Annotated in this window: 39 protein-coding genes; 29 read left to right on the top strand and 10 right to left on the bottom strand. The window is 71.6% G+C overall.

Going from position 1 to position 42430, the window contains the following annotated elements:
• The first annotated feature begins 61 nt into the window (after positions 1-61).
• The 6 genes from ACWDS7_RS14320 to dprA all read left to right on the top strand — a co-directional run bounded on the left by ACWDS7_RS14320 (position 62) and on the right by dprA (position 4468).
• A complete protein-coding gene (locus ACWDS7_RS14320) occupies positions 62-706 on the top strand; it encodes a ribonuclease HII (RefSeq protein WP_451929636.1) in 645 nt (214 codons plus the stop codon).
• Between the two features lie 37 nt (positions 707-743).
• Positions 744-1067 (top strand): DUF2469 domain-containing protein, encoded by a 324-nt coding sequence (locus tag ACWDS7_RS14315; protein ID WP_012888569.1) that lies wholly within the window; start codon positions 744-746, stop codon positions 1065-1067.
• A gap of 109 nt (positions 1068-1176) precedes the next feature.
• Positions 1177-1530, top strand: a complete 354-nt coding sequence (locus ACWDS7_RS14310; RefSeq protein WP_306856613.1) for a YraN family protein — start codon at positions 1177-1179, stop codon at positions 1528-1530.
• On the top strand, positions 1531-1701 hold the full coding sequence (locus ACWDS7_RS14305; RefSeq protein ID WP_451929634.1) for a hypothetical protein: 171 nt from the start codon (positions 1531-1533) through the stop codon (positions 1699-1701). It abuts the gene before it with no gap.
• A complete protein-coding gene (locus ACWDS7_RS14300; protein WP_451929633.1) occupies positions 1698-3281 on the top strand; it encodes a YifB family Mg chelatase-like AAA ATPase in 1584 nt (527 codons plus the stop codon). Before ACWDS7_RS14305 ends, ACWDS7_RS14300 begins: the two co-directional genes overlap by 4 nt.
• A complete protein-coding gene (dprA, locus tag ACWDS7_RS14295; protein WP_306856616.1) occupies positions 3278-4468 on the top strand; it encodes a DNA-processing protein DprA in 1191 nt (396 codons plus the stop codon). Before ACWDS7_RS14300 ends, dprA begins: the two co-directional genes overlap by 4 nt.
• A gap of 304 nt (positions 4469-4772) precedes the next feature.
• Here the strand turns inward: dprA and ACWDS7_RS14290 are convergent, their stop codons facing one another.
• Positions 4773-5495, bottom strand: a complete 723-nt coding sequence (locus ACWDS7_RS14290; RefSeq protein ID WP_451929632.1) for a murein hydrolase activator EnvC family protein — start codon at positions 5493-5495, stop codon at positions 4773-4775.
• A 526-nt stretch (positions 5496-6021) separates the two neighbouring features.
• Here ACWDS7_RS14290 and ACWDS7_RS14285 point away from each other — a divergent pair.
• Entirely contained in the window at positions 6022-7383 is a 1362-nt protein-coding gene (locus tag ACWDS7_RS14285) for an APC family permease (RefSeq protein ID WP_451929631.1), read from the top strand.
• Here ACWDS7_RS14285 and ACWDS7_RS14280 read toward each other — a convergent pair.
• Positions 7322-8560, bottom strand: coding sequence for an MFS transporter (locus ACWDS7_RS14280; protein ID WP_451929630.1), 1239 nt, complete (start codon positions 8558-8560; stop codon positions 7322-7324). The genes ACWDS7_RS14285 and ACWDS7_RS14280 overlap by 62 nt on opposite strands.
• Positions 8561-8663: 103 nt before the next feature.
• Here ACWDS7_RS14280 and ACWDS7_RS14275 point away from each other — a divergent pair, with 103 nt between their 5' ends.
• The 6 genes from ACWDS7_RS14275 to ACWDS7_RS14250 all read left to right on the top strand — a co-directional run bounded on the left by ACWDS7_RS14275 (position 8664) and on the right by ACWDS7_RS14250 (position 13801).
• The gene (locus ACWDS7_RS14275; protein WP_451929629.1) at positions 8664-9266 is read left to right on the top strand and encodes an ArsR/SmtB family transcription factor; all 603 of its coding nucleotides are present in this window, start codon (positions 8664-8666) and stop codon (positions 9264-9266) included.
• A gap of 279 nt (positions 9267-9545) precedes the next feature.
• Positions 9546-10448: a 30S ribosomal protein S2 gene (gene rpsB / locus ACWDS7_RS14270; RefSeq protein WP_451929628.1), complete on the top strand. Its 903-nt coding sequence runs from the start codon at positions 9546-9548 to the stop codon at positions 10446-10448.
• A 144-nt stretch (positions 10449-10592) separates the two neighbouring features.
• A complete protein-coding gene (tsf, locus tag ACWDS7_RS14265) occupies positions 10593-11426 on the top strand; it encodes a translation elongation factor Ts (RefSeq protein ID WP_306856622.1) in 834 nt (277 codons plus the stop codon).
• Between the two features lie 124 nt (positions 11427-11550).
• Positions 11551-12249, top strand: coding sequence for a UMP kinase (gene pyrH, locus ACWDS7_RS14260; protein ID WP_306856623.1), 699 nt, complete (start codon positions 11551-11553; stop codon positions 12247-12249).
• A gap of 100 nt (positions 12250-12349) precedes the next feature.
• Positions 12350-12907: a ribosome recycling factor gene (gene frr / locus ACWDS7_RS14255; RefSeq protein ID WP_306856624.1), complete on the top strand. Its 558-nt coding sequence runs from the start codon at positions 12350-12352 to the stop codon at positions 12905-12907.
• A gap of 69 nt (positions 12908-12976) precedes the next feature.
• A complete protein-coding gene (locus ACWDS7_RS14250; protein ID WP_306856625.1) occupies positions 12977-13801 on the top strand; it encodes a phosphatidate cytidylyltransferase in 825 nt (274 codons plus the stop codon).
• A 20-nt stretch (positions 13802-13821) separates the two neighbouring features.
• Here ACWDS7_RS14250 and ACWDS7_RS14245 read toward each other — a convergent pair whose 3' ends face one another.
• Positions 13822-14904 carry a suppressor of fused domain protein gene (locus tag ACWDS7_RS14245; protein ID WP_451929627.1) on the bottom strand — a complete coding sequence of 361 codons (1083 nt, stop codon included), beginning with the start codon at positions 14902-14904 and terminating at the stop codon, positions 13822-13824.
• A 64-nt stretch (positions 14905-14968) separates the two neighbouring features.
• Between ACWDS7_RS14245 and rlmN the strand changes: the two genes are divergently transcribed.
• Entirely contained in the window at positions 14969-16093 is a 1125-nt protein-coding gene (gene rlmN, locus ACWDS7_RS14240) for a 23S rRNA (adenine(2503)-C(2))-methyltransferase RlmN (RefSeq protein ID WP_306856627.1), read from the top strand.
• A gap of 123 nt (positions 16094-16216) precedes the next feature.
• On the opposite strand, the gene ACWDS7_RS14235 is transcribed toward rlmN, so the two are convergent.
• Together ACWDS7_RS14235 and ACWDS7_RS14230 are read right to left on the bottom strand one after the other, a co-directional pair.
• Positions 16217-16888 (bottom strand): hypothetical protein, encoded by a 672-nt coding sequence (locus ACWDS7_RS14235; RefSeq protein WP_451929626.1) that lies wholly within the window; start codon positions 16886-16888, stop codon positions 16217-16219.
• A 141-nt stretch (positions 16889-17029) separates the two neighbouring features.
• A complete protein-coding gene (locus ACWDS7_RS14230; RefSeq protein WP_451929625.1) occupies positions 17030-17740 on the bottom strand; it encodes an ATP-binding cassette domain-containing protein in 711 nt (236 codons plus the stop codon).
• Positions 17741-17829: 89 nt separating this feature from the next.
• Here ACWDS7_RS14230 and ACWDS7_RS14225 point away from each other — a divergent pair, with 89 nt between their 5' ends.
• A complete protein-coding gene (locus ACWDS7_RS14225; protein WP_451929624.1) occupies positions 17830-18684 on the top strand; it encodes a DivIVA domain-containing protein in 855 nt (284 codons plus the stop codon).
• Between the two features lie 53 nt (positions 18685-18737).
• Here ACWDS7_RS14225 and ACWDS7_RS14220 read toward each other — a convergent pair whose 3' ends face one another.
• Complete coding sequence (locus ACWDS7_RS14220) at positions 18738-20192, bottom strand: PucR family transcriptional regulator (RefSeq protein WP_306856631.1); 1455 nt, start codon at positions 20190-20192, stop codon at positions 18738-18740.
• A 111-nt stretch (positions 20193-20303) separates the two neighbouring features.
• Here ACWDS7_RS14220 and speB point away from each other — a divergent pair, with 111 nt between their 5' ends.
• Both speB and ACWDS7_RS14210 read left to right on the top strand, forming a co-directional pair.
• Positions 20304-21266 (top strand): agmatinase, encoded by a 963-nt coding sequence (speB, locus tag ACWDS7_RS14215; RefSeq protein ID WP_306856632.1) that lies wholly within the window; start codon positions 20304-20306, stop codon positions 21264-21266.
• A complete protein-coding gene (locus ACWDS7_RS14210) occupies positions 21263-22798 on the top strand; it encodes a purine-cytosine permease family protein (RefSeq protein WP_451929623.1) in 1536 nt (511 codons plus the stop codon). Before speB ends, ACWDS7_RS14210 begins: the two co-directional genes overlap by 4 nt.
• A 98-nt stretch (positions 22799-22896) precedes the next feature.
• Here the strand turns inward: ACWDS7_RS14210 and ACWDS7_RS14205 are convergent, their stop codons facing one another.
• On the bottom strand, positions 22897-23391 hold the full coding sequence (locus tag ACWDS7_RS14205) for an Lrp/AsnC family transcriptional regulator (protein WP_451929622.1): 495 nt from the start codon (positions 23389-23391) through the stop codon (positions 22897-22899).
• 194 nt (positions 23392-23585) lie between these two features.
• Between ACWDS7_RS14205 and ACWDS7_RS14200 the strand changes: the two genes are divergently transcribed.
• The 11 genes from ACWDS7_RS14200 (at position 23586) to ACWDS7_RS14150 (ending at position 35997) form a co-directional block, all read left to right on the top strand.
• The gene (locus ACWDS7_RS14200; RefSeq protein ID WP_451929621.1) at positions 23586-25043 is read left to right on the top strand and encodes a gamma-aminobutyraldehyde dehydrogenase; all 1458 of its coding nucleotides are present in this window, start codon (positions 23586-23588) and stop codon (positions 25041-25043) included.
• A gap of 25 nt (positions 25044-25068) precedes the next feature.
• On the top strand, positions 25069-26214 hold the full coding sequence (locus ACWDS7_RS14195; RefSeq protein WP_306856636.1) for an ABC transporter ATP-binding protein: 1146 nt from the start codon (positions 25069-25071) through the stop codon (positions 26212-26214).
• Between the two features lie 44 nt (positions 26215-26258).
• Positions 26259-27464, top strand: coding sequence for an ABC transporter substrate-binding protein (locus ACWDS7_RS14190; protein WP_451929620.1), 1206 nt, complete (start codon positions 26259-26261; stop codon positions 27462-27464).
• A 6-nt stretch (positions 27465-27470) separates the two neighbouring features.
• On the top strand, positions 27471-28322 hold the full coding sequence (locus ACWDS7_RS14185) for an ABC transporter permease (protein WP_306856638.1): 852 nt from the start codon (positions 27471-27473) through the stop codon (positions 28320-28322).
• Entirely contained in the window at positions 28319-29173 is an 855-nt protein-coding gene (locus ACWDS7_RS14180; RefSeq protein ID WP_451929619.1) for an ABC transporter permease, read from the top strand. The genes ACWDS7_RS14185 and ACWDS7_RS14180 overlap by 4 nt, the downstream gene beginning before the upstream one ends.
• Before the next feature lie 175 nt (positions 29174-29348).
• Positions 29349-30743 carry an NAD(P)/FAD-dependent oxidoreductase gene (locus tag ACWDS7_RS14175; protein WP_451929635.1) on the top strand — a complete coding sequence of 465 codons (1395 nt, stop codon included), beginning with the start codon at positions 29349-29351 and terminating at the stop codon, positions 30741-30743.
• A gap of 95 nt (positions 30744-30838) precedes the next feature.
• Positions 30839-31726: an alpha/beta hydrolase gene (locus tag ACWDS7_RS14170; RefSeq protein ID WP_451929618.1), complete on the top strand. Its 888-nt coding sequence runs from the start codon at positions 30839-30841 to the stop codon at positions 31724-31726.
• A 4-nt stretch (positions 31727-31730) separates the two neighbouring features.
• Positions 31731-32816 carry an N-acetylglucosamine kinase gene (locus tag ACWDS7_RS14165; RefSeq protein ID WP_451929617.1) on the top strand — a complete coding sequence of 362 codons (1086 nt, stop codon included), beginning with the start codon at positions 31731-31733 and terminating at the stop codon, positions 32814-32816.
• Positions 32817-33177: 361 nt separating this feature from the next.
• Entirely contained in the window at positions 33178-34347 is a 1170-nt protein-coding gene (locus ACWDS7_RS14160) for a DUF418 domain-containing protein (protein WP_451929616.1), read from the top strand.
• A gap of 8 nt (positions 34348-34355) precedes the next feature.
• Positions 34356-34667, top strand: a complete 312-nt coding sequence (locus tag ACWDS7_RS14155) for a hypothetical protein (RefSeq protein ID WP_451929615.1) — start codon at positions 34356-34358, stop codon at positions 34665-34667.
• A gap of 91 nt (positions 34668-34758) precedes the next feature.
• Complete coding sequence (locus ACWDS7_RS14150) at positions 34759-35997, top strand: cation:proton antiporter (RefSeq protein WP_451929614.1); 1239 nt, start codon at positions 34759-34761, stop codon at positions 35995-35997.
• Positions 35998-36153: 156 nt separating this feature from the next.
• On the opposite strand, the gene ACWDS7_RS14145 is transcribed toward ACWDS7_RS14150, so the two are convergent.
• A complete protein-coding gene (locus ACWDS7_RS14145; protein WP_451929613.1) occupies positions 36154-37134 on the bottom strand; it encodes a carbohydrate kinase family protein in 981 nt (326 codons plus the stop codon).
• A gap of 397 nt (positions 37135-37531) precedes the next feature.
• Between ACWDS7_RS14145 and ACWDS7_RS14140 the strand changes: the two genes are divergently transcribed.
• Positions 37532-38569: a LacI family DNA-binding transcriptional regulator gene (locus tag ACWDS7_RS14140; RefSeq protein ID WP_306856647.1), complete on the top strand. Its 1038-nt coding sequence runs from the start codon at positions 37532-37534 to the stop codon at positions 38567-38569.
• Positions 38570-38925: 356 nt separating this feature from the next.
• Here the strand turns inward: ACWDS7_RS14140 and ACWDS7_RS14135 are convergent, their stop codons facing one another.
• Both ACWDS7_RS14135 and ACWDS7_RS14130 read right to left on the bottom strand, forming a co-directional pair.
• On the bottom strand, positions 38926-41730 hold the full coding sequence (locus ACWDS7_RS14135) for a PEP/pyruvate-binding domain-containing protein (RefSeq protein WP_451929612.1): 2805 nt from the start codon (positions 41728-41730) through the stop codon (positions 38926-38928).
• Complete coding sequence (locus ACWDS7_RS14130) at positions 41702-42184, bottom strand: MarR family winged helix-turn-helix transcriptional regulator (protein WP_451929611.1); 483 nt, start codon at positions 42182-42184, stop codon at positions 41702-41704. The genes ACWDS7_RS14135 and ACWDS7_RS14130 overlap by 29 nt, the downstream gene beginning before the upstream one ends.
• Between the last annotated feature and the right edge of the window lie 246 nt (positions 42185-42430).

Here is a 42430-nt window from a genome sequence, read left to right as displayed (position 1 = left end):
ACCGCAGGTCGGCGATCGTCCGGAGACGCCGCTGGATCTGCGTCGGGGAGGCCAGCAGCCGGTGGATGCTGAGCAGATCACCGGACAGGCTCGGACCCGCCGTGGGCTGGGTCCCGTGGCCGGCGTCGACGAGGCCGGCCGGGGCGCCTGCGCCGGCCCGCTGGTGGTCGCCGCGGTGGTCCTCAGCCGCCGGATCGGCGGCCTGAACGACTCCAAGCTGCTCACCGTCTCCCGGCGCGAGTCGCTGTACGAGCTGATCATGGCGGCCGCGGAGGCGGTCAGCGTGGTGGTCATCCCACCGGCCGACATCGACGCGCGCGGCCTGCACAGATCCAACATCGAGGGAATGCGCCGGGCCGTCGCCCGGTTGTCCTGTGACCTCGGCTACGTGCTCACCGACGGGTTCCCCGTCTCGGGCCTGCCCGTGCCGTCGCTCGGAGTGTGGAAGGGAGACCAGGTCGCGGCCTGCGTGGCGGCCGCCTCGATCGTGGCGAAGGTGACACGCGACAGGATGATGACCGCGCTCGACGAGCGCCATCCCGAGTACGGTTTCGCCGTGCACAAGGGGTATGGCACCGTGAGCCATCGCAGGGCGCTCGAAACTCACGGCCCGTGTCCGGCCCACCGATTCTCGTTCGCGACGGTGGCGCGGTCCGGGCCCGGTGGGCTGATGGGTGAGAATGAAATGGGGGCCGGTCTCGCCTGATCGGGCGGGCCGGAAGGCGTGCAACAGGAGGATCGGTATGAGCGCAGAGGATCTCGAGAAATATGAAACCGAGATGGAGCTGCAGCTTTACCGTGAATACCGCGACGTCGTCGGACTGTTCACCTACGTCGTGGAGACCGAGCGGCGCTTCTATCTGACCAACTCGGTCGACCTCGACGTCCGGACGGCCGAGAACGGCGACGTGTTCTTCGACGTGAAGATGCAGGACGCCTGGGTCTGGGACATGTACCGACCGGCGAGGTTCGTGAAGAACGTCCGCGTGGTCACCTTCAAGGACGTCAACGTCGAGGAGCTGGCCAAGCCGGATCTTGAGATGCCCAAGGAGGGTTTCTCCAACTGAGGAGTTCTCCACAGGCGCGGCCCGCGTCCGGCTGAGTATCCACAGAATCGGATCCGGTCCGCCGGGACCGGGGCGAGCTGAGCGAAGGTCTGGGACCGGAGGTGGTTCCATGGCCGCGAAGGACGAGCTCGGCAGGCACGGCGAACAGGTCGCCGTCGACTATCTGCTGGCGCACGGCATGCAGATCCTGGATCGCAACTGGCGGTGCCCGGACGGGGAGATCGACGTGGTCGCCCGGGAGGGGCGGGCGCTCGTCGTGGTGGAGGTGAAAACCCGCTCCGGCCGCAGCCACGGCACCGCCTTCGAGGCGGTCACCGAGGCGAAGCTCTCCCGTCTGCGCAGGCTCGCGGTCAGGTGGCTGGCCACTCGGCCTGAGCGATACGGTTCCATCCGCGTCGACGTCATCGCCCTTGAGCGGTTCGCCGGAGATCTCGTCCTCCGCCACGAGCGGGGGGTGTGCTAGATGTCCGAGCCCTGCCGCTCGCTGCTCCGGCTGACGGCCGCCTCGCCCGAGGCGGGCTCCCACCGGCTCGCCGGCCCCCTGGGCACGCCCAGGGGTGGCAGCGGCCCCACTCCGGGCCGCTGCCCGGACCGGCTGCGCCCCGTGCGTGCCGCCCAGGAGGCGACACCGTGACCGTCGCCCGCACCCGCTGCATCGCGCTGGTCGGGGTGGCAGGCCATCTCGTCGACGTCGAGGCCGACGTCGGCGCAGGCATGGCGGGCCTGCACCTCATCGGCATGCTGGACACCGCGCTGAGCGAGGCGCGTGACCGGGTCCGCTCGGCCGTGGTCAACAGCCGCTACGGATGGCCCGATGCGCGGATCACCGTCAGCCTGTTCCCCGCCAGCCTGCCCAAGCGCGGAAGCGTCTTCGACCTGGCGATCGCCGTGGCCCTGCTCGCGGCGGCCGGGGCCGTGCCCCGTGCCAAGGTCGCCCGGCTGTTCTTCCTCGGCGAGCTCGGTCTCGACGGCTCGGTGAGACCGGTGCGCGGGGTGCTGCCCGCCGTGCTCGCCGCGGCCGGGGCCGGAACCGGCACCGTCGTGGTCCCCGCGCACAACGCCGCCGAGGCCGCGCTCGTGCCGGACGTGACCGTGATCCCCGTCGCCACACTGGGTGAGCTGGTGAGCTGGCTGCGCAGTGACGACCCGGTCAACGTGCCCCTGGCCGAGCACACCCCGTCCGCCGGGCTCCCCGGCCCCGCCGGCGGATCGGACGGCGCGCGGTCGCTCGTCCCGGACGGCCCCTCCGAGAGTGCCCCCGACCTCGGCGACGTGGCCGGCCAGCCCGCCGCCCGCCGCGCGCTGGAGGTCTGCGCCGCCGGCGGCCACAACTTCTGGATGCTGGGCCAGCCGGGCACCGGCAAGACGATGCTCGCCGAGCGGCTGCCCACCCTGCTCCCGCCGCTGGAGCGGGATGCGGCGCTGGAGGTGACCGCGATCCACTCGGTCGCCGGGGTGCTGCCGGCCGACCGTCCGCTGCTGACCCGCCCGCCGTTCGTGGCGCCCCACCACACCGCGACCGTCGCGGCCGTCATCGGCGGGGGCAGCGGGGTGATCCGCCCGGGCGCGGTGTCGCTCGCTCACCGGGGAGTCCTGTTCCTGGACGAGGCCCCCGAATATCCGGCGACCGTCCTCGACTCGCTCAGGCAGCCGCTCGAATCGGGCCGGGTGACGGTCTCCAGGGCGCTGGGCTCGGTCACCTTCCCCGCCAGGTTCATGCTGGTGCTGGCCGCCAACCAGTGCCCGTGCGCGCAGCCGTCCAGTCCCGAGGACCCGTGCCGGTGCACCCCCGCGGTCCGCCGCCGCTACCTGTCCAGGCTCTCCGGCCCGCTGCTCGACCGGATCGACGTCAAGGCCACCCTCCACCGGTCGACCCGGCGCGAGCTCCTCGCCGACCGCCGGTTCATCGAGCCGAGCCGGGTGGTGGCCGAGCGGGTGCTCCTGGCCCGCGGACGTGCCGCCAAGCGGTTCGCGGGCAGGCCGTGGCGGTGCAACGCGGAGATGCCGACCCGCGCGCTCCACGCCGAATACCGCCCGCGACCCGAGGCGATGTCCCCCCTGCTCCGCTGTCTGGACAGCGGCGAGCTGAGCGCCCGGGGGCTGGACCGGGTGCTCAGGGTGGCCTGGACCCTGGCCGACCTCGGCGGCAGGGACAGACCGGAGGTCGAGGAGACCAACACCGCGCTCGGACTGTGGCTGGGGGAGGAGCGGTGAGCGAGCGGCTCGCCCGGGTCACCTTGATGCGGCTGGCCGAGCCCGGTGACGAGGTGATGGGCAGGCTCGTCGCCTCCCGAGGCCCGCAGGCCGCCGTCGGCCAGGTCCGCCGGGGGCGCCCCGATCCGGAGTTCGCCCGGTGGTTCACGCGGTCCCGCCATCCGGGCCCGGCCGGCTCGCGGCAGGAGCGGCTCGCGGCCAGGCTTGAGCGGATGTTCGCCTCCTGGGCAGCCCGGTTGGAGACGGCCGATCCCGCCCGTGACCTGGCCGAAGGGGAGCGCCACGGGGCCCGCCTGGTGATCCCCGGCGACCCTGAATGGCCGACCCAGCTGGGCGACCTGGGCGAGTCCGGTCCCCATGCCCTCTGGCTCCACGGCGAGGCCGACCTGCGCTTCTCCTGCCTGCGGTCGGTCGCGGTCGTCGGCTCCCGGGCCGCCACACCGTACGGCACGCATGTCGCGGCCGATTTCGGAGCCGGGCTGAGCGAACGCGGCTGGAGCGTGGTCTCGGGCGGCGCCTACGGCATCGACGGGGCTGTCCACCGCGGAGCCCTCGCCGGTGAGACGCCGACCGTCGCCGTGCTCGCCTGCGGCACCGACATCGCCTACCCCAGCGCGCATCACTCGCTGTTCGCGGCAGTGCGCTCGCAGGGGGTGCTGGTGAGCGAGTGCCCGATGGGCGCCACCCCGATCCGGCCGCGTTTCCTGGTCCGCAACCGGCTCATCGCCGCGCTGTCGCGGGGCACCGTGGTGATCGAGGCGGCCGTGCGCAGCGGGGCACTCAACACCGCGGGGCACGCCATCTCGCTGAACCGCCACCTGGCCGCCGTGCCGGGGCCGGTGACCTCGCAGACCTCGGCCGGATGTCACCGGTTGATCCGGCAGGGGACGGCCGTCTGTGTGACCACCCCCGAGGAGATGATCGAGCTTGTCGGGGCGATGGGCGGTGACCTTGCCCCCGAAGCGCGTGGCCCGGTGCTCCCGCGCGACCGGCTGGATCCCGACACCCGCAGGGTCCTTGAGGCCGTGCCCGCCCGGACCGGCGCGGGCCCGGCGACGATAGCGGTGGCCGCGGGCGTCGACCTGGAGACCGTGCTGTCCTGCCTCGGCGGCCTGGCCGCCGCCGGACACATCGAGCGCGTCCCCCGAGGATGGCGCCTGCGCCCCGAAAGACCACCGGGCCGATGAGAGCGCTCCGTCCCAGAAGCGGCGCCTCCCCACCAGAAGGGATCTCCGCTCCGTCACTGATGTGAGCGGAGTCCCGGTCGGCCCCCGGTGTGATCGGTCTCCGCTTCCGTTACTGGTGCGGTCGGGGTCCCGGTCGGCCACTGGTGTGATCAGGCTCCGTCCTCGTTATTGGTGTGATCGGGCCCCGCTCGGTCACTGGTGTGGGCGGAGTCCTGCTCCGTCACTGGTGTGATCGGTCTCCGCCCCCGTCACTGGTGTGGTCGAGTTCCGCCTCCGTTGTTGGTGTGATCGGGCTCCGCTTCCGTTACTGGTGTGGTCGGGGTTCTGGTCCGTCGCCGGTGTGACCCTGGGGTGCGGGCCAGACGGGGAGCAGCCGGACCTGGCCGTGGCCCAGCAGGAGCAGCGGGTCGAGATACAGGTCGTCGCGGAGCAGGCCCCAGTGCAGGCAGGTGGCCGGGCAGTGACCGGGAACGTCCTGGACGGCACCGATCACCTCGCCCCGACCCACTGTCTGGCCGCGCCGTACCGACGGACGGACAGGCAGGTAGGTCGTCCGCAGGCCGTCGGCATGGAGGACCGTCACCACACCCCGCTCCGCGAGCGGCCCCGCGTAACCCACCGTCCCGGCCCCGGCTGCGTGAACCTCCGCTCCGGGCGCGGTGGCGAGATCGACCCCTCGGTGCCCGGCCAGCCAGGGCTGGGCCGGGGGCGCGAAGCCGCGGAGCACGCGGGGCCGCCCGGCGAGCGGCCAGTCCCAACGGGCCCAGGGCTCGGGCGCCCCGCCACCGCCGATCGAGCTGACCCGGCTGACCCGGCTGACAGGGCCGATCGGGCCGTCCTGTGCCATGGCGCTGCGGGGGCCGCCGGCGCTGCTCTGGGTGCTCGGGTCGATGGTGCCGCCCTGGGCGGTGGTGCCGTCTCTGCCGATCGGGCTGTGCGCACCCGCCGCCCCCGGTGCGGCGGACAGCAGCGCGGTCAGCAGGGCGGGCAGTGAGGCTCGGATCCCGAGGGCACGGAGAGGGTTCACGTTCCCGAGGATGAGAGATCCCCGTCGGCCCCGAGCGCGCCGAGCGGCATTCTGTGGACGGGTGCTCCCCGGCTGTGGACATCGACCGTTCCCGTCCGGCCGCCATCGCATGGCACGCCGGTGGGTCCGTGTGAGGTCGGTGGGGTCGCGTGCCGTCGTACGGGATCTCGTGGGGCCGTGTGGCGCGTAGTTGGGGCTGCGCCGATATCGGTGGGTCGTCGTGTCGTCTCATGGGATCTCATGAGGCCGTGTGGCACCCCGGTGAGTCCGCGCCCATGTGGGTGGGATCTCGCGGGGCCGTGTGGCACGCCGGTGTGTCCGTGTGAGGTCGGTGGGGTCTCGGAGACGCTGTGTGGCCGGGGTGGGCGCGAGCGCCGCCGTACGGTGGCCGGGCCGGGCGTGCGGCGGTGCTGCCGAGGTGGGGGAGCATCCGCCATCCCGGCGGCGGGGCGGTCCCCGTAGCCTTGGGCGGTCCCCCGTAGCCTCGGGAAAGCAGTCCCCGTAGCCTCGGAAAAGGGGGACTGACGTGGAAGAACACGAGGTGGAAGAGCGGGTCGCCCTGCGCCGCACGCTCTCGGCCCGGGATCTGATCGTCTACGGGCTGCTGTTCATCGGGCCGTTGGCCCCGGTCGGCGTGTTCGGGGTGCTCGACGCCAAGAGCAACGGCGCGGTGGCTCTCGTCTACGTCATCGCGACGATCGCCATGGCCTTCACCGCCGTCTCATATGCGCAGATGTCGCGGGTGGTGCCGGAGGCGGGGTCGGTGTTCGCCTACGCGTCGGCGGGGCTGGGACGCGGCGCCGGGTTCCTGGCCGGCTGGCTGGTGATGCTCGACTATCTGCTCATCCCCAGCGTGGCCTACCTGTTCTCCGGGATCGCGCTGCACGCGCTCTTCCCGGCCGTCCCGGCCTGGGCCTTCACGGCGCTGGCCTTCGTGGTGACCACGGCGCTGAACGTCTCCGGAGTGCGGCTGGCCGCCCGGGTGGGTCTGGTGGTGCTCCTCGCCGAGATCGTGGTGCTGGCCGTGTTCGTGGTCATGGCGGTGGCCGTGCTGATCGGCGAGGGGCCGGCCAGACCGTGGCTGTCGCCGTTCACCGGGCTCGGGGGGACGACGACGGCCGCGGTGATCGGCGCCGTCTCGGTGGCGGTCCTGTCGTTCCTCGGCTTCGACGCCATCGCCTCCTTCGCCGAGGAGGCCAGCGGCGACTCCCGCCAGGTGGGCAGGGCGGTGCTGCTCTGCCTGGGGGTGGCCGGGCTGCTGTTCGTGCTCCAGAGCTATCTGGCCGGGGTGCTGGACCCGGTGCCCCCGGCGGAGCTGGCCGCGCACCCGGCCGCGCAGGGCACGGCGTTCTACGACGTGACCGGCGCGTCGGTCTCGCCCTGGCTGGCCACCCTGATGAAGATCGCCAAAGCGGTGGGCCCGGCGTTCGCCGCGATGGCCGCGGTGGCGGCGGCCGGACGGCTGCTGTACGGCATGGCCAGGGGCGGGGGGCTGCCTCGCGGGCTGTCGGCGGTGGACCCCAGGTCGGGGACGCCCAGGGTGGCGCTGCTCAGTGCCGGGGCGATCACGCTGGCGGTCTCCGTCTGGGCGGCGAGCCGGGACGACGGCCTCGATGTCCTGGTCTCGATCGTGGACATCGGCGCGCTGGCGGCGTTCGCGATGCTGCACGCCTCCGTGATCGGATATTTCCGGGTCCGGCGTGGGAGCCGGGACTGGTGGCGGCACCTGCTGGTGCCGGTGGCCGGCGGGCTGGTCGCGATCTGGATCATCGCCCTGGCCGCCCCCCTCGCCAAGCTCGTCGGACTGGTCTGGCTGGCCACCGGCTTCATCGTGCTGGCTGTGCGGAGGAGTCGCGGAGCGGGGAGAACCAGATCCACGGGATCGTGAGCAGCACCCCGGCCGCGCAGATCCACAGCACCGGACGGAGCCCGAGCAGCTCGCCGAGCAGGCCGCCGGTGAGGCTGCCCAGAGCGACGACGCCCTGGATCATGAAGGTCATCGTGGCGTTGACCCGGCCGCGCAGTTCGGCGGGGGCCTCGCGGAGGACGACGGCGCCGAAGCAGATGGAGAAGGCCACGATGGCCATACCGGTGACCAGCGTGCTGGCGGACATGAGAAGGAACTTCGCCCACGTCGGACCGGAGGCGAGCGCCGCGGCCACGAAGTCGACCGGGAAGAGCAGCACCGAGAGGACCAGCAGCCGGTTCTCGCCGTACCGCCGGGCCAGGCGCGGGGTGAGCGCGGCGCCGAGCAGGCCGCCCACGCCGGCGAAGGCGGTGAGCGCGCCGACCAGCCCGGCGGGCAGGCCGAGCACGTTGAGCGAGTAGATCACGAACAGCGCGATGAAGGCGGGGCCGAAGAAGTTGATCGTCATTCCGCAGCCGGCGAGCGCGCGGAGCGTCGGGTGCCCGGCCACGCTGCGCAGACCTTCGCGGATCTCGGTCCACATGCCGCGCGGGGGAGCGGGAGTGTGGGCCTCGGGGGCCTTGATCGCCCGGATCAGGAACGCGGAGGCCAGGAACGACACCGCGTTGACCACGATCGCGAACGGCGCCGTGATCAGCTGGACGAGGAGCCCGGCGAGCCCGGGGCCGCCGACGCTCGCCAGGGAGTAGGCCGACTGGAAGCCGGCGAGCGCCTCGGTCCGCTGGCTGTCGTGCACCACCGCGACCATGTGCGGGAAGTTCACCGCGCGGAAGATCACCATGCAGGTCCCGACGGTGAACGCCACCGCGATCAGCCACGGCACGGTCAGCAGCCCGGCGATCCAGGCCAGCGGGATCGTGGCCATGGCGAGGGCCGAGACCACCTCGCAGCCGATCATGACCGGCCGGTGCCGCCTCAGCCGGTCGGCGACCGCGCCCGCCTGCAGCCCGATCAGCAGGTAGGGCAGCGAGGTCGCGGCGGCGAGCATGCCCATCTGGGCGGGGGAGGCGCCGAGCAGGGTGGCGGCGGTCAGCGGCACGGCCAGCCGGGAGACCTCGGTGCCGGTCTCGGAGACGGCGCGGGCGGACAGCAGCAGCCGGTAGTCACGCTGTTTGCGCAGGGGGAGGGGCTGGAACACGGGGATCACGCTGCTTTCTGAAAGAAACGCTTCACAACTATGAAGATAATCCTTCATAGTTGTGAAGGCAATGCTTCAGATCTGAAATGGGTACGGTTTGCACATGACCGAGGCACGCAGGCCGCTCACCGATCCCATGGCGATGCGCGCGCTCGCCCATCCCGCGCGGCTCGCCATCCTGAACCGGCTCCAGACCGGGGGGCCCGCCACCGCGACCGACATGGCCGAGGTCGTCGGCGTCACGCCGAGCGCGGCGAGCTACCACCTGCGCATGCTCGCCAAGTACGGCTTCGCCGAGGACGCTCCGGCGCGCGGCGACGGCAGGGAGCGCCTGTGGCGGGCCGCCCCCGGCGGGGGGTTGACCGTCAGCCCCGAGCCGGACGACCGGCCCGAGGTCCGGGCCGCGAAGGACCTGCTGATCAAGGCCGTGCGAGACCGGGCGGCCGACGAGGTGACCCGGGCACTGGGCAACTTCGACCGAGAGTCCCCCGAGTGGCGGGCGGCATCGGTGTTCAGCCGGGCACTCCTGCTGGTGGACGCCGAGGAGCTCAAGCGGCTCAGCGAGCAGATCGACGAGCTGATCGCCCCCTACCGGCTCACCAACCGGGAGCGGGAGCGGGCCCCGGCCGGCGCGCGGATCTCCGAAGCCCAGATCAGCCTCTTCCCGCACGCCGAGCGGAGGCCGCACGGGCTGCCCCGGGAGTGACCGGGCGCGGCGGCCGGCGCCGCGGATCCCAGCCGGAAACGATCAGGAACGATAGGCCGGCCTTGACGTGCTGAGGTCAGGGCGAGGCCCGTCTACGGGTACACTTTTCGATGGCCTGCCACTCGTGGGCCGACTTCGCATGCCCCGTCAAGAGCCGTCCCCTCGGTCCGGGTGAGAGCCCGGCTGGAGCCGGCTCGGGGCATCAGGGCGACAGCCGCAGGCTGCCGCGTCAACCGAGATCAGCGCCCCGGTGGGCGCTCCGACCTGGAGGACAATCACATGTCCACCCCCGTCGTCACCATGCGACAGCTGCTCGAGAGCGGCGTTCACTTCGGTCACCAGACCCGTCGCTGGAACCCGAAGATGAAGCGCTTCATCTTCACCGAGCGCAACGGCATCTACATCATCGACCTGCAGAAGTCGCTGGCCTTCATCGACCGGGCCTACGACTTCGTCAAGGAGACCGTCGCGCACGGCGGCACGATCATGTTCATCGGCACGAAGAAGCAGGCCCAGGAGGCCATCGCCGAGCAGGCGGCCCGTGTCGGCATGCCGTATGTCAACCAGCGCTGGCTGGGTGGCATGCTCACCAACTTCTCCACCGTGCACAAGCGGCTTCAGCGTCTGAAGGAGCTCGAGGAGCTCGACTTCGACAACGTCGCCGCGTCGGGGCTCACCAAGAAGGAGCTCCTCATGCGCCGGCGTGAGAAGGAGAAGCTGGAGCGCACCCTCGGCGGTATCCGCGACATGTCCCGCGTCCCCAGCGCGGTGTGGGTCGTCGACACCAAGAAGGAGCACATCGGGATCAGCGAGGCCCGCAAGCTCAACATCCCGGTCGTCGCGATCCTCGACACCAACTGCGACCCGGACGAGGTCGACTACCCGATCCCGGGTAACGACGACGCCATCCGCGCCGTCGGCCTGCTGACCCGCGTCGTCGCCGACGCCGTCGCCGCCGGCCTCATGGCCCGCGCCGGCGCCAACCGCGGCGACGACAAGCCGGCCGTCGCCGGTGGCGCCGAGCCGCTGGCCGAGTGGGAGCAGGAGCTCCTCGCCGGCGCCGAGGCCGCTCCGGCCGCCGAGGCCCCGGCCGCCGAGGCTCCGGCCGAGGCCGCCCCGGTCGCCGAGAACGACGCCGAGGCCGAGACCGCCGAGGCCGAGGGCACCGAGAAGCAGGCCTAGGCCCTTCCCGTACGGCCCAGCCGTACGGACCCGCAAGGCTCCTCCGGGTGGGTGCGCTCAGTCGAGGCACCCACCCGATCCACCCAGCCACCTGATCTCATGCCGACTTCTGAGATCAGTGATGATCCCCACGAGGAAAAGACAATGGCTTCCGTGAACATGGCCGACGTCAAGCGGCTTCGTGAGCTGACCGCCGCCGGCATGATGGACTGCAAGAAGGCTCTTGAGGAGTCCGAGGGCGACTTCGACCGCGCCGTCGAGCTCCTGCGCCTCAAGGGCGCCAAGGACGTGGGCAAGCGTGAGGCCCGCACCGCCTCCAACGGCCTGGTCGCCCTGAAGCAGTCCGGCGACTCCGCCGCCGCGCTGCTGGAGCTCAACTGCGAGACCGACTTCGTCGCCAAGGGTGAGCGCTTCCAGGAGCTCGCCGCCCAGGTCGTCGCGCACATCCTGGACACCAAGCCGGCCGACGTGCCCGCCCTGCTGGAGTCCGAGCTCGACGGCAAGTCCGTCAAGGAGCACCTCGACGAGGCCAACGCCGCGCTCGGCGAGAAGATCGAGATCCGCCGCTTCGCGGTGCTCGAGGGTGGCTTCATCGGCTCCTACATGCACAAGACCGACCCGCAGCTCCCGCCGGCGGTCGGCGTTCTCGTGCAGCTCGACAGCGCCAACGCCCAGGTCGCCAAGGACATCGCGCAGCACGCCGCCGCGATGGCTCCGAAGTACCTCGACGCCGACGCCGTCCCCGCCGACGTCATCGAGAAGGAGCGCGCGCTCTTCGAGGAGATGACCCGCGAGGAGGGCAAGCCCGAGGCCGCCATCGGCAAGATCGTCGACGGCCGCATCAACGGCTGGTACAAGGACTTCACCCTGCTGGAGCAGGCCTTCGTGAAGGACAACAAGAAGTCCATCGCGAAGTTCGCCGACGAGAACGGCGTCAAGGTGCAGGCCTTCGTCCGCTTCAAGGTCGGTCAGGCTTAGTCTTAACTCAGCTTCTCTCAGCAGCAGAGCACTAAACGAGGAGGCCGCCGCCGTGTCGGAGAACTCAGAACCCGCTACGTCGGCGGTTTCGTCGTATCCGGGCCCGCTCCGTTGGAAGCGGGTCATGTTGAAGCTGTCGGGCGAGGCGTTCGCCGGCAGAGAGCCGCAGGGCATCGACCCCGCTGTCGTCGGCCACCTGGCCGACTCGATCGCCGAGGCCGTCCGCAAGGGCGTGCAGGTCGCGGTCGTGGTCGGCGGTGGCAACATGTTCCGTGGCGCCGCCCTGTCCGCCGGCGGCATGGACCGCGCCAGGGCCGACTACATGGGCATGCTCGGCACCGTGATCAACTGCCTGGCCCTCCAGGACTTCCTGGAGAAGCGGGGCATCGAGACCCGCGTTCAGACGGCCATCACCATGCAGCAGGTCGCCGAGCCCTTCCTGCCCCGCCGCGCCATCCGCCACCTGGAGAAGGGGCGCGTGGTCATCTTCGGGGCCGGGCTCGGCTCGCCGTTCTTCTCCACCGACACCTGCGCCGCGCAGCGCGCGCTGGAGATCGGTGCCGAGGCGCTGCTCAAGGGCACTCAGGTGGACGGCGTCTACGACGACGACCCCCGGAAGAACCCCGACGCCGTCCGGTTCGACCACCTCGAATATGGTGAGGTGCTGACCCGCGGCCTCGGTGTCATGGATGCCACCGCCATCAGCCTGTGCATGGACAACGGCCTGCCCATCGTGGTCTTCGACCTCATGGGCGAGGGCAACATCCTCCGGGCGGTGCACGGTGAGAAGATCGGCACGCTGGTGAGTCCGGCAGGGAAATAGGGAGCGAGCCTGACGTAGCGAGTGGAGTGGTACGCGACGGAGGAGCGTCCCGCGAAGCGAGTGAGCAAATGGTGAGTGACCGAGAAGACAGGGAGCCGCTGTGATCGACGATACCCTCCTCGAAGCCGAGGAAAAGATGGACAAGGCAGTGTCGGTGGCGAAGGACGACTTCGCCGGTATCCGCACGGGCCGTGTCACCCCGTCGATGTTCAACAAGATCAGCGCTGAGTACTACGGGACGCCCACGCCCATTCAGCAGCTGGCCTCGTTCCACGTCCCCGAGGCTCGCATGGTCATCATCCAGCCCTTCGACAAGGGCTCGATGGCCGCGATCGAGAAGGCGATCCGCAACTCCGATCTCGGTGTGAACCCCGGTAACGACGGTCAGGTCATCCGTGTGGCCTTCCCCGAGCTGTCGGAGGAGCGCCGCAAGGAATACATCAAGGTCGCCCGGAACAAGGCGGAGCAGTCCAGGGTCTCCATCCGCAACATCCGCCGCAGCGCCAAGGATGTCCTCGACAAGCTGGTCAAGGACAGCGAGGCCGGCGAGGACGAGGTGCGTCGCGCCGAGAAGGAGCTCGACGACCTCACCCAGAAGCACGTTGCCAAGATCGACGAGCTGCTCAAGCACAAGGAAGCCGAGCTGCTCGAAGTCTGAGCCCCTCATCCTTGTCTCGCGCGGAGGTCCGCGCGGGACAAGGATTTTGTGTATGAGAGTAGGACCCCCTTGGAATCTGCGGCGGGCGGCAGCCGTACCGGCCGGAATCTTCCCGTCGCGATCGCGGTGGGCGCCGGACTGGGAGCTGTGGCCATCGGCTCCCTCTACTTCGTCGAGGAGCTCTTCCTCGCCGTGGTGATCGCGGCGGTGGGCGTCGGTGTGACCGAACTGGTCAAGTCGTTCGCCGCCAGGGACATCAACGTCCCGCTGATCCCGGTCCTGGCCGGGATGGCCGCCATGATCGGCGGCGCCTACTGGGGCGGGCCCGCGTGGCTGGTCGGCGTCTTCGCGATGACCGTGCTCGTGCTGATGATGTGGCGGATGTTCCAGGGCACCGAGGGCTACGTCCGCGACATGACCGCGACCGTCCTGGTCGTGGTCTACCCCTCGTTGCTCGCCGGATTCGTGGCGCTGCTGCTCGCGCATCCGCTCGACGGCCCCGACCGGGTGGTCGTCTTCATCGCCACCACGGTCGCGAGTGACATAGGCGGATATTTCGCAGGAATTTCCTTCGGCAAGCACAAGATGTCCCCGCTGATCAGCCCGAAGAAGACCTGGGAGGGCTTCGCCGGGTCGGCGCTGGCGTGCATGGCCGTGGGCGGCTGGCTGGTGGCGTGGCTGCTGGACGGCGCCGTCTGGAAGGGCGTGCTGATCGGCGCCGTCGTGGTGGTCTTCGCCACGCTCGGCGACCTGGTCGAGTCAGTGATCAAGCGGGACCTCGGCGTCAAGGACATGGGCACCCTGCTGCCCGGCCACGGCGGTCTGATGGACCGGCTCGACTCCCTCGTCGCCGCGCTGATCCCGGTCTGGGCGCTGCTCTCCCTGCTCGTCTGACGCCCTCCGGGACCCGCCGGTCATCCCGCCCGGATGAGCCGGTCGGCCGACAGCCGGGGGAGCAGCGCCCGGTAGCCGTGCTCGGCGACCAGGTGCAGCTCGTCGGCGGTGATCGGGACCAGCCAGAGCCACTGCACGGCGTCTCCGCCGAAGGTGAAGCCCGACAGGTCCGGCAGGCCCGGCAGCCCGGTCAGCATGACGACGCCGCTGTAGGCGGGGCCGAGCGGGAACGTCTCCGGCCGGTGATACCACTTCGCGGTGTGGCCGTGGCCCAGCCAGGTGACCGAGTGCCACGGATACTGGCCCAGCCACAGGAACAGCCGGGCGGCGTCCCGCGCGTCGCCGGAGGTGGCGACGGCGAGCTCCACCCGGGCGTAGGCGTCCGGGCGGTCGATGTACTGCTCCACGGTGGGCATCCGCTGGCAGCTCATCCCCACCGTGGACAGGACCGTGTGCTCCCGCCCCGGTTCCGGCGGCCGTTCGGTGATGCCGACCGTGGGCAGCCGGTCGCCCCCGGCGTCCCAGAACCGGCCCGCGCTCCCCACCGCCCGGTCCAGATGGCCCATCACGAACTGCTGGAAGGAGGCCCAGGCGCCGTCGCTGCCCCGCCATTCCCAGTAGGCGCGGGCCTTGGCCAGCCGGAGGTCCAGGCTCTCGCGGGCCTCATCCAGCGACCAGGCGAGCGGTGATTCGCCCACCGCGTCACGGGAGTAGCCCGGCATGCCCTTGCCCGTGTCCGCCCAACCAGGAATGACGGCGAGCAGTCCGTCGTTCTCGTACAGGGCGACGCCGTCGCCCTCCTCGAACCACAGCGGTCGCAGCGTGCCCAGCGGGGGCCTGCCGTCGGGGTGCCGGGTGTTCGCCCGGGGCGCCGTCGGGGGCAGCCCGGAGTTCAGGCGGTCCAGGTCGATCACCGCCGGAGCCGGGCCGTGGTTGGCCAGCCATACCGCTCCGTGCACAATGCCTCCGGCCCCGCACAGGTAAGCTACCGAGGAAGTCTCGTCGCGTTCGACCACCAGGGTGCGGCTCCCGTAGGGATTGATGTCGGTGAGCACGACCTCGACGCCGTCTCCCCGCTCGCCTGAGGGGCGGATTGTCGCCATACCTCCGGACTCTAGATCAGAGTCGACTACCGCTTCGAGTAACCGTTGAGAGAAGGCGTTGGACTTGTCGACTGTCAGCCCGTCCGGGACCCCCGCACCCGGCCAGCTCACCTTCGTGGCGCCTCGCAGGGCGAAGCCCGCGCGTCACCTGGCCGACCTGACCATGGCCGAGCGGCGGACGGCCGTCGCCGAGCTGGGTGAGAAACCCTTCCGCGCCGACCAGCTCTCCCGGCACTACTTCGACAAGTTCAACGGCGATCCCGAGCTCATGACGGACCTGCCGGCCACGGCCAGGGAGAAGATCGCCACCGCGCTGTTCCCCAAGCTGCTGACCTCGGTCCGGGAGATGACGACCGACGGCGGCACCACCCGTAAGACACTGTGGCGGCTGTTCGACGGCGCGCTGGTCGAGTCGGTCCTCATGCGTTACACCGACCGCACCACCATGTGCGTGTCCTCCCAGGCGGGCTGCGGCATGAACTGCCCGTTCTGCGCCACCGGCCAGGCCGGTCTGACCCGCAACATGACCACCGCCGAGATCGTCGAGCAGGTCGTCGCCGGTGCGCGGGCCCTGGCCGCCGGCGAGGTCCCCGGCGGTCCCGGCCGGGTCAGCAACGTGGTCTTCATGGGCATGGGCGAGCCGCTGGCCAACTACAAGGCCGTGATCGGCGCCGTGCGCCGGCTGGTCGAGCCCTCGCCCTCCGGCCTGGGCATCTCCGCCCGGGGCGTCACGGTCTCCACCGTCGGCCTGGTCCCCGCGATCGGCAAGCTCGCCGCCGAGGGCCTGCCGGTGACGCTGGCACTGTCCCTGCACGCGCCCGACGACGAGCTCCGCGACACCCTGGTGCCGATCAACACCCGCTGGAAGGTCGCCGAGGTCCTCGACGCGGCCTGGGACTACGCGGCCAAGACCAAGCGCCGCGTCTCCATCGAGTATGCCCTGATCAAGGACATCAACGACCAGGAATGGCGGGCCGACCTGCTCGGCAAGCTCATCAAGAACAAGCTGGTGCACGTCAACCTGATCCCGCTCAACCCGACCCCGGGCTCGAAGTGGACGGCCTCCCGCCCCGAGGACGAGCGGGCCTTCGTCCGCCGCCTGGAGTTCCACGGCGTCCCGGTGACCGTCCGCGACACCCGGGGCCGCGAGATCGACGGCGCCTGCGGCCAGCTCGCCGCCGCCGAGTAGCCCGCCGCCCGGGCGGCCGTACGGCTGCCGCCGCCGGCGGCGCGTCGCGACGGACACCGGCGGCCGGCCGCGGCGGTCCTGCGGGCGGCGGACACCGCCGGAGCCGGGGCCGCCGCCGGGCGCTCAGGGACGGGTACGGCGCAGCCGTACGTAGACGGTCATGCCCGCCACCGACCAGAACAGCGCCGCGGCGGCGAGCGCGAGCAGGGCCCCGCTGAGCGTGCCGGCGTTCGCCGCGCGCATCCACGGCATGATCGGCACCGTGAAACGGCCCGCCGGGGTGAGGCTGACCAGCAGCAGGACGAGATAGCCGCCGAACAGGGCCAGCATCGAGACGGCGGGGGAGGGCAGGATCGGCCTGCTGGTCAGCGCGCCCAGCGCCGTCCCGACGCTCAGGCCGAGCAGGTGCAGCACGGCGCCCTGGACCAGGTCGACCGGTGCGGGCGTGGCGGCGAAGCCGATGACCAGCGGGACCGTGACCGCCGTCGCCGCCATCGCGAGGTTGACGATGAGGGCGGCGAGCAGCCCGGCGCCGACCTCCCGGCCGGGCCGGCCGGCCGCGGTCATCGAGATCAGCCGCTGCGTCGCCGGCTCGGTGTCGAGCAGCCCCCGGGCCGCCCAGGCGAAGACGAGGACGAGCAGCCCGGCCGAGTCGGCGTAGGAGGACAGCTCCTTGCCCGGCGGGACCGTCGAGGAGTAGAAGACGGCCAGCATCGCCAGCAGCCCGACGATCGGCTGGAACAGCCGGTGCGACCGGGCGTAGGCGGCCAGCTTGAAACGGACGAGGGGCGTCATCGGCGTCTCCCGGACAGGTGCTGGACGCCGGCGCGTCGGGGCGGGATCACTGGTGTCTCCGGGCATGCGGCGGGCGCCGGAGGGCTGCGAAGGCGCCCGGCCGGGAGACGGCGCCGCCGCTCGGAGGAGGCTTCCCGGCCGTCACTGGAGGCGCCTGGTGGTGTAGCCGTCGGCGCGGAGCTTCTGCTCGACCTCCTCGGCCTCGGCGGCGTCCACGAGCACCTCGATGACCGCCTGCCGTGGCCGGTCCCCGGCCTGGGCGGTGATCGCGCCGGCGGCGACCAGCCAGTGGTCGGCGCCGGGGAAGTCCTGGAGCTGGTTCTGGTGGTCGCTGACCACGACCGTCCCGCCGGCGGCGGCGATCTCGCCGATGATCACGGGGAGCTCGGTGCGGGTCTGCTCGTCCAGCCCGGCGAAGGGTTCGTCCAGGATCAGCAGGCCGGGCGGGACCAGCAGCGCCTGGATCAGCCCGATCTTCTGCGCGCTGCCCTTGGACAGGTCACCGAGCGGCTGGGACAGCAGGTGGGTGGCGTTCAGCCGGCCGGCCAGCTCCTCGGCGGAGGCGGCGGAGACGCCCCGGATCCTGGCCATGTGGGTCAGGTAGGCGGTGACGGTGAACGGCTGGTCCACGGGGAAGACGTCGGGGGCGTAGCCGACGACACGGGGCCGGTCGGTGATCGAACCCCGGGACGGAGGGATGATCCCGGCGAGCAGGCGCAGCAGCGTGGACTTGCCCGCACCGTTGCGCCCGGTGACCTCGACGACGGAGCCCGGGTGGAGCGCGAGCTCGACGTCCCGCAGGATCCAGGGGGCACGGCGTGAATATCGGAAGGACACCTCGGAAAGGCGCATAGGCGGTCACCTTACCGCGATCACTCGCTTTACCAGCCGTGTCCGATCACAATGATGAACATCGCGGACGGGACAGGAGGGATCCGGGGTTGAACCGTTTTCCACGGGTGCTGGGGGTGCGTGCCGGATATGACCCCGACCAGGTGGATGCCCTGATCCGCCGGATCGAGGGCACCCTCGGCAGGGGCTCCCTGGACGGCGAGCCGATCACCGCGGATGAGATCCGCGACGCGCGCTTCCGCACGAAGCTCGGCGGCTACAACGAGATGGCCGTGGACTTCGCGCTGGAGGCGTTCATCGTGGCGGTCGAGACCCGGTCCGCCGGGAACGGCGGACCGGTGCCCGCCCGCCCGCGCCCGGCCCCGCAGCCGCCGCCCCCGTCCGCCGCCGAGGCGCCCCTGTCCGCCGCGGAGGACCCGTGGCCCGGCAGCGCCCTGTCCGCAGACGTTCCCGCGTCCGCCGGTGCTTCTCCGGTCGCCGGTGGTTCCAGGTCCGCCGGTGCTCCTCCGGTCGCCGGAGGCCCCCCGGCCGCCGGCGCTCCCTCGTCCGCCGAGGCCTCTCCGCCCGCCGGTGGTTCCGGGCCCGCCGGTTCCGGGCCGGCCGCCGGAGACGCGTGGGCCGGTGATCTCCCGGCGGAGGGCGAGGAGGTGTCCACCGAGTGGCCGGGGAGGCTTCCGACCCCCGAGGAGCAGGCGGCCTGGATCGAGCGGGCCGCCTTCCGGGCCGGGCGGCTGGGCATGGGCTACAACGAGGACCAGGTGGACGCCTTCCTCGACCGGGTCGTCGCCACCCTGCGCGGCACCACCGACCAGCCTGTCACCCCCGGTGACGTGCGCGCGGCCAGGTTCGCCACGGTGATGCTCCGGCCCGGCTACGCCGTCGGCGAGGTGGACGAGTTCCTCACCGGCGTCGCCGACGTCCTGGAGGCGCACCTCAGCCGGTGAACCCCGGCCCCGCCCTCCCCGGTGGCGTCGGCCCGTCCCTCACCCGGAGCGTCTCAGTCGGTGAGGCCGAGCTGTCCGGCGGCCCGGACCGCCAGCCACACCTCGGCGAACGCCCCGGTGGACGACAGGTCGCGGCCGGTCAGCGCGGTGAACCTGCGCAGCCGGTAGGCCAGCGTGTTGGGGTGGATGTGCAGCGCCGCCGCCGCGTCCTCGGTGCGCCGGTCCCGCTCCATCCAGGTGCGGACCGAGGCGAGCAGCCGGGAGTCGTGGGCCGCGTCGTAGCGGAGCACCTCGCCGAGCACGTGCTCCACGAGCGCGGCCAGCACCGACGGGTCCTCGGGCAGCCACCGTCCGGTGGTGTCGTCGCCGTAGCGGATCAGCGGCTGGCCGGACTCGGCGGCCCGGGAGGCCGCCCAGGCCGCCTCCCGCCGGGCCACCCGCAGCGATGTCCCGGCGGGGAACGGCCTGCTCATCCCGGCCGCGGCGGCGGGCAGGGCGGCGACGGCCGTACCCAGCTCCGCCGAGCCGAGCACGTGGCGGTCGTCGCCCCGGCGGAGCAGGAGGCAGGGGCGGTCGTCGAGGGCGCGCAGCAGCGCGTCGTCGGTCACGCCGCGGACCGTCAGCAGGACGAGCTCCTCGGCGGGCAGGCCCAGCCGGATCAGCCGCCGCCGGGCCGTGGCCGGGTCGAGCACGTCCTGCAGCAGCTCGGCGAGGATCTCGGCGCCCTCGCGCCGGAGCGTCTCGCGCTCGTGACGGACCATCGCGACCTGTAGCGCGGCGACGGTGGCGATGTGCTGCACCACGGCCAGCCCGGCCGGGCGCGCGCCCTCCCGCTCGAAGGCGACCAGGAACCCGGCGGGGCCGCCCGGGGCGGGCACCGGCAGCGCGAAGCCGCCGGGGATCGTCGGGGGAGCGTCCGCCGACGCCGGCAGCGTCCCGAGGTCGGGCACCGGGACGCCGGGCAGCAGCGGACGCCCCTGCGGCGTGCACAGATACACCTCGTAGCCGGACAGGCGCTCCAGCCGGCGGAACAGCGTCGCGGTGTCCAGGTCCTCCGAGGCCAGCCAGCGCAGCGCGCCGAACACCTGCAACTGCGCGCCGAGCCGCTGCCGGGCGTCCTCCTGCACCGCCGCCGCCACCTCCTGGGCGATGGCGATGAACGGCACCGCCAGCGGCACTTCGAGCACCGGCATGCTCCGCTCCTCGGCCGCCGCGAAGAACGCCTCGTGCAGCGGCGGCACGTGGAGCTGGGCCGACAGGGCCAGCCCGGACACCCCGGCGTCGTCGAGCCGTTCGAGGTAGGCCCGCTGCCGCGCGGCGGAGCGGGGGATCGCCAGGCCCGTCGTCATGATCACCTCGGCGCCGAGCAGCCAGGGCGTGGGGTCGTCGAGCTCGCTGACGTGTGCCCAGGACACCGACCGGGCCAGCCCGGCCTCACCGGCGATGACGCGCAGCTGCAGGGCGGGGAAGCGGGTCAGCTCCTCGACCGTGAGTCTGTGTTCGGCCACAAGAAACACCGTAACGCTTCGTTGGTCACACAATTGCATACAGTGGGCGAAACATCGCAGACTGACCCAAACATCTCGCTGACCAGCTCTTTCGTGAAAGGACCGAGCCGCATGACCGAACCTCGGGGGCCCGTCGACTCCTCCCGCGTCCCGCGTTTCGCCGGCCCGGCCACCTTCGCGCGGCTGCCGCGGCTGGACGAGGTCGGCCGCTGCGACGTGGCCGTGGTCGGGGTGCCGTTCGACAGCGGGGTCTCCTACCGGCCCGGCGCCCGCTTCGGCCCCTCGGCCGTCCGCGAGGCCAGCCGGCTGCTCCGGCCGTACCACCCGGGTCTGGACGTCTCGCCGTTCGCCGCCGTGCAGGTGGCCGACGCCGGAGACATCGCCTGCAACCCGTTCGACATCGGTGAGGCGGTCGAGACGATCGAGCACGCCGCGGGCGAGCTCCAGGACGCCGGGGCCAGGCTGGTGACGATCGGCGGCGACCACACGATCGCGCTGCCGCTGCTGCGCTCCCTGGCCCGCAGGCACGGACCGGTGGCGCTGCTCCACTTCGACGCCCACCTCGACACCTGGGACACCTACTTCGGCGCCGAGTACACCCACGGCACGCCGTTCCGCCGGGCCGTCGAGGAGGGCATCCTCGACACCGAGGCGGTCGGTCACGTCGGCACGCGCGGCCCGCTGTACGGCAAGAAGGACCTCGAAGACGACAGGCGCATGGGCTTCGGCATCGTGACCTCGGCCGACGTGATGCGCCGGGGCGTGGACGAGGTCGTCGACGCGCTCCGGCAGCGGATCGGTGACCGGCCGCTGTATCTGTCCATCGACATCGACGTGCTCGACCCCGCGCACGCCCCCGGCACCGGCACCCCGGAGGCGGGCGGCCTGACCAGCCGCGAGCTGCTGGAGATCCTGCGCGGCCTGGCCGGGACCAACCTGGTCGGGGCCGACGTGGTCGAGGTCGCTCCCGCCTACGACCACGCCGAGATCACCTCGGTGGCCGCCTCCCACGTCGCCTACGACCTCGTCAGCCTGCTGGCGCTGTCCGCGCCCTCCCCGGAGAAGACCCCATGAGCGACGCCCCGTCCATCACCGAGATCGAGCAGCACGGCGTCGAGCGCATCCCGGACGCCGACCGCACGGCCCGCCCGATCGACCTGTTCCGCCTGGCGTTCGGCGGCGCGAACACCTTCGCCACCTGCGTGCTCGGCGCCTTCCCCATCCTGTTCGGTCTCTCCTTCTGGCAGGGGCTCTCGGCGACCGTGCTGGGCCTGGTGGTCGGCTCGCTGATCCTCGCGCCGCTGGCCGTCTTCGGCCCGGTGAACGGCACCAACAACGCCGTCTCCTCCTCGGCGCACCTGGGGGTGCACGGCCGCGTCGTCGGTTCGTTCCTCTCCCTGCTCACCGCGATCGCCTTCTTCTCGATCTCGGTCTGGTCCTCCGGCGACGCCCTGGTCGGCGGCGCGCACCGGCTGGTCGGGCTGCCGGAGTCGGACTTCTCCTACGGCCTGGCGTACGCGCTGTTCGCCGGGCTGGTGCTGGTCGTCTGCGTGTACGGCTTCCGCTTCATGCTGCTGGTCAACAAGATCGCGGTGGCGGCGGCCTCGGTGCTGTTCGTGCTCGGCGTCCTCGCCTTCGCCGGTGACTTCGACCCGTCCTACCCGGGGGTGTTCGCCTCCACGGCGGACCCGGCGTTCTGGCCGTCGTTCATCGGCGCCGCCCTGATCGTGCTCTCCAACCCGATCTCCTTCGGCGCCTTCCTCGGCGACTGGTCGCGTTACATCCCCGCCGCGACCCCGCGCACCCGGGTGATGGGCGCGGCGTTCCTGGCCCAGCTCGCCACGCTCCTGCCGTTCTTCTTCGGCCTGGCCACCGCGTCGATCATCGCGACCAAGGCCGCCGACTACGTCGACCCGGCCGCCCCGAACTACGTCGGCGGCCTGCTGGCGGTCTCACCCGCGTGGTACTTCCTGCCGGTCTGCCTCATCGCCCTGATCGGCGGCATGTCCACCGGCACCACCGCGCTGTACGGCACCGGACTGGACTTCTCCAGCGTCTTCCCGCGCTTCACCCGGGTGCAGGCGACGGTGTTCATCGGCGTGCTGTCGATCGGCTTCATCTTCCTCGGCCGCTTCGCGCTCAACCTGACCCAGAGCATCTCCACCTTCGCCACCCTGATCATCACCTGCACCGCCCCCTGGATGGTGATCATGATGCTCGGCTACGTGACGCGCCGGGGCTGGTACGACCCCGAGGCCCTGCAGGTCTTCAACCGCCGCCAGCGCGGCGGGCGCTACTGGTTCACCCACGGCTGGAACTGGCGGGGCATGGCCGCCTGGCTCCTCGCCGCGACCATGGCCATCCTGTCGGTCAACATCCCCGGGCAGTTCGTCGGCCCGCTCGGCGACCTCGCCGGCGGCGTCGACATCTCCCTCCCCCTGGGGCTGGCGACCGCGGCCGTGCTCTATCTGGTGCTGCTGGCGCTCTTCCCCGAGCCTCGCGGGGTCTACGGCCCGGCCGGGCCACGCCTGGTCCGCGCCTCCGACGCCGAGGTCCCGGCCATCACCGGCGCCGCCGCGCCGCCGCTGGCCGCCGAGCAGGTCTGAGTCCGTCCTCGGCCGCCGCCTGCCGCCCCGGAGGGTCCGCGCCCGCTCCGGCCCCGCCCCGCCCGTCCGGTGACCGCCGGGCGGGCGGGGCCAGCGGGCTAGCGGGTGCCCCAGGAGTAGGTCTGCTTGTGGAGCTTGAGGTAGACGAAGGTCTCCGTGGCGTGGACGGTGGGGATGGCGCGGATCTTGCCGAGGATCTCCAGGAGGTGCTGGTCGCTCTCGCAGACGACCTCGACCATGATGTCGAGGGATCCGGCGGTCAGCACGACGTAGTCGATCTCCTTGATGGCCGACAGCTCGTCGGCCACCATCTCCAGGTCGCCCTCGCACTTTATGCCGATCATGGCCTGCCGGGGGAAGCCCAGGACCAGCGGGTCGGTGACCGCGACGATCTGTATGACCCCGGCGTCGAGCAGGCGCTGGACCCGCTGGCGGACCGCGGCCTCGGACAGGCCGACGGCCTTGCCGATGGCGGCGTACGGCTTGCGCCCGTCGCCCTGCAACTGTTCGATGATCTGCTTGGAGATCTCGTCGAGGACGACGGGGTTTGGCCTCGTGTCGTTCTCGCGGCGTACCTTGGGTGGCGTCGTCATCCGCGCTCCCTGGCGTCATGTTGCGGGGCTGGTGCCGACAGATTGCGGCTCCGATGCGACATGGTGTCAGTTCTTCGGGCTCTGTCAAGCGAATTCGTAGCAATTTGGTATCTTCACAACGAAATCCCTTGTCGCGAGGCACCTACTCTGTAAGAGTCGCGACAACTCGGCCCCACTGTGCAAGGAGGTCAACGTTGACCACCCCGGTTGAGAACCATGAGTCCACCCGTCTGCGCAACTACATCAATGGTGCGTTCGTGGACGCCAAGAGCGGCCGATTCTCCGATGTCATCGACCCCTGCACCGGAGAGGCCTATCTTCAGGCGCCGGTCTCCGGTGCGGAGGACGTCGACGGAGCATACGCCGCCGCTGCCGCCGCCTTCGAGTCGTGGAGCGGCCTCACCCCGGGCGAGCGGGCCAACCTGCTGCTCAAGGTGGCGGACGCCATCGACGCCCGGGCCGACGAGCTGAACGAGGCGGAGTGCCGTAACACCGGCAAGCCCCGGGCCCGGATGGCCGAGGACGAGACGCCGATCGCCGCCGACCACTTCCGCTTCTTCGCGGGCGCCGCGCGCACCCTGGAGGGCCCGACCTCGGGCGAGTTCCTCGCCGACCACACCTCCGTCATCCGGCACGAGCCGGTCGGCGTCGTGGGCCAGGTCACGCCCTGGAACTACCCGATGATGATGGCGGTCTGGAAGATCGCCCCCGCGCTCGCCGCGGGCAACACCATCGTGCTCAAGCCCTCCGACACCACTCCGGTCTCCACCCTCAAGCTGGCCGAGATCCTCGGTGAGGTCCTGCCGAAGGGTGTCTTCAACGTCGTCGTCGGCGACCGCGAGACCGGCGCCCTCGTCGTCGGGCACCCGACGGCGCAGATGGTCGCGATCACCGGTTCGGTCGGCGCGGGCATGGCCGTGGCCAAGACCGCCGCCGAGGACCTCAAGCGGGTCCACCTGGAGCTCGGCGGCAAGGCCCCCGTCGTCGTCTTCGACGACGTCAAGGACCTCAAGGCCGCCGCCGAGGCCATCGCCACGGCCGGTCTCTACAACGGCGGCCAGGACTGCACCGCCGCCTGCCGCGTGCTGGTCCACGAGGACGTCCACGACGAGTTCGTCGCCGCGCTGACCGAGGCGGCCGCGGGCACCGTGACCGGTGACCTGTCCAACGAGGACGCGCTGTACGGCCCGCTCAACAACGCCAACCAGCTCGCCCGCGTCGCGGCCTTCTTCGACCGGGTCCCCGGCCACGCCAAGGTCCTGACCGGCGGTCACCAGGTCGGCGACAAGGGCTACTTCTTCGCCCCGACCATCGTCGACGGCCTCCAGCAGGACGACGAGATGGTGCAGAACGAGGTGTTCGGGCCCGTCATCACCGTCCAGACCTTCTCCGACGAGGCCGACGCGGTGGCCAAGGCCAACGGCGTCAAGTACGGGCTGTCGAGCTCGGTGTGGACCTCCGACCACGGCCGGGCCATGCGGATGTCGAAGCGTCTCGACTTCGGCGTCGTATGGGTCAACACCCACATCCCGTTCGTCTCCGAGATGCCGCACGGAGGGTTCAAGCACTCCGGTTACGGCAAGGACCTGTCCGTCTTCGGACTCCACGACTACCTCCGCGTCAAGCACGTAATGCACTACATCGGCGAATAGCCGCGAACAGAGGGATAAGCCTGGTATGACCGATATCCAGGCGGGCACGGAGGCGGCGTCGGCCGCCTCCACCTCCGCCCAGGTGCCCGCCATCGAGCTCGACGGAGTCGTCAAGGAATACCTCGCCCACGGAGAAGTCGTCCAGGCGGTGAAGGGTGTGACCCTGACGATCGCCGAAGGGGAGTTCTTCTCGCTCCTCGGCCCCTCCGGGTGCGGCAAGACCACCACGATGCGCATGATCGCCGGGTTCGAGGATCCGTCGCGCGGCACGGTGCGGTTGCACGGCCAGGACGTGACCAACGTGCCGCCCAACAAGCGCGACGTGAACATGGTGTTCCAGTCCTACGCGCTGTTCCCGCACATGAACGTCTGGGAGAACGTCGCCTTCGGCCTCAGGCGCAAGAAGGTCGGCGAGGCCGAGATCAAGCGGCGCGTCGGCGAGATGCTGGAGATCGTGGCCCTCACCGGCCGCGAGAAGCGCCGCCCCCGGGAGATGTCCGGCGGCCAGCAGCAGCGGGTGGCCCTGGCCCGGGCCCTCGTCAACAAGCCCCGCGCGCTCCTGCTGGACGAGCCCCTCGGAGCGCTCGACCTCAAGCTCCGCCAGGCCATGCAGATCGAGCTCAAGCGCATCCAGCGCGAGGTCGGCATCACCTTCGTCTACGTCACGCACGACCAGAGCGAGGCGCTGACCATGAGCGACCGCATCGCCGTCATGAACGACGGCCAGGTCGAGCAGCTCGCCTCGCCCCGTGAGATCTACGAGAGCCCGGCCACCACCTTCGTGGCGGGTTTCATCGGCACCTCCAACCTGCTCAGCGGCACCGTGGACCGGCTCGTCCCCGGCTCGGCCATGCTTAAGCTGGGTCAGGAGGGCCGGGTCCTGGTGGCGGGAGACGGTTTCCGGGTCGCGGACCCGATCGCGGTCACCGTACGCCCCGAGAAGATCACCATCTCCACGGAGGAGCCGGCGGGCGATGTCAGCATCGTGCCCGGCGTCGTCTCCGAGGTGGTCTATCTGGGCCTCTACAACAGCTACACGGTGAGCCTGGCCGACGGCGCCGAGGTCACCGTCTTCCAGCAGAACGCGCTTGACAGCACGAGTACGGCAGAGCGTGGTGACGCCGTTTGGCTGTCGTGGCAGCCGCATCACTCGTACGCGATCGGAAGTTGAGTACCGCCATGCATCACTCCCAAGACCCGGCTTTCCTGCGAGGCATGACGCAGAGCCGCTCGATCACCCGCCGTGACGCCTTCCGCCTGGCGGGGCTGTCGGCGGCGGGCCTGGCTCTGGCCGGCTGCGGAGTCCAGGGCAAGAAGGTCGAGGCGCCCAAGGCGGACGCCGTCACCGACTACTGGGCCTCCCAGAAGCAGAACGGCACCCTGCGCTTCGCCAACTGGCCGCTCTACATCGACAAGGACGGCAAGAAGTATCCCTCCCTGGAGATGTTCACCGCCGACACCGGCATCAAGGTGACCTACCAGGAGGCCATCCAGGACAACACCACGTTCTTCGGCAAGATCCAGCCGCTGCTCGCCGCCAACAACGACATCGGCTACGACCTGATGGTCATGACCAACGGCCTCCAGCTCAGCAAGGCCATGGCGCTGGGCTATCTGGTCCCGCTGGACCACTCCAAGCTGCCGAACTTCGCGGCCAACGCGGCCCAGAAGGTCAAGAACCCGACCTGGGACCCGGGCAACACCCACACCATCCCGTGGACGGTCGGCCTGACCGGCATCGCCTACAACCCCAAGTACGTCGACGAGGTCAAGAGCATCGAGGACCTCTGGAACCCCAAGTACAAGGGCAAGGTCGGCATGATGCTCGACACCCAGGAGGTCGCCAACTTCGGCCTGTTCGCCCTGGGCATCGACCCCGACAAGTCCACCGAGGCCGACTGGCGCAAGGCCGGGGACAAGCTCCGGCAGCAGCGCGACGCGGGGCTGGTGCGCAAATACTACGAGAACGACTACGTCGACGCCCTCGTCCGGGGCGACGTGTGGATCACCATGGCCTGGTCGGGTGACATCTTCCAGCAGGTCGCCGAGGGCAAGGACCTCAGGTTCGTGGTGCCCGAGGAGGGCGGCACGATCTGGACCGACAACATGTGCATCCCCAAGACCGCGCAGAACCCGGTGGACGCCCTGACGCTGATGGACTACGTCTACCAGCCCAAGATCGCCACGATGCTGGTCGAGTACATCAACTACATCACCCCGGTGCCGGCCACCAAGGATCTGGTCCTCGCCGACGCCGCCAAGGCCAAGGGTGAGGACAAGGCGTCCCTGGAGCAGATCGCCAACAGCCCGCTGATCTTCCCCTCCGACGCCGACATGGCCAGGCTGCGCTCCTACAAGGCACTGACCACGGCCGAGGAGAAGGTCTTCGAGTCCATCTTCCAGCCGGTCACCCAGGGCTGACCGGGGATGAAACGCCTCGCCCCCTACCTGCTCATCCTGCCGGGCGGCCTCTGGCTGGCGATCTTCCTGGTGGTGCCGATGGTCTTCATGGCCTCGGTCTCCACCCAGGAGGGCGACGTGGTGAACGGGTTCGTCCAGACGTTCAACTTCTCGGTGTACGGCGACGCGCTGGCCCAGTACCAGACGCAGTTCCTGCGCTCGGCCGGCTACGGCCTGACCGCGACGGTCATCTCCGTCGTGCTGGCCTACCCGATGGCCTACTGGATCGCCTTCAAGGGCGGCCCGCGCAAGTCCACCTACCTGCTGCTGGTGCTGCTGCCGTTCTTCGTCTCGTTCGTGCTGCGCACGGTGTCGTGGAAGTTCCTGCTGGCCGACGACGGCATGCTGCTGGCACCGCTGAAGTCGGCGGGTCTGGTGTCCGGGGACTTCCACGTGCTGCAGACGACGGTGGCGGTGATCGGCGGCCTGGTCTACAACTACCTGCCGTTCATGATCCTGCCGATCTACGTCGCGCTGGAGCGGGTGGACCCCCGGGTGGTCGAGGCCGCCCAGGACCTGTACGCCGCCCGGCGTGAGGCGTTCACCAAGGTCGTACTGCCGCTCTCGCTGCCGGGTGTGTTCGCCGGGGTGCTGATGACGTTCGTCCCGATGACGGCGGACTACGTCAACGCCGGCATCCTCGGCGGCCCGGAGAACACGATGATCGGCAACATCATCCAGACCGAATACCTCGTCAACAACGACTATCCGACCGCCGCCGCGCTGTCGTTCACGCTGATGGCGGCGATGCTGATCGGTATCTTCGCCTACGCCAAGGCGCTCGGCACCGAGAACGTGCTGGAGGCGGCGGCCCGATGAGCACCACTGGACTCGGCGCGGCGGCCCCGGCGGCCGCCCAGGAGACGGCGCCCGCCGGGCGCGGGCGGAGCAGGACCCGGATCGGCGACCGGCTGCTCAAGGTCTACGTCTGGCTGATCATCGCCTGGCTGTTCCTGCCGATCGCGGTCATGATCGTTTTCGGCTTCAACGACACCAAGAGCAAGTCGAACGTGACCTGGCAGGGCTTCACCCTGAACTGGTGGGGCCGGCTGGGCGAATACCCCGAGCTGACCAGGGCCGTGGTCAACTCGCTCCAGATCGCCGTGCTCTCCACGCTGATCACGACGGTCATCGGCACGCTCATGGGCCTGGCCCTGGGCCGCTACCGCTTCCGCGGGCAGGGCGCGACCAACCTCGTGATGTTCGCCGCCATCGCCTCGCCGGAGCTCGTCATGGGAGCCTCGCTGCTGTCGCTGTTCATCAGCAGCGGGGTGCAGACCGGCTTCGCGACCGTGGTCATCGCGCACGTGCTGTTCTCCCTGTCGTTCGTGGCCATCACCGTGCGGGCCCGGGTGATCGGGCTGGACCGCTCGATCGAGGAGGCCGCCCGCGACCTGGGCGCCTCCACGTGGGTGACGTTCTGGCGGGTGACGTTCCCGATGATCCTGCCCGGCGTCGTCGCGGGCGCGCTGCTGGCGTTCGCGCTCTCCATCGACGACTTCGTGATCACCCAGTTCACCAGCGGGGCCCTCCAGACGTTCCCGCTGTGGATCTGGGGCGCCACCCGTATCGGGGTGCCGCCACAGGTCAACATCATCGGAACCCTTATATTCGCGGTAGGCGTCGCGATCGCCGTGTTCAACACGGTGCTCTCGCGCCGCCGCACCTAGCTGCCGTCAAGCCCCGTGCCGTCACCGGGCGGCACGGGGCTTCGGTGTACCCAGATCCTCGGCAGAGAACAGGGAGGCGAGATCGGATTCAGGCGGGGGGAACCCGCGTGTGGTCTTCACGACCACGCGATACACACACAAAAATAATTTGACTCACCGTAGGGAAGTGAGATTTGTGGATCCGCTGAAGGCTCTTGCTGATGCGGAGCGCAAGCCGTACTGGCTCGACAGTCCGGCGAAACCCGAGCCGCAGCCGCGGCTCTTCGGAAACACGACCGCCGATCTGGCGGTGGTCGGCGGAGGCTTCTCGGGGCTGTGGACCGCCCTGATGGCCAAGGAACGAGACCCGTCGCTCGACGTGGTCCTGCTCGAAGGACGCAGGATCGGCTGGGCGGCGTCCGGCCGCAACGGCGGCTTCGCGATGGCGACGCTCACCCACGGGATCGCCAACGGGCTGGAGCGCTGGCCCGAGGAGGTCGCCACGCTTGAGCGACTGGGGCTGGCCAACCTCGACGAGATCGGCGAGACCGTCGCCAGATACGGCATCGACTGCGGCTACGAGCGCACCGGCGAGCTGAACGTGGCCACCGAGCCCTGGCAGCTCGAGGAGATGCGCGAGAGCGTCCAGATCGCCCATGAGCTGGGCATCCGCTTCGACGTCCTCGACGCGGACCAGACCCGGGCGGAGGTGAACTCTCCCACCTACATCGGCGGCTTCTGGGAGCGCGACGGCTGCGCCATGGTCGACCCCGCCCGGCTGGCCTGGGGGCTCCGGCAGGCCTGCCTCTCCGTGGGCGTGCGCATCTACGAGCGCACGCCGGTCAGGAACATCAAGGACACCCAGGCGAGCATGGAACTGCTCACCCCGCACGGCACCGTCAGGGCCGCCAGGGTCGCCCTCGGCACCGGCGTGTTCCAGCCGCTGCTGCGGCGGCTGAAGCACTTCCTGGTGCCGGTCTACGACTACGCGCTGATGACCGAGCCGCTCTCCGCCGAGCAGCTCGCCTCCGTCGGCTGGCACAACCGGCAGGGCGTCGGAGACTCGGCCAACCAGTTCCACTACTACCGGCTGACCGCCGACAACCGCATCCTCTGGGGCGGCTACGACGCGGTCTACTACAACGGCGGCAAGATCAAGCCGGAGTACGAACAGCGCGACGAGACCTTCGTCAAGCTGGCCGGGCACTTCGCCACGACGTTCCCGCAGCTGTCGGAGCTCCGCTTCACCCACCGGTGGGGCGGCGTCATCGACACCTGCAGCCGCTTCAGCGCCTTCTACGGCCAGTCGCACGGCGGGCGTCTCGCCTACGCCGTCGGCTACACCGGGATGGGCGTCGGCGCGACCCGCTTCGGCGCGAACGTCATGCTCGACCTGCTCAACGGCGAGCCGACCGAACGGACGGAGCTGCGGATGGTCAAGGAGAAGCCGCTGCCCTTCCCGCCCGAGCCGGTCCGCTCGGCCGGGATCCAGATGACCCGCTGGTCGATCGCCCAGGCCGACCTCCACCAGGGCCGCCGCAACCTCTGGCTGCGCACCCTGGACCGGATGGGCCTCGGGTTCGACTCGTAGTCGGCGCTCCCGGTCCCCGCCGGTGCGGTGGGGGCCGGGAGCACGGCGCCGGGCTCCCTCGCCCCGCGGTGCGCCGACCGTACAGACTGGACAGCGTGACCGAGACAGTTGAGTTCGAGGCCGACGGGATCAGGCTCGTCGGCGACCTGCGGGTGCCGGCCGCGGCCGGCCCGCACCCGGCCCTGGTCCTCACCGGGCCGTTCACCGGCACGCGGGACCAGGTCACCGGGCTGTACGCGGCCCGGCTGGCCGAGGCGGGATATGTGACGCTGGCCTTCGACCACCGCAACTGGGGCGAGTCGGGCGGGACGCCGCGCTGCCACGAGGACGCGCAGGGCAAGCTGCACGACCTGCGGGCCGCGGTCTCGCTGCTCCGCGCGCGGCCCGAGGCCGACGGCGACAGGATCGGCGCGGTCGGCGTCTGCCTGGGCGCCGGATACGCGCTCCGGTTCGCCGCCTTCGACCCCCGGGTGAAGGTCTTCGCGGGCATCGCCGGGGCCTACAACAACCCCTACGGCATGCGCGCGGCCATGTCGCCCGACGGCTACCACGGCGCGCTGGCCTCCTTCACCGAGGCGCTGGAGCGCCAGGACCGGGGCGGCCCGGTGGAATACCTGCCCGCCGTGGCCGTCGGCGGCGAGGCCGCCATGCCGGGGGACGAGCCGTTCGCCTACTACGGCACCGAGCGCGGCGCCCGGCCGCACTGGCGCAACGAGGTCACCAGGGCCTCCGTCCGCGAGCTGATCACCGTGGACAACATGACCGGAGCCGACTTCCTGTCCCCCAAGCCCGGCCTGATCGTGCACGGCGTGGTGGACCGCTTCTGCTCCCCGGAGGGCGCCGAGGAGGCGTACAAGCGGATGGACGGCCCCAAGAGACTCCACTGGCTGGACGCCAGGCTCCACATCGACCTCTACGACACCGAGCCCTACGTCACCCAGGCCGTCGAGGCCACTGTGGCGTTCCTCGGCGAACACCTGTAAGCCGATGTACGTTCTCGGACTGGACGTCGGCGGCACCTCCTCCCGCGCGGTGCTGGCCGACGCCTCGGGCCGGTGGGCCGGGCACGGCAGGGCCGCCGGCGGCAACCCGGCGGCCCACGGCACCGCCACGGCCGCCGCCAACATCCGGCAGGCGGTGGAGGCCGCCCTCCGCGGCGTGGACCCCGCCCTGGTGGCCGGGGCGGTCATCGGGATGGCCGGGGCGGGGGCACTCGACCGGGCCGTCTTCGACCGGATGTGGGCCTCCGCCGGACTGCGCTGCGTCCCCGCCGTGACGGGCGACCTCACCATCGCCTTCGCCGCCGGTACGGCGGAGCCCCGCGGCACCGTGCTCATCGCGGGGACCGGCGCCACCGCCGCCCGCATCGAGGACGAGGAGCCGGTGGCGATCTCCGACGGGCTCGGCTGGCTGCTGGGGGATCAGGGGTCGGGTTTCTGGCTGGGGCGCGAGGCGGCCCGTGAGGCCGTCCGCAGCCTCGCCCGGGGGGAGAGCGGCGGGCTGCTGACGCGCCTGGTCGCCGAGCAGATCCGCGCCGACCGCGCCGGAGCGCCTCCGGGCGGCGGTGGAGGGCATGCGGGGGCGTCCCTGGAAGGTGGGGAGGCGGTGCGGCCGGGCGGCGGTGGAGGGCCCGCTGGGGCGTCCGCGGGCCGGCCGAGCGGCGGCGGGGCCGGGTGGCCGCCCGCGGACGGCAGGGCGGAGGCCGTCCGGATCGTGGTCCACGCCCAGGGGCGCTCCCCACTGGAGCTGGCGAGGCTGGCGCCACTGGTGAGCCGGGCCGCCGACGCGGGCGACCCCGCCGCGCTGAAGATCGTGGCGACGGCGGCCGGACTGCTCCGCGCGACGGTGGCCGAGGTGCGCGAGGCGGGGGAGGACACCCCCGTCGTGCTGGCCGGGAGCGTCCTGACCACCGGGGGGCCGGTCTGCTCGGCCGTACGGGAGGGGCTGGGCGCCTCGACGGTCCTGGCCGGCGACGGGGCCGCGGGGGCGGCCTGGCTGGCGGCCAAGAGGGCCTTCGGCCTGGACGGCGAGGCGGCGGGACGGCTGCACCGGCGGATCCTGCGGCGGGCGTGACAGGCGGGCGTGACAGGCAGATGTGACAGGAGTGGCAGGAGCCTCGCGGAGGCCGGTGCCCCGCTCCGGCGGGGCCGGGCGCGGGGTGGCGCTCCGGCGGGGACGGGCACGGTGCGGGCACGGGGCGGTGCTCCGGCGGGGCCGGGTACGGGGCGGGCGGGGCTCGCCTCCGGTGGGGACGGGCATGAGGTGAACGGCGCCGGTCTCCGCGGGGGCGGAGCGGGGCTCGCCGGGCCGGGCCGTCGACCAAGGGCCGGCCGGGCCGTCGACCAAAGGCTGAACGCCTACATCCATAGATGTACATCCCGGATGGGTCCGCGTGACGATGACCGGCCGTCCGGGAGCGGACATCGTTGAAAGCGTGACGACGCGACGGATAGACGTGCTGGACGTGCTCAGGGGTGTCGCCATCATGGGGACCCTGGGCACCAACATCTGGATCTTCACCAGCCCGGGTGGCCCGGCGAACGCGCTGGACGCGCTCGCCCAGTCCGGGACCGTGGAGACCTTCCTCCGATTCCTGGCCAACGGCAAGTTCCTGGCCCTGCTCACCCTGCTGTTCGGGGTCGGGCTGGAGCTGCAGTACCGCTCGGCCGCGCGCCGGAACGCGCCCTGGCCCGGCTGGTACCTGTGGCGGGCCGGGCTGCTGTTCCTCGAAGGCCTGATCCACTACGTGCTGATCTTCGAGTTCGACGTGCTGATGGGCTACGCCGTGACCTCGATCATCGTGGCGTACCTGATCGGCCGGAGCGACCGGGTGGTCAGGGCCTGGATGATCACCGTGGGGTCGGCGTTCGTGGCGCTGATCGGGCTGGCCACCTTCATCATGGTCTACGGCCAGGTCAGCACGGTCCCCCCGGCCTCGGAGGCGTCCACGCTGTTCTCCGAGGGCGCCTACCTCGACCAGGTCGCGGCCCGGATCCAGCTGATCGGCGTCTACCGGGTCGAGGCCGTGTTCATCATCCCGATGGGGATCGTGCTGTTCCTGCTCGGATCGCGCCTGATGCGCGCCGGGATCTTCGAGGACTCCGTCCAGGGCGCCACCCTCCGCGGGCGGCTCATGCTGGCCGGGCTCGGCGTGGCCCTCCCGCTCAACCTGCTGACCTCCTTCGCCGGGGAGGCGTGGTTCCTGGTCGACCGCTATCTGCTGCCCCCGCTGGTGGCACTGGGCCTGCTCGCCCTGGTCACGACGGTCGTGCACCGGATGAGCGGCGCTCCCGGCACGGTGCGCCGGGGCCTGACCGCCATCGGCCGCACCGCGCTGAGCTGCTACGTCTTCCAGAACCTGGCCGCCGCGACGCTCTGCTACGGCTGGGGGCTCGGGCTGGCCGCGCGGTTCGCCGACCTGCGGCCGTGGTGGGTGATCGGCGCCTGGGCCGGTATCTGCGCCCTGTTCATGGCGCTGTCCACGCTGTGGCTGCGGCGCTACGACCGGGGACCGCTCGAACTGCTCTGGCAGTGGGCCTACACGGCTCCCCAGTCCCGCCGGGTGACGAATGATAAAATAATGGACAATTCCATCAAGCGTTAGGGTCCGGTTTGTCGCGGAAGGTCGTCGGTACGGTCGCCGCCCTTCTGCTGGTCCTGTTCGCCGTCGTCCACGCGCCGTTCCCGGCGCCCCCCGGTCTTCACCACGAGCCCGGACTCGCGATCACACTGGCAGGCGGGGCGGTACTGCCCCCGGCCGTCCAGCATCAGCAGGACCGCTGCCTGCCCCCGCCGGCCTCCGGCCCGGCCGGGCCGGAGGAGGGGGCACCGGCCCCGGTCCTCCGGCCGCCCCGGACCGCCCCCGCCGTGCGGGCCGTACACGACATCTCCGGACCCCGAGCCCCTCCGTCCAGCGATCTGTGACGCACTGACACCCAGATCGCTCGACGGAGGTTTTTCATGTTCCACGAACACGTGTTCACCATGCCCGGATTCTGCCCCGAAGGGGGCCATCGTGGCACTGGGTGACGCTCTCATCGCCCTCGGCGGGTCCTTTCTGGCCGCCGGGATCATCGCCAGACTCGGCACCCGGATAGGGCTGCCGACGATCCCCCTGTTCATGCTCGCGGGCATCCTCTTCGGCCCGCACACCCCCGGTCTCGCCCTGGTCGACGATCCGGCGGACCTGAAGGTCGTCGCCGCGCTCGGCCTGATCTTCCTGCTGTTCTACCTCGGCCTGGAGTTCTCCCTGGACGACCTCGTCTCGGGGGGCAGGCGGCTGGTGCTGGCGGGGGTCGGCTACATCCTGCTCAACGTCGGCGGCGGCCTGGCCTTCGGGTTCACCGTCGGCTGGGGGACCAGGGAGGCCCTGGTCCTGGCCGGGGTGATCGGAATCTCCTCCTCGGCCATCGTGACCAAACTGCTGGTCGACCTCGGGCGCCTGGGCAACCCGGAGAGCCGCCTCATCCTCGGCATCATCGTGGTCGAGGACGTCTTCCTCGCCCTCTACCTGGCCGTGCTGCAGCCGGTGCTCAGCGGCGCCGACACCTTCACCGCCGCCGCGATCTCCTTCGGCAAGGCGTTCGCCTTCCTGATCGTGCTGACCGCCCTGGCCCGGTGGGGGACGCGGCTGGTCAACACGCTCGTGACCACCAGGGACGACGAGCTGCTCGTGGTGATGTTCACCGGTCTGGCGATCTTCACCGCCGGCGTCGCGGAGGAGCTCGGCGTCTCCGACGCCATCGGGGCCTTCATGATCGGGCTCATTCTGAGCTCGACCAGGGCGGCGCCGCGCATCCGCCAGCTCGTCCACCCGCTCCGGGACGCCTTCGCCGCCCTGTTCTTCTTCGTGTTCGGCCTGTCCATCGAGCCGGGTGACATGCTCTCGGTGGCCTGGCCCATCGTGATCGCGGTGGCGATCACCGTGCTGCTCAACGTCGTGGCCGGCGTGCTGGCCGCCAAGCTGAACTCCTTCGGCAGGACGGAGGCGGTCAACATCTCGCTCACCGTGCTCTCGCGCGGTGAGTTCGCCCTCGTGCTGGCGACCATGGCGCTGGCCGCCGGGCTGGACGGCAGGCTCGCGCCGTTCATCGCCGGGTACGTGCTCATCCTCGCCCTGCTCGGGCCGCTGGTCGCCAGCCGCTCGGAGTCGATCGGGCGGGCGCTCTCGCGGCGGGGAAGGCCGGAGGGGCGCGGGACGCCGGGGACGGCGCGGCGCGGGGAGCCGGAGGAGGAGAAGGCCCCGGCCACCTGAACCACCTCGGCCGTCCCCGGCCGTACTGTCCCGCGCCCCGGCTCGACCGGCCGGCGCGGCCGCGTCCCGTGTCAGGCCCGAGGGCCTCGCGGGGGACGGTGCCGCGGGCGGGGATGTCAGCCGGCCGCGGCGGGCCGGCTCACGTCCCGCGCCGGGTCACCCGCCGACGGTGGGCCCGCCCAGGTCCCCGCCCAGGTCCCCGCCCAGGTCACGGGCCCAGGGCGGGTTGGCCCCGGCCACCGAGCAGGTGAGCGCGGCGACACCGCTGGCGAAGGACGCCGCTTCCTTGGCCTGATCGAGGCTGAGGGCGTCGAGCCGCCCGCCGAGCAGGCCGGAGGCGTGCAGCCGGTGGAGGAGGGCGGCGGTGAAGGAGTCACCCGCGCCGACGGTGTCCACGACCTCCGTGACGGGCGCCGGCACCGTCGCCCGCTCGCCGTCGAGGGAGACGGTCGCGCCCCTGGGGCCGCGGGTCACCACGATCAGGCGGGCGCCCGCGGCGTGCCAGGTGTCGCAGACCTGTTCGAGGGGCTCGCCGGGGTGGATCTGTTCCAGGTCGTCGTCGCTGAGCTTGACGAGGTCGGCCAGCGCGCACCACACGGGCATCCGCTCCCGGTAGACGGCCAGGTCGACGAACGCGGCGCGCACGTTGGGGTCGATCGAGACGGTGGCGTGGGGGGCGGTCCTGGCCAGCAGTTCCTCGACGCGCTCCGCGCCGGGGGCGCCGACCAGGGCCATGGAACCGGTGTGCAGGCAGGAGACGTCGCCGAGCCGGTCGGCGGTCAGCTCCGCCGTGCTCCACTGCCAGTCGGCGGAGCCCTTCGCGTAGAAGGTGTAGACGGCCTGCCCCGACCCGTCCAGCGTCGCCACCGCCAGCGTGCTGGGCTCGTCGGCGGCGACGCAGCCGGTCAGGTCGACCCCGGAGGCGCCGAGGTGGGCGCGGAACAGGGCGCCGAAGGAGTCCCGCGAGATGCGGCCGAGGAAGCGGGTGGGGGTGCCGAGGCGGGAGAGGGCCACGGCGGTGTTCGCCGGGCTCCCGCCGGGAAGGACGCGCAGGGCGAGCTCGCCCTGCGCGGGGCTCCCGGTCGTGAAGGCGTCGGCGACGCACTCACCGAGCACGGCTACCTGGGTGGGGGGCATGGGACTTGCCTTTCTGGGGCGGGCGACGCGACGCGGTCCGGTGGCGTTGCCGATCCGTTGCAGCGGTAAGGCATTGACGTTTCCTTTCGCGGACCCCATCATCCATGGCAGCGGATGTCAACGTTGACATGTGTCAACGTTGACATTTTGAACCTCCCAGACCCACCAGGGAGTACTCGATGCCTTTAAGCATGCGCGCCCCCGGCGTAACAGCATGGCCGAGGTGGTCGCGATCATGACGGGAGCGTCGCAGGCGGAGACGGGCAGGGGCGCGGTCGTCACCGACGAGGGGGCGACCCGCGCCGTCGGTCTCTCCTGAGGTTGGCGTGCCGGAGGTAGGTGAGCACCCTTTAGCCTGTTTCCGACGCCGTGCCCCCGACGAGAAGAGCGGTGATCCATGTCCAAGGTTCGCCGCGCCACCATGACGGATGTGGCCCGCGAGGTCGGTGTCACCGCCAAGACCGTCTCGCGGGTGGTCAACGACGACGGCCCGGTGGCCGCCGAGACCCGCGAGCGCATCCTGGAGGCCATGGGCAGGCTGGGGTTCCAGCCGAACCTCATGGCGCGCAACATGCGGGTGGGCGCGCGCGACTCCACAGTCGGGCTGGTCATCCCTGACATGGGCAACCCCTTCTTCGGGACCGTCGCCGGCGGGTTCGAGAGCGCGGTGCGGGCCCGCGGCCTGACGCTCATCGTCGGCTCCTCGGCGGAGACGGCCGAGCGCGAGCGCTCGCTGATCTCGACCTTCCTGGCCCGGCGGGTCACCGCGCTCATCGTGGTGCCCTCCGCCGACAGCGACCATCGCCACCTGCGGGCCGAACGGGCGGCGGGCCTGCCGCTGCTCTTCCTCGACCGGCCCGCCAGCGGGCTCACGGCCGACTCCGTGGTCTCCTCCAACCGGGAGGGGGCGCGTTCGGGCGTCGCGCACATGATCGCTCACGGGCACCGGAGGATCGCGTTCGTCGGGGACCTGCCCGAGCTCTACACGCGCCGGGAGCGGCTGCAGGGCTATCGTGACGCGCTGGCCGAGGCCGGGATCGGGTTCGACCGGACCCTGGTGGAGATCGGTCACGACCACGAGGCCGCGGCGGCGGCCGTCACCCGGCTGCTCGGCGCCAGGAGCCCGGTGACGGCGGTGTTCGCGGCCGACGACTCCGCCGCGACCGGCGTGGTCCTCGGGCTGGCCAGGCTCGGCCGCCGGGACATGGCGGTGGTCGGCTTCGACGACCTGCCCCTCGCGGAGGTGCTGGAGCCCGCGCTGACCGTGGTCGCGCAGGACCCCGCGGCCATCGGGCGCGCGGCGGCGGAGCTGCTGATGGCCCGGCTGGACGGCGAGCGGTCCAGGGCCCGGACCGTCGTGGTGCCCACCCGCCTGATCACCAGGGGGTCGGGGGAGCTGCGTCCCTCGGCGGCGGCGGTCCCCACAGGCCGGTGACCTCCAGGACCTCGCCCGGGCCTGAACCCGGCCCGGGCCTCGCGGGAGGGCCCGCCGGGGCGGCGCGCGCCTGAGCGCGCCGGATGTCGGGCCATGCGCCCGAGAACTTTTCACGGGCGTATTCCTCAGTAAATCCACGACACCACTGAAACCGGAAAGAGTTCGAATGCCGTGCATATCCCCGACGGCCGAAGGATGTCGCCTCTCCGAGTAAGTGAGAGGCGATTGATGACGGCTCAACCGCCGTTACTTCCTCCGACAAAATGGCCTGTCTATTCGGGGGCTGTCAATGGTGGCTCCTGTTTGCTGGTATTTGCCGGGCTATGAGTGGATCGATAGCCGGCGGGGACGGCGGCTCAGTCGATGATCACCGCGCCCGAGGTGCCGTCCACGGTGATCCGCCGGCCGGTGACGACGTGCTCGGTCGCGCGGGCGACGCCCACGACGGCCGGGATGCCGTACTCGCGGGCGACCACCGCGCCGTGGGAGTTGGCGCCGCCCATCTCCATCACCAGGCCGCCCGCGGTGAGGAACAGCGGGGTCCAGCCGGGGTCGGTGGAGGGGCAGACCAGGATCTCGCCGGGCTCCAGATGGGCGCCGACCGGGTCGAGGACCACCCTGGCGGTCCCCGTGACGCTGCCCGCCGAGGCGGGGGTGCCGGTCAGCGCGCCGTCGACCGGGGCCGCGGTGGCGACGGCCTCGGGTTCGGTGCCGTCCGACAGCAGGACACGCGGCAGGTGCCTGCGGCGCCGCTCGCGTGCGGCCTCCTCGCGCCGTCCGGAGACGAGCGCCCGCAGCGTGGCGGGCCGCGACGCGACCGCGCCGCCGGGCCGCGACGCGACCGCACCGGCGGGGGGTTCCGGGGCGGCGGCGCGGGCGTGCGGGGCGCCGGCCGCGGACGTGGCCGCCACGGCTCCGGCCGCCGAGGGCTCCGCGCCGGTGAGGGCGGCCCGGACCTCCCTGGCGGTCAGGAAGAAGACGTCGTCGGGGGCGGACAGCAGGCCGCGGGCGGACAGGTCGGCGCCGACCGTCATGAGCTCGGCGCGCATGGCGGCCAGGATGGTGACCATGTAGAACTTGGGCAGCTCGCGCAGGCCGGCCAGCGCCCGGGTCCGGCCGAGGGCGAAGCGGACGGCCCGGCCCCGGACGCCTCCCACGCGGGCGCCCAGCGTTTTGATCATGAGCGCGGCCTCCGCGGCGCCCTTGGCGAACAGGGCGTCGGGGGAGAGCGCGGCGTCCTCCAGTCGGAGGTAGTTGGCCAGGACGCCGAGGACGTGCGTCGGGTCCTCCGACCAGCGGGGCACCCCGAGGTCGATCTCGGCGACCGCGCGGACGCCGTAGACGGACAGGAACTCCTTCAGACCCCGCTCCACCACACCGGGCAGCGACCCGGCGTGGAAGCGGCCGGCCAGCCCGGCCGGCGGGGTGCCGAGCAGCAGGTCGGCGGCCTCCCGGTCGGCGCGGATCCGGGTGGCCAGATGCCACAGGGCCAGGTCCATCTCGGTGGTCACGTTGTGCGGCAGCCCGCGCAGGACCGTCTGGAGCTCACCGGGCCGGGCGTGGTCGCCGAGGAGGCGGTAGGCCAGGCCGAGCATGGCGAACCCGGCCGCCGGGCCCGGCAGGACCTGGGGCAGCACCGAGACGGCCCGGCCGCCCAGGATCCACTCGACGCGGTCGAGCCGCTGGAGGGGGGTGGCGTCCGGCGGGGACGCCAGCCGTGTCCGCAGCTCCGCGCCGAGCCGGTCGGCGCGCCTGCGCGCGGACGCCGGGTCCAGCACGGCCTGCACGGCCCGCTGCGGGATGCGGAAGCGGGCCGCGTTCCTGGCGAGCCTGCGCAGGGCGGGCCGTACCGAGCGCTGGGTCACGCTGAAGCGGGGATCGCCGGACAGGCCGCGCAGCACCTCGGCGGACCTGGCCTCCATCACGTCGAGCACCCGGGGGAAGAGCGCCCGGCCCACCCGGCTGCGCATCATCCCCGTGACGTCGATGAACACCCGCCCGCCCGCCTCGGCCAGCAGCGGCGCCCCGCCGACCCGGTCGGCCACCGGGGCCCCCAGCAGGTCGGCGGCCGACGACGACAGCAGCCGGAAGGCCGACACGCCCATCGGGGTGATCGGCGCGTAGATGCCCTGGGCGACGCTGAAGGAGAAGTAGATCCGTGTCCCGCCGGCGTCGGCGGGCCCGTCCGGCGCGGGACCCGCCGCCGAGGGCTCGGCGTGCCGGGGGATCGGGAAGAGCGTGGTGATCGGGCGGGACTGGGTCAGCCACAGCGTGCCGTCGGCGTCGATGGCCCACTCGGTGTCCTGCGGCGAGCCGTAGTGGGCCTCGACCCGGCCGCCCAGCTCGGCCAGCGCCCTGATCTGGGCGTCGGTGACGCAGGCCCCCTCCATCCCGGTCTCGACGTGCTCCACCCCGCCGCCGGGCAGGGACCGTACGGCCAGCCGCTTGTCGCCCAGCCGGCGCTCGGTGATCCGGCCGGTGGCGGTGTCGACCACGTAGTGGTCGGGGTTGACCGCGCCGGAGACCACGGCCTCGCCCAGCCCCGGGCCGGCGTCGATCACCGCCTCGTGCCGCCGCCCGGTGACCGGGTTGGCGGTGAACATCACCCCGGCGACCTCCGACTGGACCATCTCCTGGATCACGACGGCCAGCAGCACGGTCCGGTGGTCGATGCCGTTGGCGGCGCGGTAGGCCACCGCCCGGTCGGTCCAGAGCGAGGCCCAGCAGCGCCGGACCGCCTCCAGCACGGCCTCGTCGCCGATCACATTGAGGTAGGTGTCCTGCTGCCCGGCGAAACTGGCGTGCGGCAGGTCCTCGGCGGTGGCGGAGGAGCGGACCGCGACGGGGCCGTGCGCGCTGCGCCGTACGGTGTCGGCGATGTCATCGGGGACCGGGGCGGAGAGCACGAGCTCGCGGGCCCGCGCGGCCAGCCCGTTCAGGGCCCCGACGTCCGAGGCGGGGGTGCGGGCCAGGGCGTCGAGCACGCCGTCGAGGCCGGCCTGCCCGGTGACCCTGCGGTAGGCCTCGGTGGTGACGCACAGTCCCGGCGGGACCGGGAGGCCGGCGGCGGTGAGCACGCCGAGGTTGGCGGCCTTCCCGCCGACGAGGGGCAGCATCTCTGCCCTGATGTCATCAAATTTCAGGACGAGTGGGGTGCGCATGGGTGCGTCTCCTTGAGGCTTCGCCGAGCAGCGCCATGGCCCGGATCACGAGCTCGCGTTCGTCGGCGGTGAGATGGGCCATGACCTCGAACTGGGCGTCCGCCCTGGCGCGCTCGAAGCCCCGCAGGAAGCCCGCGCCGTCAGCGGTGAGGGCGATCCGCCGGACCCGCCGGTCGCCGGGGTCGCTGTGGCGGCCGACCAGGCCCCGCCGTACGAGCCGGTCGACCAGGCGGCTGGTGGCCGAGACCGAGCGGTCGATGCGCCCGGCGAGCTCGCGGAGCGTCGGGGGATCGGGGCGGTCGAGAACGTAGAGGGTGGCGATCTGGATCACGGAGGGTTCCTCGCCCTCGAACCCGCGCAGCAGCTGGAGCACGGTGCCGGGGATCAGGGCCCGCCGGAAGTCGCCGATGTCGTCGGCCAGCCGGTCGCGCTCCGCGCCGTCCAGGGGTCCCATCGGCCAACTCCTTGCATCACTGCAACCAGTGCGTGCCTGCAACGTTAGGCCGCGCCGGCCAGAAAATCAACAAGTGATGAAATTTAGTGGGCGGCCGGACCCGCCGCACCCCCGCCGGCCCGCCCGCTGACCTCTGGGGGACGGCACGGCGACGGCGCCGGCCATGAGTCGTAGAGGTTCAGCGCCGCCGAGGCGACGTCTCTGGTGACCACCCCGCCGGAGCGCACCTCGGCGAAGTCGCGGACC

The sequence above is a fragment of the Streptosporangium sp. NPDC003464 genome (assembly GCF_053588315.1).
Note: the sequence above shows the minus strand (reverse complement) of the source record. Positions and strands in the feature narration are given on the sequence as shown.

Excerpts from the sequence above, each read along its gene's own strand:
- ACWDS7_RS14315 (WP_012888569.1), top strand. The coding sequence starts at position 744 with ATGAGCGCAGAGGATCTCGAGAAATATGAAACCGAGATGGAGCTGCAG.
- ACWDS7_RS14310 (WP_306856613.1), top strand. The coding sequence starts at position 1,177 with ATGGCCGCGAAGGACGAGCTCGGCAGGCACGGCGAACAGGTCGCCGTC.
- ACWDS7_RS14305 (WP_451929634.1), top strand. The coding sequence starts at position 1,531 with ATGTCCGAGCCCTGCCGCTCGCTGCTCCGGCTGACGGCCGCCTCGCCC.
- ACWDS7_RS14275 (WP_451929629.1), top strand. The coding sequence starts at position 8,664 with ATGACCGAGGCACGCAGGCCGCTCACCGATCCCATGGCGATGCGCGCG.
- rpsB (WP_451929628.1), top strand. The coding sequence starts at position 9,546 with ATGTCCACCCCCGTCGTCACCATGCGACAGCTGCTCGAGAGCGGCGTT.
- tsf (WP_306856622.1), top strand. The coding sequence starts at position 10,593 with ATGGCTTCCGTGAACATGGCCGACGTCAAGCGGCTTCGTGAGCTGACC.
- pyrH (WP_306856623.1), top strand. The coding sequence starts at position 11,551 with ATGTTGAAGCTGTCGGGCGAGGCGTTCGCCGGCAGAGAGCCGCAGGGC.
- ACWDS7_RS14245 (WP_451929627.1), bottom strand. The coding sequence starts at position 14,904 with ATGGCGACAATCCGCCCCTCAGGCGAGCGGGGAGACGGCGTCGAGGTC.
- ACWDS7_RS14235 (WP_451929626.1), bottom strand. The coding sequence starts at position 16,888 with ATGACGCCCCTCGTCCGTTTCAAGCTGGCCGCCTACGCCCGGTCGCAC.
- ACWDS7_RS14230 (WP_451929625.1), bottom strand. The coding sequence starts at position 17,740 with ATGCGCCTTTCCGAGGTGTCCTTCCGATATTCACGCCGTGCCCCCTGG.
- speB (WP_306856632.1), top strand. The coding sequence starts at position 20,304 with ATGACCGAACCTCGGGGGCCCGTCGACTCCTCCCGCGTCCCGCGTTTC.
- ACWDS7_RS14210 (WP_451929623.1), top strand. The coding sequence starts at position 21,263 with ATGAGCGACGCCCCGTCCATCACCGAGATCGAGCAGCACGGCGTCGAG.
- ACWDS7_RS14205 (WP_451929622.1), bottom strand. The coding sequence starts at position 23,391 with ATGACGACGCCACCCAAGGTACGCCGCGAGAACGACACGAGGCCAAAC.
- ACWDS7_RS14195 (WP_306856636.1), top strand. The coding sequence starts at position 25,069 with ATGACCGATATCCAGGCGGGCACGGAGGCGGCGTCGGCCGCCTCCACC.
- ACWDS7_RS14190 (WP_451929620.1), top strand. The coding sequence starts at position 26,259 with ATGACGCAGAGCCGCTCGATCACCCGCCGTGACGCCTTCCGCCTGGCG.
- ACWDS7_RS14185 (WP_306856638.1), top strand. The coding sequence starts at position 27,471 with ATGAAACGCCTCGCCCCCTACCTGCTCATCCTGCCGGGCGGCCTCTGG.
- ACWDS7_RS14180 (WP_451929619.1), top strand. The coding sequence starts at position 28,319 with ATGAGCACCACTGGACTCGGCGCGGCGGCCCCGGCGGCCGCCCAGGAG.
- ACWDS7_RS14165 (WP_451929617.1), top strand. The coding sequence starts at position 31,731 with ATGTACGTTCTCGGACTGGACGTCGGCGGCACCTCCTCCCGCGCGGTG.
- ACWDS7_RS14145 (WP_451929613.1), bottom strand. The coding sequence starts at position 37,134 with ATGCCCCCCACCCAGGTAGCCGTGCTCGGTGAGTGCGTCGCCGACGCC.
- ACWDS7_RS14140 (WP_306856647.1), top strand. The coding sequence starts at position 37,532 with ATGTCCAAGGTTCGCCGCGCCACCATGACGGATGTGGCCCGCGAGGTC.
- ACWDS7_RS14135 (WP_451929612.1), bottom strand. The coding sequence starts at position 41,730 with ATGCGCACCCCACTCGTCCTGAAATTTGATGACATCAGGGCAGAGATG.
- ACWDS7_RS14130 (WP_451929611.1), bottom strand. The coding sequence starts at position 42,184 with ATGGGACCCCTGGACGGCGCGGAGCGCGACCGGCTGGCCGACGACATC.